Annotated in this window: 42 protein-coding genes; 8 read left to right on the top strand and 34 right to left on the bottom strand. The window is 49.7% G+C overall.

Annotated features, from left to right (window positions below):
* From ACLTD4_RS16045 to ACLTD4_RS16035, 3 genes are all read right to left on the bottom strand, one after another.
* A partial coding sequence (locus tag ACLTD4_RS16045; protein ID WP_412331415.1) for a hypothetical protein occupies window positions 1-636 on the bottom strand: 636 nt, incomplete at its 3' end.
* 32 nt (window positions 637-668) lie between these two features.
* Window positions 669-1,058, bottom strand: a complete 390-nt coding sequence (locus tag ACLTD4_RS16040; RefSeq protein WP_002604984.1) for an iron chaperone — start codon at window positions 1,056-1,058, stop codon at window positions 669-671.
* A complete protein-coding gene (locus ACLTD4_RS16035) occupies window positions 1,051-1,689 on the bottom strand; it encodes a hypothetical protein (RefSeq protein WP_002604985.1) in 639 nt (212 codons plus the stop codon). Before ACLTD4_RS16035 ends, ACLTD4_RS16040 begins: the two co-directional genes overlap by 8 nt.
* Window positions 1,690-2,097: 408 nt before the next feature.
* On the opposite strand from ACLTD4_RS16035, the gene ACLTD4_RS16030 reads away from it, so the two are divergent.
* Window positions 2,098-2,706, top strand: a complete 609-nt coding sequence (locus ACLTD4_RS16030; RefSeq protein WP_117621988.1) for a type 1 glutamine amidotransferase family protein — start codon at window positions 2,098-2,100, stop codon at window positions 2,704-2,706.
* Entirely contained in the window at window positions 2,696-3,259 is a 564-nt protein-coding gene (locus tag ACLTD4_RS16025) for a hypothetical protein (protein ID WP_117621987.1), read from the top strand. Before ACLTD4_RS16030 ends, ACLTD4_RS16025 begins: the two co-directional genes overlap by 11 nt.
* 116 nt (window positions 3,260-3,375) lie before the next feature.
* On the opposite strand, the gene ACLTD4_RS16020 is transcribed toward ACLTD4_RS16025, so the two are convergent.
* From ACLTD4_RS16020 to ACLTD4_RS15965, 12 genes are all read right to left on the bottom strand, one after another.
* Window positions 3,376-5,118, bottom strand: coding sequence for an ABC transporter ATP-binding protein (locus tag ACLTD4_RS16020; RefSeq protein WP_117621986.1), 1,743 nt, complete (start codon window positions 5,116-5,118; stop codon window positions 3,376-3,378).
* Window positions 5,115-6,929, bottom strand: a complete 1,815-nt coding sequence (locus ACLTD4_RS16015) for an ABC transporter ATP-binding protein (protein WP_117621985.1) — start codon at window positions 6,927-6,929, stop codon at window positions 5,115-5,117. The genes ACLTD4_RS16020 and ACLTD4_RS16015 overlap by 4 nt, the downstream gene beginning before the upstream one ends.
* A gap of 195 nt (window positions 6,930-7,124) precedes the next feature.
* Window positions 7,125-7,748: a TetR/AcrR family transcriptional regulator gene (locus ACLTD4_RS16010; protein WP_002604990.1), complete on the bottom strand. Its 624-nt coding sequence runs from the start codon at window positions 7,746-7,748 to the stop codon at window positions 7,125-7,127.
* Between the two features lie 175 nt (window positions 7,749-7,923).
* Window positions 7,924-8,775 (bottom strand): sugar phosphate isomerase/epimerase family protein, encoded by an 852-nt coding sequence (locus ACLTD4_RS16005; RefSeq protein WP_117621984.1) that lies wholly within the window; start codon window positions 8,773-8,775, stop codon window positions 7,924-7,926.
* A gap of 10 nt (window positions 8,776-8,785) precedes the next feature.
* Window positions 8,786-9,484 carry an L-ribulose-5-phosphate 4-epimerase AraD gene (gene araD / locus ACLTD4_RS16000; protein ID WP_055653225.1) on the bottom strand — a complete coding sequence of 233 codons (699 nt, stop codon included), beginning with the start codon at window positions 9,482-9,484 and terminating at the stop codon, window positions 8,786-8,788.
* Window positions 9,485-9,496: 12 nt separating this feature from the next.
* Window positions 9,497-10,567 (bottom strand): L-ascorbate 6-phosphate lactonase, encoded by a 1,071-nt coding sequence (gene ulaG, locus ACLTD4_RS15995; RefSeq protein ID WP_117621983.1) that lies wholly within the window; start codon window positions 10,565-10,567, stop codon window positions 9,497-9,499.
* Between the two features lie 16 nt (window positions 10,568-10,583).
* The gene (locus ACLTD4_RS15990) at window positions 10,584-11,630 is read right to left on the bottom strand and encodes a hypothetical protein (protein ID WP_055653223.1); all 1,047 of its coding nucleotides are present in this window, start codon (window positions 11,628-11,630) and stop codon (window positions 10,584-10,586) included.
* A 20-nt stretch (window positions 11,631-11,650) separates the two neighbouring features.
* On the bottom strand, window positions 11,651-12,586 hold the full coding sequence (locus ACLTD4_RS15985) for a transketolase family protein (RefSeq protein ID WP_055653222.1): 936 nt from the start codon (window positions 12,584-12,586) through the stop codon (window positions 11,651-11,653).
* A gap of 1 nt (window position 12,587) precedes the next feature.
* The gene (locus ACLTD4_RS15980) at window positions 12,588-13,406 is read right to left on the bottom strand and encodes a transketolase (RefSeq protein WP_117621982.1); all 819 of its coding nucleotides are present in this window, start codon (window positions 13,404-13,406) and stop codon (window positions 12,588-12,590) included.
* 12 nt (window positions 13,407-13,418) lie between these two features.
* A complete protein-coding gene (locus ACLTD4_RS15975) occupies window positions 13,419-14,246 on the bottom strand; it encodes a carbohydrate ABC transporter permease (RefSeq protein WP_055653220.1) in 828 nt (275 codons plus the stop codon).
* A gap of 16 nt (window positions 14,247-14,262) precedes the next feature.
* Window positions 14,263-15,144 (bottom strand): carbohydrate ABC transporter permease, encoded by an 882-nt coding sequence (locus tag ACLTD4_RS15970; RefSeq protein ID WP_117621981.1) that lies wholly within the window; start codon window positions 15,142-15,144, stop codon window positions 14,263-14,265.
* A gap of 87 nt (window positions 15,145-15,231) precedes the next feature.
* Window positions 15,232-16,656, bottom strand: coding sequence for an extracellular solute-binding protein (locus ACLTD4_RS15965; RefSeq protein ID WP_117621980.1), 1,425 nt, complete (start codon window positions 16,654-16,656; stop codon window positions 15,232-15,234).
* Window positions 16,657-17,007: 351 nt separating this feature from the next.
* Here ACLTD4_RS15965 and ACLTD4_RS15960 point away from each other — a divergent pair, with 351 nt between their 5' ends.
* From ACLTD4_RS15960 to ACLTD4_RS15950, 3 genes are all read left to right on the top strand, one after another.
* Window positions 17,008-18,045 (top strand): LacI family DNA-binding transcriptional regulator, encoded by a 1,038-nt coding sequence (locus ACLTD4_RS15960; protein ID WP_117621979.1) that lies wholly within the window; start codon window positions 17,008-17,010, stop codon window positions 18,043-18,045.
* A gap of 124 nt (window positions 18,046-18,169) precedes the next feature.
* Window positions 18,170-19,501, top strand: a complete 1,332-nt coding sequence (locus tag ACLTD4_RS15955) for a sodium-dependent transporter (protein ID WP_055653216.1) — start codon at window positions 18,170-18,172, stop codon at window positions 19,499-19,501.
* An 86-nt stretch (window positions 19,502-19,587) separates the two neighbouring features.
* The gene (locus ACLTD4_RS15950; RefSeq protein WP_117621978.1) at window positions 19,588-20,586 is read left to right on the top strand and encodes a choloylglycine hydrolase family protein; all 999 of its coding nucleotides are present in this window, start codon (window positions 19,588-19,590) and stop codon (window positions 20,584-20,586) included.
* 227 nt (window positions 20,587-20,813) lie between these two features.
* Here ACLTD4_RS15950 and ACLTD4_RS15945 read toward each other — a convergent pair whose 3' ends face one another.
* On the bottom strand, window positions 20,814-21,035 hold the full coding sequence (locus tag ACLTD4_RS15945; protein WP_117621977.1) for a hypothetical protein: 222 nt from the start codon (window positions 21,033-21,035) through the stop codon (window positions 20,814-20,816).
* A 157-nt stretch (window positions 21,036-21,192) separates the two neighbouring features.
* Window positions 21,193-21,579: a hypothetical protein gene (locus ACLTD4_RS15940; protein WP_117622074.1), complete on the bottom strand. Its 387-nt coding sequence runs from the start codon at window positions 21,577-21,579 to the stop codon at window positions 21,193-21,195.
* A 356-nt stretch (window positions 21,580-21,935) separates the two neighbouring features.
* On the opposite strand from ACLTD4_RS15940, the gene ACLTD4_RS15935 reads away from it, so the two are divergent.
* Complete coding sequence (locus tag ACLTD4_RS15935; protein WP_117621976.1) at window positions 21,936-22,361, top strand: MarR family winged helix-turn-helix transcriptional regulator; 426 nt, start codon at window positions 21,936-21,938, stop codon at window positions 22,359-22,361.
* Window positions 22,358-23,005, top strand: coding sequence for a YczE/YyaS/YitT family protein (locus ACLTD4_RS15930; RefSeq protein WP_117621975.1), 648 nt, complete (start codon window positions 22,358-22,360; stop codon window positions 23,003-23,005). Before ACLTD4_RS15935 ends, ACLTD4_RS15930 begins: the two co-directional genes overlap by 4 nt.
* 21 nt (window positions 23,006-23,026) lie before the next feature.
* On the opposite strand, the gene ACLTD4_RS15925 is transcribed toward ACLTD4_RS15930, so the two are convergent.
* From ACLTD4_RS15925 to ACLTD4_RS15845, 17 genes are all read right to left on the bottom strand, one after another.
* Window positions 23,027-24,352, bottom strand: a complete 1,326-nt coding sequence (locus tag ACLTD4_RS15925; RefSeq protein WP_117621974.1) for an ATP-binding protein — start codon at window positions 24,350-24,352, stop codon at window positions 23,027-23,029.
* 1 nt (window position 24,353) lies between these two features.
* Window positions 24,354-25,064 (bottom strand): LytR/AlgR family response regulator transcription factor, encoded by a 711-nt coding sequence (locus tag ACLTD4_RS15920; RefSeq protein WP_055653209.1) that lies wholly within the window; start codon window positions 25,062-25,064, stop codon window positions 24,354-24,356.
* Window positions 25,065-25,207: 143 nt separating this feature from the next.
* Window positions 25,208-25,642 (bottom strand): hypothetical protein, encoded by a 435-nt coding sequence (locus ACLTD4_RS15915; RefSeq protein WP_002604997.1) that lies wholly within the window; start codon window positions 25,640-25,642, stop codon window positions 25,208-25,210.
* Window positions 25,639-28,737, bottom strand: a complete 3,099-nt coding sequence (locus ACLTD4_RS15910) for a beta-glucosidase (protein ID WP_117621973.1) — start codon at window positions 28,735-28,737, stop codon at window positions 25,639-25,641. Before ACLTD4_RS15910 ends, ACLTD4_RS15915 begins: the two co-directional genes overlap by 4 nt.
* Window positions 28,738-28,740: 3 nt before the next feature.
* Window positions 28,741-30,426 (bottom strand): MFS transporter, encoded by a 1,686-nt coding sequence (locus tag ACLTD4_RS15905; RefSeq protein ID WP_117621972.1) that lies wholly within the window; start codon window positions 30,424-30,426, stop codon window positions 28,741-28,743.
* Window positions 30,423-32,975: an alpha-L-rhamnosidase gene (locus ACLTD4_RS15900; RefSeq protein WP_117621971.1), complete on the bottom strand. Its 2,553-nt coding sequence runs from the start codon at window positions 32,973-32,975 to the stop codon at window positions 30,423-30,425. The genes ACLTD4_RS15905 and ACLTD4_RS15900 overlap by 4 nt, the downstream gene beginning before the upstream one ends.
* A 106-nt stretch (window positions 32,976-33,081) precedes the next feature.
* A complete protein-coding gene (locus tag ACLTD4_RS15895; protein ID WP_412331414.1) occupies window positions 33,082-35,415 on the bottom strand; it encodes a glycoside hydrolase family 2 TIM barrel-domain containing protein in 2,334 nt (777 codons plus the stop codon).
* Window positions 35,416-35,886: 471 nt separating this feature from the next.
* On the bottom strand, window positions 35,887-36,321 hold the full coding sequence (gene aac(6') / locus ACLTD4_RS15890) for an aminoglycoside 6'-N-acetyltransferase (RefSeq protein WP_055653204.1): 435 nt from the start codon (window positions 36,319-36,321) through the stop codon (window positions 35,887-35,889).
* A 118-nt stretch (window positions 36,322-36,439) separates the two neighbouring features.
* Window positions 36,440-37,219 carry an inositol monophosphatase family protein gene (locus ACLTD4_RS15885; protein ID WP_055653203.1) on the bottom strand — a complete coding sequence of 260 codons (780 nt, stop codon included), beginning with the start codon at window positions 37,217-37,219 and terminating at the stop codon, window positions 36,440-36,442.
* Between the two features lie 253 nt (window positions 37,220-37,472).
* Window positions 37,473-38,147, bottom strand: coding sequence for an HDIG domain-containing metalloprotein (locus tag ACLTD4_RS15880; protein ID WP_117621969.1), 675 nt, complete (start codon window positions 38,145-38,147; stop codon window positions 37,473-37,475).
* Window positions 38,144-40,045 carry a thioredoxin domain-containing protein gene (locus ACLTD4_RS15875; protein WP_117633873.1) on the bottom strand — a complete coding sequence of 634 codons (1,902 nt, stop codon included), beginning with the start codon at window positions 40,043-40,045 and terminating at the stop codon, window positions 38,144-38,146. Before ACLTD4_RS15875 ends, ACLTD4_RS15880 begins: the two co-directional genes overlap by 4 nt.
* A 38-nt stretch (window positions 40,046-40,083) precedes the next feature.
* The gene (locus tag ACLTD4_RS15870) at window positions 40,084-40,248 is read right to left on the bottom strand and encodes a DUF255 domain-containing protein (RefSeq protein WP_117633872.1); all 165 of its coding nucleotides are present in this window, start codon (window positions 40,246-40,248) and stop codon (window positions 40,084-40,086) included.
* A 185-nt stretch (window positions 40,249-40,433) separates the two neighbouring features.
* Window positions 40,434-40,811, bottom strand: coding sequence for a hypothetical protein (locus tag ACLTD4_RS15865; RefSeq protein ID WP_002605006.1), 378 nt, complete (start codon window positions 40,809-40,811; stop codon window positions 40,434-40,436).
* A 19-nt stretch (window positions 40,812-40,830) separates the two neighbouring features.
* Window positions 40,831-41,409 carry a methyltransferase family protein gene (locus ACLTD4_RS15860; protein WP_117623558.1) on the bottom strand — a complete coding sequence of 193 codons (579 nt, stop codon included), beginning with the start codon at window positions 41,407-41,409 and terminating at the stop codon, window positions 40,831-40,833.
* Window positions 41,406-41,978, bottom strand: coding sequence for a GNAT family N-acetyltransferase (locus tag ACLTD4_RS15855; protein ID WP_117623557.1), 573 nt, complete (start codon window positions 41,976-41,978; stop codon window positions 41,406-41,408). Before ACLTD4_RS15855 ends, ACLTD4_RS15860 begins: the two co-directional genes overlap by 4 nt.
* Before the next feature lie 280 nt (window positions 41,979-42,258).
* Entirely contained in the window at window positions 42,259-42,831 is a 573-nt protein-coding gene (locus ACLTD4_RS15850) for a phosphoribosyltransferase family protein (RefSeq protein WP_117623556.1), read from the bottom strand.
* 15 nt (window positions 42,832-42,846) lie between these two features.
* Window positions 42,847-43,905 (bottom strand): NCS2 family permease, encoded by a 1,059-nt coding sequence (locus ACLTD4_RS15845; protein WP_117623555.1) that lies wholly within the window; start codon window positions 43,903-43,905, stop codon window positions 42,847-42,849.
* A 178-nt stretch (window positions 43,906-44,083) separates the two neighbouring features.
* Here ACLTD4_RS15845 and ACLTD4_RS15840 point away from each other — a divergent pair.
* Window positions 44,084-44,563: LysR family transcriptional regulator (locus ACLTD4_RS15840; protein WP_412331413.1), on the top strand; the 480-nt coding region annotated here is incomplete at its 3' end.

Raw genomic sequence — 44,563 nt, 5'->3', positions numbered from 1 at the left:
TGGCTCCACAAATAAATTGTCCAGCGTCAGGCCATTTAAAACGATTCCGCTATATGAAAGGAGGCAGCACAAATACTCCAGCCGGCTGATCACCCAGGCCGTATGGCGGTCCAGCAGAATGCCTAACAGCCGTAATGGATAGACGCCCGGCTTCTTTTCTATGGCCACCATGCGGCCTCCGTCTTCCAGGCGGCAGTGGGTCACCACCTGCGGAATATAATTTTTCAGCTCCTGCTCCATCTCCCGGTTCGGATACTTCACCTCCGAAACCATCTTGATATAACGGTCCGCATAGGCTTCATACTGTTTATCAAACGTGTAAATCACATTCTTCTTCGCCACATACACGGTACAGAAATCGGCCTTCATCTTCCAGAGGCAGCGGATAGCAATAATCTCCCCATCCTCCCTGACCAGCTCCTCGTCCGTGGCCTCCACCCAGAAGCCTTCCTCCGTCTTTCCCGCGTCCGTGTCTTTATTCAAAAGAGCCGCAAACATGGTCTGAAACTGTTCGAACAGTTTTCTGTCCTGATCGTATACTGTGGATTTCGTCCCACAGTAAGGACAGACAGCCAGGCTGCTGTCTTTATCAATTGTGAGCGTTCCGCCGCACATCTTACATTTTAACAGTGCCATCCGCATCGTTCCTTTCCCGCCGGCAGCGGCTTTTATTTATTGGTATCCTGGCTCTCGGTCTCCTTCTCACGGATCCGGAACAGAATCATTTCTTTCATCAGATCCAGCGGCAGTTCCTTATTATGGGGGAACTGCACCGTATTCTTCTCATTTGTCTTATAACCGGACAGCGCCTCTTTCCAATGCTCCAGCGTGGCCGGGGTGGTGTAGAAGCCCAGATGCTTCTTATACGCGGCAAACTGTAAGAGATATCCGTTTAAGTAGTACGTTGGGGCGCCCCACGCCAGCTTCTCGCTGCATCCGGCGGCAGTCTCCAGGACAAGGGATCGGACCGCCTCCAGCCGCTCCCGCACCGGAGCCTCAAAACCGGCGATATAATCATCGACTTCCTGGCAGCGTTCCTGATTCTTTTGATCAGCCATGGCACGTGTCTCCTTCCGCCTTCTGCTTCTCTGTTTTCTCGATCAGCCGCCTGGTTCCCTCCTCCGTATAGGAAAGAAGCTGTCCGAACTTCCTGGCAGTCTCATAGCTTTGCTGTCTTGTGTAAGTGCCGTTTTCCATAAGCCGCTTCTGCTCTTCTTTCAGACCCAGATACGATTCCAGCACCTCGTCCGCGCTGTAAAACAGATAGTTATACGTCCCCCGGTTCAGCTCCTCAGGAAATAAGTCCGTCAGAAACGCTTCATCCTCCGGATAGAACCGTATCCCGTAAGAATCACAGATCCGTTTCACCTCCGGCAGAAATAAATCCCGTTCCTCCTTTGTGGCACAGGGGTGGCTCATGGCCAGCTTTTTTACTCCCGCCGCCACCATCTCGCAGAAACTGTCCATCGCGCCCAGATGATAGGAATACCGGTCGATCTCGCGGCGCGGCTCCTCTTCCTCCTGATAAAGCTCGTATTCTTCCCGGTCGAGCGACAGCGGAATTCCGGATTTGCTGGTCACGTTGACCCCTCCGTACCAGGTGCTGTCTACCGTAAAAATATCGCCCGGCTGGTATTCCAGGGAAAAATCGTTGTTTTTCTTTATGATTCTGATTTTCTGATTCTCCATATGATCGTCTCCCGTCTTTGCAATAGTCACTTTGCTTGTGTTATTAATCATTCTACCATTAAATACTGTTTTTTTACAGATATTTCCTGATAAAACGCGGGTAGTTGTGTGGGGCGGATCACTTATATGCAAAATTCATATTTCCGGAAACCAAAAAGGAACCATAAAATCCTTTTTCCAGCCGGAAAGGCCAATGAAATCAGCATTTCTGCCATGTGAGAAACCGTCCTGCAAAGGATAAAATGGTGCCCAAGCGAACAAACCGAGTTATGAGCTGTAGCATGAAGTAATAAAACAAACTGAGCTGTTTGACATTTCCATGCGGTCATATTAAAATGAAAAAAGATTATGGGTTTGTACGCGTTAGGCGGATAAGGCGCATTACCTGTGTTAATGAGAGGAAATTTAATGAATAAGAAAAATGAAATATTGTTACTGCTGACCGATAGATGGTGCGATTGGGAGGCGAGCTACGCGATAGCTGTTGCCAACGTGTTTTCAGATTATGTTGTAAAAACGATAGCTCTTAATACTAGTCCTAAAGTTTCTATGGGCAACCTGTGTGTAAACATTGATTACAGCATAGATGATTATTTGAATTTTTCCAATACTGCAATTATTATTTTACCTGGTGGTCTTTCTTGGGAAGAAAATGACTACGATAAAATTGCGGAGTTTATCAGAAGAATTTCAAATGCCAGCGTTCCTGTAGCCGCTATTTGCGGTGCAACAACATTTTTATGCAGGCATGGTTTTCTGAATGATATAAAACATACAGGTGATAGCTTGGAACTGTTTCAAAGTCAATGCGGGTATTGTGGACAGGCACTCTATGTTCCTGCTCAGGTAGTGGTGGATGGTGGTTTTATTACTGCAAATGAAACGGCGGCGGTTGAATTTGCTTATGAAATTTTCAAAATACTAAAAGTGGATAGCGACGTTGAAATGGCAAAGTGGTATGATAATTTCAAATATGGCGCGATAAGGCAGGTATGTTTGCCGTCTTATGACACCTGAAACAGCTATGAAACAGGAGGTTGATTTTATATTAAATACAGTGGGTAAGTTGTTTTGTGATATAGATTATTTTGCTGAATATGCCTCAAAAGTAGCTATAGAAAATTATAAAGACAGCATACGCAGCAATCGTGTATATTCCTGCGATGCCAGAGAAGAAGGGGCCTATTTTTGTGCAATTCCAAAATATTTGTGCAATTCCCTGGAAATGGCAGTTTCTGCCCTTTTTATCTATTCATTATATGATCATGAAGAATGGCCGAAAACAGAAAAACCGTGGAAGGATAATTTTAATACTGGTGAATGGAAGCAACACTTAAAAAACGATTGGATACCAGAATACTTTTCGTGTCGAGGTACTTCAAGTATCAAATATATACAGGCGGATACCATAGAAGGATTCGATATTAAGAATAAAATACTTGATCTTGCAGTTGCGTCACGTATTCTTTCTATCATTCGATACGGTGATATTCATGCCTGGAACGCTTTCGATTATCTGATTGAAACGGAAGATGACTATATTCTTTTTGAATCATGGACAACAGCGTAATACGTAAAACAGACCTTTTACGTATTACGCCTTATTGGTAAAAGACGTGCCCATTATTACTTATTGTATCATCAGGCGCCGTTGTTCGGTAATGACGCTCTCACACCTTTCATAATTTACAAACTCCAGGACAAACTTCTATTCTGAAGCTCCGTCATATGACGGTAAATCCCATTATTCTCAAGCAGCTTTTCCGGCGTTCCCTGTTCCGCCACGCATCCGTCCTTGAGTACGACGATCTGATCGGCGCCCGCTACAGTCCGCATCCGGTGGGCGATAATCAGCACGGTCTTATCCTTCACCAGATTGGAGATGGCCTCCTGGACCAGCGTCTCATTTTCCACGTCCAGGGATGCCGTGGCCTCATCCATGAGTATGATTGGTGCATCCTTTAAAAGAGCCCTTGCGATGGACAGCCGCTGCCGTTCGCCTCCTGAAAGGGTGGAGCCATTTTCCCCGATCCGTGTCTGATAGCCCTCGGGAAGACGGCTAATAAATTCTTCACACTGGGCTGCCCTGGCTGCCGCCAGTACCTCTTCATCGGAGGCGCCCTTTCTGCCCAGACGGATATTTTCCATAATCGTATTGTTGAACAGAACCACGTCCTGGAATACGATGGCGAAGCTCTTCAGCAGCGTCTCCGGCTCTATTTTGCTGATATCACAGCCGCCAATGGTGATCGTTCCCTTATCGATATCCCAGAACCGCGCGGCCAGCTTTGCGCTGGTGGATTTGCCGCCTCCGGACGGGCCTACGAGAGCCGTAACCTGCCCCTGTCTCGCGGTAAAGGACACCTCCCGCAGGACCGGTTCCCCTTCCTTATAGGAAAATCCCACCCGGTCAAACACGATATCATAGCCACGATAGGCGGCGTCCTCTCTCCCCTGCTGTATCTTCTGTTCCTCGATGGACTTCATCCGCTCTACCACAAGCAGCGTGGAATACACGGCAGACAGATTCTGAAGGCAGCCGCTCAGCGGCTGGTACAGCCTGGTCGCAGCCAGCATGAACATCAGAAAGATCATAAAGCTTATAGAGCCAGAAACGAGAAGGGACGCTCCCACCAGAACCGTGGTTGCCATGCCGATCTTTAAGATCATCTGAGCCGAGGTCACCAGCGTGCCGTTTAACAGCTCCAGTTTAACCGTAATGGATTCCACGTCCATGATTTTCTGGTCCAGCTTCTCCAGATAATCCGCACTCTGGTTATTGGCCCGGATATCCTGAATATTCTCGATGCATTCCTGAATGCCATCGGAGGCTGCGATCTTTTTCCCCTTCTGTCTCCGCTCCATCCGGTCCACAAGCGGTCTGGTCAGGGCAGCCAGCAGAAATGATACAGGTGCCACCCACAAGACCGCAATTCCCATCCTCCAGTTTGCGGCAAGAAGTCCGACCCCGATCAGCACCGTGGAAATCAAAGCCCCCATCAGTTCCGGTATAAAATGAGAAAATGCTTTCTCCACAAATGCACAGTCCGCCATAATGGTAGTCGTCAAATCGGCCAGATCTCTTTTACCGAAAAATGACAGCGGCAGCTTACGAAGCCGTTCCGCCAGCCTGATTCTCATATTGGCGCTCTCCTGATAGGAGGAGAGAAATGTGGCGTTGTACTGCAGATGCTCAAAGAAGCCAATCACCGCCAGCAGAACCACACTGATTCCCACATATCCGCCGATTCCCATATCCGGGGCTTCCAGGCCGACGAGAGGGCCGGTCAGCCGCTCCATAAAGAGGAACAGGATTCCCATCGGAAACATCAGGCTGAAATTCGTCAGGGCACAGCAAAAGATTGCCTTTGTCAGATCTTTTCCTCCCTGCCCGCTCAATGCAAATTTTTTCTGAAGATATTTACTCATGCCTTTCCACCTACCTTCCATTCTACCGACCTCTGGTAATCCTCCCACATCCTGGCGTACAGTCCGCCGGATGCGAGAAGCGCGTTATGGCTTCCCTCTTCCGCAATGCGTCCCTTCTCCATCACAAAGATGCGGTCCGCACGGCAGACGGTGGACAGCCTGTGGGCGATCATGATAACCGTCTTGCCTTCTACCAGTTTCTCAAATCCCTGCTGAATCAGGTACTCATTGTCAGGATCTGCAAATGCGGTTGCCTCATCCAACAGAACGATGGGGGCATCCTTTAAGATAGCTCTTGCCAGGGCGATCCGCTGGACCTCACCTCCCGATAAATAGACTCCCTTTGTGCCGACGACGGTATGGAGGCCCTGCGGCATTTTCTCAATGATATCTTCGCACCGTGCGGCTTCCAGAGCCCGCCTCACCTCGGCCTCCGCAGCCTGGGGCCTGGCCGCCCGTATGTTATTCAGAAGGGTATCCTTAAATAAGTGGCAGTCCTGGAATACAAAGCTGACCATTTTCATCAGCTCCTCCGTACCGATCTCACGCACATCGGCACCTCCTATGGTGATGCTTCCGCCATTGACATCAAAAAACCGGGGAATCAGGCTTACCAATGTGGTCTTGCCGCTGCCGGAAGCGCCCACCACGGCCGCGGTAGCCCCCTGCGGAACCGTGAGGGAGGCTTTATCCAGAGCTGCAATTCCTCCCTTCCGGTAAGAAAATGTCACATCCTGAAACTGAATCGTATAATCCTTTGGCTTCTTCGGTGCGGGCGGCTCGGAAAGCGGCTCTTCCTTCAGAATTTTTAAGACGCGGTTCATGGCGTCTTTGGCTGCCATGGTATTTTCACTGGTCCACATGATCTTATCCATCATTGCCACACAGATCGGGCTGAATAAAATATAAAAGATAATGTCCAGCGCCGCAGCCGTATAGGAGGCTCCTCTGGAAATATCACCGGCCAGCAGAATTCCGGCGGGAATCAGTATGGCAAAAATCCCGTTGATGCTGACTGTATAGGCACACATGGGAATGCGCAGGGAGATGGTATAATTCACCGCCCAGTCCCGATACCGGAGGATCGAATCGTGAAAGCTCTTAAACGAAAATATACTCTGCTGAAACGTCTTAACCACCGGAATTCCCCGGACATACTCCACCGCTTCGTTATTCATATCTTCCAGGGCGTTCTGATACTGCCGCATACACTCCGCCATCCCGGTTCCCATCATGCGGCTTAAGAAAAATACGCCCACGCCCATTGGAACCAGGCTAATCAGGCCGAATCTCCAGTCAAAGACCAGAAGAAGCACAAGAACGGCGACAGGCGTCACAATAGCCCCTGCCAGATCCGGAAGCTGATGGGCCAGATACGTCTCCGTCTGGCCGGCGCCATCGTCGATTATCCGCCGCAGCTTTCCGCTCCCCTCCTGCTTGAAATACCCGATAGGCAGCCTTGTCAGGTGGTGAAGCGCCGCGGTCTTCATATTTCTGGCTGTGCGGAAGGCCGATAAATGAGTGCACATGAGCGCTCCATAATAAAACAGCATGCTGATCAGAGACGACGCCACCGCCAGCCAGCCCCAATGAACCAGACTCCGGCCGTCCAGACCGGTATTCCAGGTCAGAACCACCTCTTTCACTACATTCCACATGCACAGATAGGGCGCCAGCGCAATTACGGAACTGATTCCCGATAAGACACAGCCGGTCCCCGTGAGGAACCGGTACTTTCCGGCAAAGGTCATCAGCGTAACTTTCTTTGTCTCCGGAAGCCGTGTCATGATTTTCCTGTTACTGCTTTCCATTTTTCATCCTCCTTTTTGTTGAATTGTAACTCGCATCGTAATTCGCATTGTAACCCGCATCGTAATTCGCATTGTAACCCGCATTGTAACTCGCATTGTCCACCGCGGTTCGGTTAGTTTTAACTAACTCAGTAGCGCAATACGCTCCCATTTACAGGTACTATTGCATCTGACCTATCTGTCCGCCATTCCTGACTATGAAGGCAGATTCAAAATCTTTTTCCACCCCGCATGCTGGAAACGGCTTAAGATGAGGGAGCAGGACATCGCCTCTTCCCGCGGGATATCGTGGTCTACAAACTCCTGAATCTGCCGAAAGAAGGTACTGCACACGATATGGATCAACGCATCTCCCAGTTTGGGGACCGGATAACCCATCTGCTCTACCGCCGCCACAAAATCATGGCATGACTGCTCCTCCACCTCGGCCAGCCGGTCAAAAAATCGTTCTCCGCAGCCGGGAGCACCGCAGCACAGAAGCAGCTTAAACGCCTCGAAATGGTCATAGACGTAATTCACCAGCCATGGAACACACTCCTCCGTCACAACATTCAACATATCCGGCTGCTCCTCGGGCGGAAGCGACGCGAAATCGCTGTGCACCTTTGTATACAGTTCCACCAGTTCCTCCGCCGCATCTTCCGTCAGCGCCGCAAACAGCGCATCCTTTCCTGCAAAATAGCCATAGATTGCGCCGGTGGTAACCGAGGCTTCTTTTGCAATCCGCCTTAACGATGCCTTCTCGTATCCGTATTCCATAAATTCTTTCCTGCTGGCCTCCAGAATCGCCGCAGCCGTATCTCTGTTTTGGGTACCCATTTATTACCTCAATTCTGCTCTGGTTCGAGCATTTTTATAACAGTGTTATATAACACCGTTATGATACGACAAAAAAAGGAACCAGTCAATACAGCTTACTGATCCCTTTTTCTCATTTTCTCAATAACAGACATTTTTTTATATAAATGTCCGCCGGACAGCCATTCTCCCGCTTTCAGACGCTGCCATAAGGAACGAAGAGTTTATTTGTTTTACAGGACGAGCTTTCCTGAGAACCAAAAAACTTCGCCCCCATCCGGGCGCACTCGCTTCCAGAAGGCAGGGGCAGAGCCTCCAGACAGAGGTATCCGCTGTAATCCAGCTTTTCCAGCGTTCGATACAGCTCTGCCATATTCAAATGCCCCATTCCCGGAGCCAGCCGGTTGGAATCCACAAAATGGATATGTTTTGTATAGGGAGCACACCGCCGGAAGCATTCCGCCAGATCCACGTCCTCAATGTTCATATGAAATGTATCCAGCATCAAATACAGCGGAAGCCCGCTCTTTTCAATAAAATCAAGGGCTTCCATGCTGGAATTTAAATGATCCGATTCATAACGGTTGATCGGCTCCAGTATCAGCGGAACCTCCAGCGGCAAAGATATCTTAAGCAGTTCCTCAAAGCTTCCGGCCAGACGTTTAAAAAACTCCTTCCGGCCAGCACCTGCTCCGGCTCTGCCGCGCACCAGTCCAAGGGAGACCATGCCGGAGGCTTCCGAGGCAAAACGGATCATATCACCGATCCGTTCTACCGCATACTTACGCATCTCAGGATCTTTGTCCCCCAGAGATAACCCCTGTTTGGCCAGCAGCGCCGGCATGACCGCTCCAACCCCAAGACCGTGCTTCCTTAACTTTCCCAGTGCCGCCCGGTTTTCCGGGAGAAACGGATCGTCCACAAATAAATCCACGCCGGTATAGCCAAACTCTCTTATCTCCGCCAGCGTTTTTTCATCAGTTCCATAGTAGAGTGCAGGCATTCCCTTCCAGCCTGCAAACAGTGAAAGTGCTGCCGATTTTTCCATAGGCTCCTCCTCACCGGTTCTGATAAAAATAAGCTTCCGGTCCGAATTTTCTCATATAGTGTTTCTCCGCCATATATTCCGGAAGAACCGGAGCCTTTCCGCCATTGATATCTGCGGACAGCTTCGCCATTCTGGCCAGTTCTTCCAGAATTACACTGTGTTCCACCGCCTCCTCAGGGCTCCTTCCCCAGGTAAATGGACCGTGTCCCGGAGCCAGCACCGCGCACATAGAAGCCGGATCAATGGCCTCAAACCGTTCCACGATCACACGGCCCAAATTCCGCTCATAGTCATGCTCCACTTCTTCCCTGGACAGCTGCCGGACACACGGAATCGGCCCGTAAAAATGGTCTGCATGAGTCGTTCCCATCACGGGGATATCCACGCCGGCCTGGGCCCAGGCCGTGGCCCATGTGGAGTGGGTATGGGCGATCCCGCCCGCGTTCGGGAACTTTTTATATAGTTCCAGATGGATATCTAAATCCACGGAAGGAAGCAGGCTTCCTTCCACCAGATTTCCGTCCAGATCCGTCACCGCCATATCGTCTGCCGTCAGAAGGTCATACTCAATTCCCTTCGGCTTGATAACCACCAGTCCGTTCCCGCGGTCAATCGCACTGACATTTCCCCACGTATAGATCACGAGCCCTCTCCGTACCAGTTCCAGATTACAGTCATACACCTGTTTTTTCAGTTCAGCTAAGTTCATACCCACCTCACACTATAAAAATGATTTAAACGGGATATTCGGTTCATCAGCCATGGCATCGCCGAATCCCCGCGGATACATATAGCGGGTACGGTCCCTGTCCTGGGGATACGTGTACTTTCCACCCACCTGCCATATGTAGGGATGGAACTCATACCCGAGACGTTCCTTTTTAAAGTTGTACAGCAGCTCGATTTCAGCCGGATCGGCCAGCATATTACACCAGATATCGTAGTGGAACGGAATCAGAACCTTTGTCCGTAAGTTCTCAGCCATTCTCAGGCAGTCGGCAGAAGTCATCTTATCCGTACAGCCCGGCGGATTCTCACCGAAGCTTGCCAGCGCCACATCGATGTCATAATCATTTCCGTGCTTCCGGTAATAATTGGAGAAATGGGAGTCTCCGCTGTGGTAAATCGTTCCTCCCGGCGTTTTGATCACGTAGTTTACGGCTCTGACATCCATGTCATCAGGCATTCTGCCTCTGATATCGCCCAGCGGCGGGTCTGTAATCAAGGCTGTCCGGTCAAAGGAGTCCACCGCGGTGATTTCCAGGTCCTTGATCTTTATGGTGTCCCCCGGCTTCACTACACGGATCCGCTCCTCCGGCACGCCCCAGCTCCGCCAGATATTTGCGCTGTATTCCGGTCCGATGAAGGGCACAGCCTTTGTATTCCTGCATACGGCCGCGGCTACATACTGATCAATATGGTCTCTGTGAAAATGTGTGGAGAGTACCGCGTCAATCTCGTGAATCTCAAAAGGATTCATAACCATCGGCACTACTCTGGTATTGGGCTGTATCTCACGGCTTCCGGTAATCCGCGTCATCTGGAAATCCCTTCCCTGTCCGTACGGATAAGGCCAGTTCCTGGTCTTTTTCCCTGTATTCAGCCACAAATCAATACAGATATTGGCACCTCCCGGCGTCTTTACCCACAGTCCGGTGCATCCCAGCCACCACATACAAAAATGATTGTCCGGCACAACGGTCTGTTCAATCTCTTCATTTAACCAGGTTCCCCATTCCGGGAAAACGTCTTTTGCCCACGTCTCCCATGTTATATCTTTAATATCCGGCATATTATGTCAACCTCCTTTATTTTTCTGCTGTTACTGTATATAATACGGCCTGTCCTCTCTCCCGGTCTGCGCTTAAAATTTCCGCCCCATTCTCATTGGGGCAGACACAGATCTGGCTCGGTCCGCCGTTTCCGATCGTAAGCCTGGCAGGATTTCTGCTGTCTTCTGTGAAATCAAACAGAGTAAGCTCCATCCCCTCTCTTCTGTGGCCGGTGATAAGGCATCTCTTTCCCGCGATTTCTCCGCACCAGAGCGCATGTCCGAATGTGACAGGCGTACTCCATACGGTCTGAAAGCCGCCTTCTGTCCATTTATTTACAGTCACCAGATTTCCATGAAATCCTTCTATGATCACAAGCTCATCCTGACCATCACCATCCAGGTCGCAGCACGCCACATCGCTGGCCTCCCTGCTTAAAAGCTTCTCGGTTTCCCATTTATCTTCTTTTCCAGCCGGCGGATATAATGCAAATACACCCTCCGAAGCCGCGATCAGTACTGCCTCCCTCCCACGAAATGAGGTCTGGCAGAATCCGTGATTCTTTGTCAGCCCCGTCAGAACAGGCTCCAGAGACACCGGCTCTGCCCTGTGATTCCCTGCTGTCTCCGCATAGGCTCCTGCATAGACTGCCCCCGGTTTGCTCCAGTCATCTTTATTCTCTTTCCCGCCGCATAAAGTGGCCGCCAGCAGGACCCTTCCCCACGAAAGATTCAGAAGCTCAAACCGGTGGAGATAGGGAATCTTCTGCACTGGTTCTGTCACATATCCATTTTCTTCCTTATGAGATCTTACAATTACCGATTCCGCCGCGTCAAATACCGGCCAGAAGCCCTGCGTCGCCAGAAGCTCCCCTTCCTTCCCGGTGGGACACAGTGTCATCGTGCCTCCCGGAAAACTCCATCGTTCGCTTACCCTGCCGTCCTCCAGATCGATTTGGACACATCGGCCCTCCCGGCCCTCCGAAGCCGCATAACACGTCTTAAAATGGCCCTGATCCACCACTCCGGCGATTGCATAGAGTTTGTCAAATTCAGCCAAAACCCTTTTTGTCACAGAAAACATACGACTTCCTCCCTGTTCTTTTATTTCATCAATCCCTTTACCCGCTCTACAACAGCCGCTGGGGTCAAATGGTAATACTCCAGCAGTTCCTCCGGTGATCCCGACTGGCCGAAGGTATCTTCCATTCCAACGAATCCCATTGGCACCGGGCAATGCTGTGCAAGCGTCACTGCGACTGCGGACCCCAGTCCGCCGCGTATTACGCCCTCCTCAATGACCACCGCCCTGCCGGTTCTGGATGCTGATTCCACAAGCAGCGCTTCATCAAGCGGTTTTATCGTCGGCAAGTGCAGCACTTCCGCCTCAATTCCCCCGGCTGCCAAATCGTCTGCTGCCTGCATGGCTGCAGCAAGTAAGGAACCAGTCACCACCAGAGTCACATCACGCCCGTTTCTCATGACAATGCCTTTACCGATCCTGAATTCATAGGACGATCTGTCAAATAAAACCGGCTGCGGCTGTCTTCCAAACCGGATATAGACAGGTCCGTCATAGAGTGCCATCGCCTTTACCGCCGCCTCCATCTCAACCGCATCGCCTGGATACAGCACCACCATATTGGGAATTGCTGCCATGATGGCCAGATCCTCCACCGCCTGATGGGTGGCCCCATCCCAGCCCACTGCAATTCCTCCGTGACTGCCGCAGATTTTCACATTCAGTTTGGGATACGCCACCGAATTGCGTATCTGTTCAAAGGCCCTGCCCGCGGCAAATACCGCAAAGGTACACGCAAATGGTATTTTCCCCGCAGCCGCCAGCCCCGCGGCCGTGTCGATCAAGTCTCCTTCCGCGATGCCCACATTGAAAAAACGTTCCGGAAAGGCTTTCTGGAATACAGAGCTCATGGTAGCCTTTGATAAATCCGCATCCAGAACAACAATGTCACGATTTTCTGCTCCGCACGCCGCCAATGCTCTGCCAAAGGCTTCCCTCGTCGCAATCATTTCCCCCATATTAATTTCCCTCCAGTTCTAAGAGTGCGCGTTCGGCCTGTTCCGGCGTCGGCGCACATCCATGCCAGGCGGCCTGATTCTCCATAAAGGAGACGCCCTTTCCCTTAATGGTATTTAAGATGATGCAGACCGGAGTTCCCCTGCTGCGTTTCGCCTCCAAAATTCCACCGAGAACCGCCTCCATGCTGTGCCCATCCACCGTGATCGTCCTCCAGCCAAACGCCTGGAATTTTGCCGCCAAATTCCGGTTTCCGATGACTTCCTCTATGGAGCCGTCTATCTGCAGATGATTGTAGTCTACAAATGCGATGACATGGTCCAGTCTATAATGGGATGCAGTCATGGCCGCCTCCCATACCTGCCCTTCCTCCGTCTCCCCATCTCCCATGAGACAGTAGGTGTAGAACTCTTTTTTATCCAGTCTTGCCCCCAGGGCGATTCCATTTGCAATGGAAAGTCCCTGTCCCAGCGATCCGGTGGACACATCGACACCCGGTGTCTTCTCCGCACAGGGATGCCCCTGAAGTATGGAACCAAGCGAACGGAGCGTGTCCATTTCCTTTACAGGGAAATACCCGCGCAGCGCCAATGCCGCGTACAGTGCCGGACAAGAATGTCCCTTGGACAGGACGAATCTGTCCCGCTCCTCCCAAAGAGGCTCCTCCGGCCTGATGTTCATCACTTCAAAATACAGAGCCGCCAATAAGTCCGCGCAAGATAACGCGCCACCCGGATGGCCGCTTCCCGCCCTGCTGACCGATGTAATAACCAGTTTTCTGATCTCTCCTGCCTTCTCCTCAAGCTGTCTGATATCGCTCATACTCATCCCCCTCTATCCTTTTACTGCTCCCGCCGTCATACCGGTTATGAGATTCTTCGAACACGCAAAGGTCACGATAAATGCCGGAATCGCTATAATGGTCGCCATTGCCATAATCTGTCCCCAATTGATTCCAAGGTCGCTGATCATCAGTGATACTGCGGCCGGAAGTGTCCTCGTGCTGCGGTTGCTTAAAATAATTGCCAGAAGGAATTCATTCCACGCCGTCCGGAACGTAAAGACGCTGGTCACGGAGATTCCCGGCTTAATAAGCGGAACCACAATCCCCCAAAGAATTCTCATATAGCTGCATCCGTCAATCGCGGCCGCTTCCTCCAGTTCAAAGGGTATCTCTTTAATAAATATAGAAAGCATCCAGACATTTAACGGGATCGTCAGCCCTAAATATGCCAGGACCAGTCCACTAAGGCCTCCGGTCAGTCCGAATTTGGTCCACAGTACATACATCGGCACCGCGACCACTACCGGCGGCACCATACGAATCAGCACCGTACCCATGGAAAGGAGGCCGGCCCCCCGAAAGTTAAATCTGGCCAGCGCATATCCCGACATGATGCACACCAGAATACTGACTGCCGTTGTGACAAGGGAGATGACGAGGCTGTTATAAAGGTACCGCGTAAAATTCAGTTCTGTCAGCACCGCGTGATAGTTAAAAAGCGCGGGGGCCGGCAGGAATTCCGGCGGCATATCAAATGCCTGGCTGCTGGTCTTAAAAGATGTGATTACCATAATATAGACAGGAAACAGAACCACTATGGCAATCAGAAGAACTACCAGCAGACGCAGCATAGTCCATAATGCAGAACGTGTCTTCATAATCGCTCTCCTCCCGTTAATGCTTGTCATCTGCTTCTTTGCCGCCCTTTACGAACACCGTCAGCAGAATCAGCAAAATCATCAGAATAATTGCAGTTGCAGACGCAGACCCCAGGTCCTGATTTACAAATGCGTCCTTGTAAATAGACATCGGAAGCGTCATCGTCGATATCCCGGGTCCACCGCCCGTCATGATAAATATGACCACCATGCTTCTCATGGATTCAATCATACGGAGAGTCAGTACCAGGCGTATGATATTCTTCATACACGGAAGTTTTACATGGACAAGCGTCTGGAAATAAGAAGCCCCGTCAACCACTGCCGCCTCCATCAAATCACTGGGAACGCTCTGCAGGCCCGATAGGAGAATTAAAAATACAAAAGGAGTCCACTGCCAGATCTCCGTGATGATTACAGACAGCAATGCCGTTCCCTCACTGGACAGCCACGTTCCCGCCGGCACTCCAATAAGGCCAAGCAGATAGTTCAGCATCCCAAAGTTAGCATCGTAGATATACTTCCAGATAACGCCTACCACCACAGGAGAGATCATGACTGGAAGCATGAAAATACTGCGGAAGAAACGGATGCCCGGCAGGTTCTTCTCCAGAAGAAGCGCTATGACCATTCCCAGAAGGAGCTGCACAAAGATAACAGATACCACGAAGATCAGCGTAGTCTTCATACTTGACCAGAACTGCGGATTTTGAAAGAGTGTTTTGAAATTATGCAGCCCTACAAAGGCAGGGGCATTTTTTAAATCTACCAGAGACCACTGGAAAAATCCGAGAATTAACCCATACAGGATGGGAAATCCCATAAAAATGGTCATTAAAATCACGGTAGGCGCCGAAAAAATGTATGGAGCAAGTCTTTTCGATATGCCTTTTTTCATTGAATATCCTCCTATGCACCTAAATGCCCGGCCTCCGGAAAAGCACCGCATGTACGCCGGACCAGCCGGGCATTTCTGTCATTTAGCCTATTTTATATATCCGCCTTCAACCATAATCTTTCTCACTGGCTCTTTGATTTCTTCCATAGCCGCTTTCGCGTCCTTTGCACCTGTCATCACCTGATTGATCGCAACACCGAGAAGCTGTGACTGAATCCTTGTAATTTCCGGAATACCCGGACGCCAGTCCGGATTCGCATGGCTTACCGCTTCTTTTACCACTACAAACGCAGGCTGCGCTTCTAATACGTCCGGATCACTGAAGGTGGAGAGTCTGGAAGGCGTCACCGCCTTAAGCGCCAGTTTTTTGTCTGTATCCTTGCTTGTCAGCCACTGAAGGAAGAGGAAAGCTGCCTTCTTATTCTGGGAATTAGCCGGAATCCCCACGGCAAATCCACCAGCCTCCGTCTCAAGATAGCCATCATCCGCCTTTGGCTGGAGCGCAAATCCAACCGTATCGGCTACCTTCGACTTCTCCGGATCCTGACACATTCCGATAAGCTTATCCCGGTCAATAATCATGGAGGTCAGCCCCTGAAGAAATGCATTGTCAGAGGCTCCCAGGTCAAAGCTCTCAGCACCTGGCGGCGAGTAGACCAGCATTTCTTTCATGAAATCCAGAGTCGCCAGAGAACCTTCATTATCAAAAGCCGGCTCCCAGTTATCATCAAACATCTCTGCTCCCAGCGATTTCCCCAGTGTAAACCAGCTGTGGCAGGAATCCGCACCGCTGGAGGTACGCATGGACAGCCCATACATATTTGGTTCCTTCTCATGAATAATACGGGCCGCTTCCATCACTTCCCCATAAGTCTCCGGGACCTTTATGTCATATTTTTCGAACAGATCCTTTCGATATGCCATAATCGATGTCTCCGTTCCAAACGGAAGTCCTACCAGTTTTGCATCCGGACCGTCTAAATAGTCCTTAACACCGTCCACTTTTCCGGCCAGTTCAAAAAAGGCAGGAGCGAAATCCTCAATATCGTATTCAGGATATGTAATAGAGGGATCTTCAAAATAGGGATCGAGCACTTCCAGTCCACCGGCACGGTTGTATTCCGACTTCCAGGAAACAATATAAGCCACTATGTCAAAATCGGACTCCGGTTTGCTGAATTCAAGAAGCTGTTTATCATGCAGATTGTTATTAGCCAGCACATCCAACTCTACATTTATTCCCGTCAATTCCGTAAATTCCGGTATGTACTCCTTAACGGAATTCCAGTGCACGTTGTTGGGGACACTGGCAACTATGGTGGTACCGTCAAACTGTTTCCAGTCAAAGCTGCTCTCCTCCCCGGCGACGGTGGTTTCTGCCGCCTGCTCCTTTTCCGTCTGGGGTATCTGCTTAGTCTCCGTATTCCCCCCCTGATTGCTGCATCCGGTGCTGCCTAACAGCAGCATTGCACAAAGACCCATTGCAAGATTGCGTTGATGCATTTTTCTCATGTTGCTTCCTCCTTTTTTATTTTAATAAATAGGTATTTCTTTTGCGTTTAAGCAATATTTTCCCTTAGTTTCAAGATTTTCCATTATTTACCAGCATAATTTTCGTTAAAATCTCGTTAAAATATTAAAATTATCTCTCTTTATAGTTTTTATGATAACACATATTTTTGCACAAGTCATTAGCGAATTACGCAAACGTTTTTGTATTTTATTTTTGTTTTCGTTTTATTTTCTTTACTTTTTTTCGTTAATTTGCTCAATCATATTGCGTTTTTCCAGACATTTGTTATACTAAAAAAAGATTGTATGAAAGATACCGCTGCAGGGCGGAAGAATGGAGTGTGAGGAAATATGAAACTGAAAGACATTGCTCAGGAGGCCGGAGTATCCATATCTACGGTATCGCGTGTTCTCAATGACAAGCACACCAATGCCGCCAGCAAGGAAGTCCAGGAACGAATCTGGACGGTCGTTAGAAAATACGGATATGTCCCTAACGATTCAGCAAGAAATCTGCGCAAAAAAAATCAGGACGACACCCCTCTTAAGAAAAATGGGAACATCGCCTGTCTGTTTGCGCGTACAAGCGCCTTTACCGATATATTTTTTTCGTCACTGGCCCGCAGCATTGAGCAGGAGGTATTTAAACGGGGATACATCATAAAATATTCCTTCAGCGCCTTTGACATCGACAACACCAGTACGCTGAGTATGATCGAGGATAATCAGGTCGACGGAGTGGTAGTGCTCGGACGCGGCGATAAGAAACTCTTTCAATTTTTAAAGAAACATTTTCGCTGTGTAGCCTATACCGGGCTGAATCCGGTAGATGCCAACTATGACCAGATTATCTGTGACGCCTACGGCGCGGGCTGCTGTGCCATGGAACATCTGCTGTCTCTGGGGCACACCAGCATTGGTTATATCGGAGACCGGGAAAATGAAAATTTATACCGTGCGTATGAGGACAGTCTGACCAAACACCATCTGCTGATATCAAAGAAGCTTGTAAACACAGTCAGGCATCTCTCCGGAGAGAGCGGGTACTTAGGCGCCCAGTCTCTCTTCGAAAAGAATCCCAATATGACAGCGCTCTTCTGCGGAAATGACATCACGGCTATCGGCGCCATGAAGGCAGCAAAGGAAGCGAAGATCCGGATTCCCGATGATCTGTCCCTGATCAGCATTGATGATATTGAGACCGTACAGTATTTATCGCCGATGCTCACAACCGTCCATGTGCCTGTGGATGAGATGGGGCAGATGGTCGCAAAAATCCTGATCGACAGGATTGAGGGAGAGCACACCATTCCCTTAAAGCTCTACCTGCCATTCTATCTGGCTGTCAGGGAAAGCTGCGACCGGCCTCCAGTGAAAAAAAGGTCTTAAGAATTGATATTTCCCCCAATATTCAGTATAATAGAAAAGCTGTGTATCCGTACGCCCTTTTCCAGGCTCCGGCCTTCGGCGTGTACACACGAGAAAAGAACATATTATTGGGGGAGATCTACTTATGAAAACGAACAACAAATGGGCCAGCAAGATGGGCTTTATCCTGGCTACCGCCGGCGCGGCCATCGGCCTTGGAAATCTCTGGAAGTTTCCGTATCTTATGGGGCGCAACGGCGGATTTCCGTTCCTGATCGCTTATCTGTTTTTTATCTGCATCCTGGGTGTTCCCGTTATGATTACGGAGATGTCCCTGGGAAGAAAGACCGGGAAGAATCCCGTTCTCGCGTATGATACGATTCATCCGCATGCCCGGATCGTCGGCTGCTTCGGCGTGCTTGCCGCCTTCGTCATCTTATCCTATTACGCCATTATCGGCGGCTGGATCATCAAATACTTTGCCAGCTATGCCACCACCTTTCAGCCGCCGGCCGATTTCGGTGCGTTTACGGCGAAGCCTGTGGAACCGCTGGTCTGGTTTTTCTTATTCATGCTGATTACCGGCCTGATCTGTTATTTCGGTGTCAGTGGAATCGAAAAGGCCAGTAAATTCATGATGCCTGCGCTGTTTATCATCCTGATAATTATTATTGTCCGCGGCGTCACTCTGCCAGGAGCCGGGGAAGGGCTTGCGTTTATCTTCTCTCCGCGTTTCGATGCATTTAACATTACGTCCGTAAGCGCGGCGCTGGGACAGGTTTTCTACTCATTAAGCCTCTGTATGGGAATCACTATCACCTACGGAAGCTATCTGGACAGAGATATCAGCATTCCTAAAAGCTGCATCAACATCGCGGCCCTGGATACCGTAATCGCGGTTCTCGCGGGAATCGCCATTTTTCCTGCTGTATTTGCCAGCGGATTGGAGCCGGCCTCCGGTCCCAGCCTGATCTTCGTCACACTTCCAAAAGTGTTTGATGCACTGAAGGGCGGATCTATTTTCGCAACCCTTTTCTTTTTACTGGTATTTTTTGCAGCCGTGACGAGTGCTGTCGCCCTCCTGGAGGTATGTGCCTCCTTCGTCATGGGAACCTGGCACTGGAGCAGAAAAAAAGCCGTGCTTCTCTTAACCACGGCGATTTTCCTTCTTGGAATTCCCAGTTCCCTGTCCTTTGGGCCGCTGGCGGATATCTCCATACTGAACTATAACATTTTCGATTTCGTCTGCATGCTGACGGACAATATCTTCCTGCCTCTGGGCGGCATCTTCATGTGCTACTACGTCGCATGGAAATGGAATCCGGAAAAGCTGGTTGAGGAAATCGAACACGGCGGAGTGCGGTTTAAGCTGGCTAAAGCCTGGATTTTCCTGATCAAGTTTATTACGCCGGTGATGGTGGCAATCGTTACTATCACGGGATTTATCACGATCTACCATACTGTTACGGGCAGATAATCCATACTCCCCCGCTGACTGAATATTTACAGAGATGCAGGAATATATTTAACCATATCTGTTGGGACAAAATATGGAGGAGAGATATGTGCACTGCAATCGCTGTTCAGACACCGCAAAGAGAAGTTTATTTTGGCCGTACCATGGATTTTTCTTATCCATTGGATCCGGAACTGTATTTTATTCCGAAAGGATATGAGTGGAGGAATCTTCTGAATACGCACAAAATCCGGAACCAATATAGTTTTATGGGGATTGGCCAGGATATTTCCAGGGTCTTCTTTGCGGACGGAGTGAATGAGATGGGATTTGCGGCCGCAGTTCTGTATTTCCCGGATTATGCCGCGTATGATCCCATCGCCGCCCCGGATTCGAAGGGAATCTCTGTGGCCGCCATCGAGCTTGTCGGATTTCTGCTGGGCCTGTGTGCTTCCGTGGATCATGCCGCCTCCCTGCTCCGGACCATCCGAATCGTGGGGGTAGAAGACTCCATTACGCATTCCATCGCCCCGCTCCACTGGATTTTGACGGATAAGAGCGGGAAATGTATGGTTGCGGAGAAGACAGCCTCCGGCCTTCATTTAATGGATAATCTCATGGGGGTACTGTCTAACAGCCCCGACCTCCCATGGCATCTGACGAACCTGCGCAACTTTATGAACGTGACTTCTGTTCAGACTCCTGAAAAAGAGTGGGATTCTGTCAGCCTTACGCCGTTCGGACAGGGCGGCGGCACCTTTGGACTTCCGGGTGACTTCACGCCTCCTTCGAGATTTGTGAGGGCGGCCTGGATGAAGAGCCATACTCCGATTCCGGAAAACAAACAGGAAGCCGTCAATACCTGTTTTCATATCATGAACAGCGTTACCATTCCGAAGGGCGCCGTCATGACCTCCCGCGGCACACCTGATTATACGCAGTATACTGCATTTATGAATCTTTCTACGCAGGAATATTTTTTTAGAACTTACGATAACAGCCGGGTTACGGCGGCGAGGCTCCCTGCGGCCACCGGCCGTGATTCCAGGGCTGTGTCTCTGGGACGTATAAATAAACCGTCGGTGTTCGACCGGCGGGAGGTATAGTGGAGAGAGGTATCGGAGTTGGAGATGTCGAAGCGGGAGGTATCGGAGGCAGAGGTATCCATGGGGGCCGTATAATCGGTCGCTTCAGACTGCAGACAAACACAGTTTTTATAATTTTTTTGATAAATGTATAATATTTATAATGTATAAAACGAAAGGGCACCAGATCATAAAAGCTATCTGGTGTCCTTTATACTATTCATTAAACTGGAAATAAACAATATCTATCATAGAATATCTTGAAAATAATTTAGAAAGCTCTTCTTTTTTCTTATTTCTTCGGACTCTTTTTGTTTTTCTTCTTCATCGAGTTCTTGAACCACCTGTATATCACCTGTTCCCGAAAGAGCTTCAAGCAGCTTGCGGATCTCATTTTGGGCCAGGGAACCTGAACCCAAGGACAGACTCACCATTAAGATGAGAAATAATTTATATATCTTTTCTTTCATTCATTCCTCCAATTAAATCTCTTCTTTTCCTTACTCGCATAATAAGTATATGGCTTATACTCACTATCTGTTTGCATACAAAAAGAAAGCCATTGTTTGACTTTAAAAATGGCTTACAACCACCAGCACACTTGCAATGCTTGGAAAAAGATTTGATTCAATCGTCCAGACGTACCTTTTGATTAATTAATGTCCATTCATCAGGCAATAATATAAACAAGGCCGAAAAGTAAAACAGAAGAACTATAATAAGAAAAAGATACGGGCCGAATCCTTTTGGAACAGCTGCTGTTATCATTTCCGTATGAGAATTATTTTTGTTCAAAAATGATGCTTTAAAATGGGTAGTATCGTCATCATTTTCATTGGTAACGATATTTTCAGAAATTGCCATCGACTCAATTACAGTTGGCTTAGCTAATAATTCATAAAGATTATAATTACTACAAAAGAGCACATTCATAGTTAAGCCCATAGCAAAAAGAATCATAATGAAAAAGATTAAACTACGAAACAAATGATTTTTCTTATTATTTATTCCCATTATAACTCCCTTCTGAGCTTCCTCTACGTTCCATGTGGTCAGCTGCATTGATTTTAATTCTATATATGGAGACGTCAGATAATTCCTATTTATCTTAATTATACAATAGTTCAGACCAGAAATACAGCGGCACATACTTATTTTGGAAAATACACTGCTATACAATCAAATGAATTTTGTCTACAGTCTGGGGCGGCCGTATAACCGGTAGCTTTTTCATGTGCCCAATTAACTCCTCACAAGCCTTTCTTGACAATTCCGATATTTGTGGTAGACTAATATCTGGCTCTCAATAGTTTGTATGCAAACATTTCACATACAAACTATTTTATCTGAATAAATCATATGGAGGTCTTATGGATAAAAGTCTTCACTATTTACTGATGGCAACCCACTCTCTATTTCAAAAAAAGGTATTCAGCGGGCTCAGCGATTTGGGTCCCGGGCAGCCGAAGATTCTGGACTATCTCGGGCTTCATGATGGAAGTGTGCAGCGCCGGATCGCTCAGGGCTGTCAGATCGATCCGGCCACGCTGACCGGTCTTCTTACCCGCATGGAAGAAAAGCAGCTGATTGAACGCCGGACTGAAGGCGGTGACCGCCGCTCCTTTCACGTCTATTTAACACCGCTTGGCTGGAAAAAGCAGCGGGAGGTAATGGAAGTTTTTCAAAAATGTGAAGAAGAAATCTGCGGCGGGCTGAGCGTTCCCCAGACGGAAATGCTCAAAGAAACACTGACGGCCCTATGCCGCAATATGACTGATTTGGAGGTACTGCAATGACCCGCAGAGAATGGTGCAAACGATATCTGTTTTTTCTCGCCGGACTTTTTATTAACTCGTTCGGCGTCAGTTTTATAACCAAGGCCGCTTTAGGGACTTCGCCAATATCCAGTGTCCCCTATACGTTAAGTCTTGGCTTTTCCCCTACCCTGGGTATGTTTACCCTGTATATGAGTATTGTGCTGATCCTGATTCAGATAATTCTGCTGCGCAAAGATTTTCCCCGCCAGTATCTGCTGCAGATTCCCGTGTCCTTTCTGTTTTCCTGGTTCATTGACATGACCATGGAACTGTTGGGATTCCTTTCACCTGCTGCTTACCCGGCCAAGGTTATATGCCTGCTGCTGGGTTGTGCCATTCTGGGGTTCGGAGTCTTTATGGAAATGGCCGCAGGCGTGGTCATGCTTCCTGGCGAATGCTTCGTCAATGCCATTTCCAGGACATTCCATACTGACTTCGGCAGAACCAAGGTGGCTTTCGATACCTCAATCACCGTTGCCGCCGCCATCATTGGCATCGTCCTTTACAGGGAACTGGCCGGAGTGAGGGAAGGGACCATTGTGGCCGCTGTCCTTGTGGGTATGATCGCCCGCCGTCTAAACTGTACCATCGGGCCCAGAGTCAATCTCCTGCTGGTGCGGTAACACGACCGGTCTCCCCCGCTCCTATTCCGCCTTCTCAGGCAGCAATATCCTCAGTTCAAACCAATGGTTCTTCACCGAGGCCGTCACCGATCCCCCATATTTTCTGGCCGTGCTCTGAATGCTCTTCAAGCCATACCCGTGAAACCGTGTATCCTTCTTCGTCGTGACCGGCATTCCGTCCTTGAGCACCGGCTCTTTTTCACAGTAATTTTCCACGCGGATTCGGACAAACCCTTTCTGTTTCACCACCGATAAATGAATCAGCCTCTTCTCGCTCTCTTCCTCAGGAATCTGTCTGACGCTCTCGATGGCATTATCCATCGCATTGCCGAACAGGCTGCTGATATCGATGGTATCCATGAAATGCAGCGCCCTGCCATCGGCCACGCAGGTAAGGCTGATATTCTGACCCTGGCAGTAGATGCTCTTACTTGTAAGAATCGCATCCAGCACCTCATTTCCCGTCTTATTCTGAGTCTCATAGATCTTGATCTCCCGCTCCATTCTGTCCAGGCAGTCCGTCTTCTCCTCGCAGCGCACTTCGCTTCGCAGCACCGCGATCTGGTGCTTTAAATCGTGGTATTTCTGATTCACCATATCGATGCTTTCCTGAGAGATCTGATAGTTCGCATACTGCATCTGCAGCATTTTCTGCAGTGCGTCAACCTCAAATTTCATCTGAAGCTCCTTCACCTGGAGATGGTATGCGTAGAGGACGGCCACCCCTCCTAAATCCACAAACGTCCGGATAATATAGATCTCCGACAGGAAACGGCTGCTGAACGGCGTATTGTCATAGACATAGCTTAAATTGCTCATCAGATAGATTCCTGCACTGAGAATAATTGCGGAAAAACACTCCCTGCGTGTAATTCGTATCTCCACCTCATCCGAGGACTGCTTCGTATCCAGGAACCAGAACACGGCAAATACCACGGCATAGACCACGGCAATCAGAAGGAAGCTGGTAAGATAGGAACGCTTCAAATGCAGCCCCGCCACCGAATAGAAGTAAATCTGCCAGCCCAGGGAAGCCGTAAACTCCCCGCAGATAAATGCCCGCGCACAGTAATATCCGGCTACTGTCGGCGTAAAATCCGCACACGTATAGATTTGAAGGAACAGTATAAAAATGCATAAGGCCATGATCGGCAGGAAGAAAATTCTGTCCGGATTAGCTGTCACCGTCATGAGTACCGTGATGGCGATCAGAAAGCAAAGCTGAACGCCCCACCAGCCCCGGCTCTTTATGCGCTTCTTGTTCTGCATCACAATCAGCAGGGCCGACAGCCAGTATGCAATTGCGTAATAGTATCCCGGCGTATCCGCCAGGTTCATCGTATTCATCTTATTTTCCCACCTCGTTCATGTAATCGTTGAGCACATCCAGAAACGCTTTCTTTCTGGAACGGCTGACCAGCACGGGGACTCCGCCCACGGTCGCTATGCCGTTCTGGAAATTCTCCACATGTTCCAGATTGACGAGATAACAGCGGTTGCACCGGAAAAATGTATTGCTGTGAACCGCATCCTCGACCTCATTCATCGTGCCCTTCGAACGAAACTTCCCCGCTGCCGTATAATATATCAGATCGTGATCCTGCACCTCCACGTAATAGATCTGGGAAATATCGATCTTCTGCATTCCCCCTTTTACCGCAATTGTCAGATACTTCCTGTCCCGCTTCTTCATGCGCACCAGCGCCCTGTCGATCCGCTGGGAAAATGCGAAATAGGACACCGGTTTTAAGACGTAATCCAGCGCGTCCACCAGGTAGCCCTTGATCGCATACTGGGGCATATTGGTGATAAAAATAATGACGACTTCGCTGTCATGCTCACGAATCTTTTCCGCCGCCGTCATTCCGTCCATAAACCGCATCTCAATATCCATCAGAATGATATCGTACTCCGCTTTATAATCTGTCGCAATGTCTTCCCCATCCTCAAATACCGTAATCTTTATTTTCTCCCCACTGTCCGCTTCATAGTGACGCAGATGCTCTGTCAGGCTTTCCGCATAATTCCGATCATCTTCTACTAACGCAACATGAATCATGGACTTTTCCCCTCTTTCTGCTACCCAATACTTTCCTATTAAATTATATACCACAAAAGAACCCCAGAGACAACCGTCCGGCTGTCTCCAAGATTCCTTCTCTCGGGGCTGTGAACTGCAACCTTCTCTTCCGTTTCTGTCCCTTACCGCTCCTTTACGACGCGGAAAAAAGATGCAATAATGTTAAATACAATGGCCAGCAGGCAGAATACCATGCCGATGACTGCACTCTTCATATCCGCCATAGTCTGTGCGTTGTTTTCAAACGTCATGATCGAGGCGATGCCTGCCACGCGGCTCGAAATGAAGAGAACCAGTGCTGCCGTGAGCAGAACCCCGGCGATCACAGGCAGGAGATCCAGATAGATTTTCGATCCGGCCCTTTCGTATCCGATGATGTAAACCAGTTCCAGCACACAGGCCGCCGCCAGACACACCACCTGAGACAGACTGACTCCCAGATTTCCGAAATAATCCGTATTGCAGTTTATATAATAAAATACCAGCCCTGCAATGGCAAATACCGTTGTTATTGCCGCAAGGTAAAATCCCGCGGACTGCTTTTTCAGAAAATTCATGCTTCTCCCTCCTGGCTCTCTTTCCGTTTTACACTCCTTAAGTACATAGCTGCTCCGCCCAGTGTCAGCAGCGCAAACACGATCCATGCCGCCGTCAGTGCGTTGTCATACCAGGTCCTCACGCTTACAATGCGGGAAGATTCTGCAAGGCCGTCCATCGCGTTGGAATTGGCCAGCGCATAGTTCTGCCAGAGCATTACATTCTTTAAATCCTGCATCATGGAAGCGTCTTTGCTGACCGCGTCCACGGTCCAGTACGGCCACTTCGCGGTGACTGCCGCAATGTCATTATCGCCGGTGTTGCAGGTCATCGTAACGCCGCAGTGAACCGCCTCCTTTAACACGCTGTAGTTGGCGTCCTGGATAAAGTCTTCCGACATCAGTCCCTGAAATCCCCATTCCTTATGAAGAATGTTCATGAGCAGTCCGTAATGCGCATTGCCCGCCGTGCATCCGATCCGGTTAAAGGTTGTCATGACTCCCAGCGCGCCCGCATCCTCGATGCTGGCCTGGGTACCGCGGAGTTCATTTTCGCGCAGCTTCTGTTCCGTCATGAAGGCGCTGATACCCGACCGGTTGATCTCCGTGTCATTGGCTGCAAAATGCTTCGGAGCGATGATACATCCGTATTCCTTTCCTGCCTCGATGTAAGCCGCCGCCTGATAAGCAGTCAGCACCGCATCCTCCGAGTAGTACTCATGGTTTCTCGCATTGTAAGGCAGACGGTGCAGGTTGGTCCCCGCACCCCAGAAGATCGGCAGGTTGGACCAGATCGAATAATTTCCGATCACTCTGCCGTATTCCGCGGCCAGCTCTTTGCTGAAGGTCTGTGCAATCACGGTTTCGTTGCACATGGTTCCGAATTTATAGCTCAAATTCTTGTCGTCGCTGCTGACTGCGTAAGGATCTCCCGATTCGGCATCCGTATTTGCATACTGTCCGAGTGTGTAGGAATTAATTCCGTTTGGCCCGTCGTTCTGAACCGCCTCCGGGGACACGATGGATTCGATCGTCTTCGTGCTGGTGCCTCCGAATCCGGTACGGATCATGGCTTCTTCCAGCGTAATCTGGTCGATCAGCTGCTGCCATCTGGGATCATTGATATCTTCCACTCCCTTTAAGGCCGCAAGTGTCAGGCCGTTGTCCGCGCCAAAGGTAACGGAGGCTGGATCCCCCTGTTCCCGGATCTCCACCAGGTCATTTTTAAGGACTTCCAGCATTTCCTCTGTGGCAGTTAAATCCTTATAGGTTTTCGGCCACGTACCGGACCAGTCGCTTCTCGTTAAATAAGTAACCGTACCAGGCATATAGTAATTTAAATCGGCGTCGCCAAGCTGGTTCTCGACCGCGGTTCCATTGGCACTGTAGGCAAAGGTTGTGGAATCAAAGGAATCCAGCGTCCATGTTTTCACACAGTCTTGATTTCCGTCTTCCGTCATGCCGTCCGAGACGGTCTTTCCCTGCGCCGCAAGCACGTTGTTTACCGCCTCATGGGAGCCGTTGCCCAGCGTAAAATAGTAGGTTCCGTCGTCTAAGATAAAGCAGCCCTTCGTCCCCGCCTCATTGTCAATGGCGCTGTCCCAGCTGGTCATATCCTGCGCGTCCGCTGTGATCGTAACCGTCACGGATTCTCCGGGATTTAACAGCTCCGTCTTCGCGTAGTCGAGAAGCTGAACCGCAGATTTCTCTACCTGATTCTTCTGATCGTACTCCGTATAGGGCAGGGAAACGTAAAGCTGGACCACATCTTTTCCCGCAGCGCCGCCGGTATTGGTCACGGTAACCGCCGCCGTCACTGTTTTGGCCGCCAGATCCACTTCCAGGCTGTCCAGGGTCTGGCGGAAGGTCGTATAGGAGAGGCCGTAGCCAAAGGGATAGGAGACTTCCGCATCATACTGCCAGGATGCGCCGTTTACACTTCCCACCGCATCGGAGGCATTTCCCTGTCCCAGAACGCAGTCCGCATACCTCGTTTCATAATATTTATATCCCGTATAGATGCCTTCCGCTTCCACCAGCGCGGAATTAATGGAATAAGCCGAATCCGCATTGGTGTATTCGAAATTTCCGTAATTCTGTGCGGCCGGGGAATTGCTGTTCTTTACCGCGTACGTATCGGTCAGATGGCCGGATGGATTGGCCGCTCCGCTTAAAATATCGGCCACACCGTAGAATCCGTATCCGCCCGGAAGTCCGATCTGTAAAATGGCATCCACACCCGTGTTGTTCTTGATCTCGTCGATTTCCATGGCGCTGGCATTGTTCAAAAGCACGATGACCTTTCCGCCGGCTGACTTTTTCGCATCCACCGCGGCCTGAATGATCTCCCGTTCCGTATCCGACAGGCCCAGCGGATCCGTCTGATTTAAGCTCTGCTCCGGATTAACACCGTCTTCTCCCGGCATATAGTTGCCGTTTTCCGTGGCGGCGCGGGCCAGGGTCACCACCATGACGTTATAATCGGAAAGGCTGTCCTTCCATCCCGGAGCGGCGCTGTCCATGGCCTCCTCGTCGGCTTCCAGGCTGGTAAAGGTTCCCGTCGTGGAAGGCGCAGTCGTCCGGTAATACGTGGTCTTTCCCCACGGAAGGATGGCTTCTGATTTGAAGCTTTCCTTCATCCCCTCATACATGGACTGTAAAACCGGATTGATTACAAAGCCCTTTGAGGCGAAGGCGGTCACCATATCGACCGTATCCGCGTCGGTTCCCGTATTTACGGACAGCGTGCTTCCAAAATCTCCGCCCTGTACCGGATAATAGCTGCTGAAGCCCAGCAGGGATACCTTCTTCGTCTCCGCCTCCGAGAGAGGGAGCGCGCCGTTATTCTTGAGAAGCACGGAGCCTTCCTCATTCATACGCTCTCCAAGATCCTCGATGGCGTCCAAAAGCTCTGTCGTACTCTTATAATCAGATGCGTATGTATACAGTTCCTCCGCAGAAGCCCCCTCGGTGAGAATCTTCGAACTCTGTGTTCCAAGGAATTTATCAATATCCGTTCGAAATCCGCCGATCACCATGGTTGCGGATAAGGATACTGTCAGAAACGATGCGGTAAGCGTCGTTACCCCCCGCCAGATATGACTTTTTACTTTCATCTTCTACCTCCTCTTATTCAGTGCCCCTGCCTTTTTATCAGCAAGCTTTTTCTGATATTTTTCTTCTTCCCGCTCGTAGCTTAAGCCTTTCTTTCGGCAGTACGCCCTTAATTCCTCTTTGCGGGCCTCCTCTGCCGCGCGCTCCGCTTCTTCCTGTTCCATGCGGAGACGTTCTTCCGGCTCGATCCATTGGCCGCCGGCGGCCAGAACCGCCTTCTTCTGGTGCTCCAGAATGATCTGCTGGTCCGCTTTCACATGCTTCTCGACCTTTAAGAAGCCCATTAATACAACGATGGCCGCGTAACAGGTCAGCTCGATGGCCAGATAGCAGACTACCAGCATCGTCTGAACGCCTGTGTTCTGCACAACTGCGGAAGCATCGTATCCGCTGGCCGTTAAAAGGGCATTGATAATGCCATTTCCAAGGCCGGTCATGCCTACCATGATGGCGCCGTATACCGACATGGTGAACCCGTCGCTCCGGAATCCATTTCTGGCCTCCAAGTGGTCCAGCACATCGGACAGCAGCGCCAGTGTCACATACATGGCCGGTATGGAACCGATCCCCTTTAAAATCACACCGACGCAGACAAGCACGAAATTATGGACGTCTATAAAGCTCACAAGTCCGCCCACTACGGAGACGGCAAGTCCAATCGTCACCGCCCGCTGTTTTCCCAGTTTATTGGCAATCGGCCAGGCGATTACCATGCCCACCGCCGTCGGAATGCCTCCGATCAGCCCCAGGGTTCCCATGGCCGCGCCTGCCGCCGCTTCGCTCGTAATTCCATCAAACATCCAGCGGCAATAATAACTCATGGAGCCATTTTTTACGAGTCCGCCAAACTGAAACAGCAGGAAATACAGGATAATGATCCACCAGTACCGGTTCTTTACACACGCCTTCAGCTGCTTCATCATGGGAAGCTTCTCCTCCCGGATATCCAGCTTCAGGTTTTCCTCCGTGATCCGCTCCCGCGTAAAATAGTACTCCAGCATGATTCCCAGAAATGTGACGATACACAGGATTACCATCACCATGCGCCAGTTACTGTAGCTTGCCGCGGTGTCGATCACGCCGTCCTTCTCCACAAACAGGAAGCTCTGAAGCAGCATCGGCACCAGTATGCTCGCGCCGATTCCCACCGCCGCCACACCGGAGGCGTTGGAAAAGGTGGCCAGCATACCGCGGTGGTTTAGATTTCTGGTGGACAGGGCCACCATGGAGCTGTGGGCCGTATAGAAAAATGGATACGCCACGGCGTAATACAGATTATAGGATAAGGCGATCCACACCATCTGTATGGCCGGGCTTGCCCCCTGAGGGGATAAGAATAAGAGGGCGATGGCAATGACCACCAGTGGAGCCGAGAGGAACAGATAGGGCCTCGCCTTCCCCTGCGGCGTCCTCGTATTATCGATCAGCCGCCCCACCACGAGATTACCGATAATAACGAAGATTACGGAGACCATCGGCAGAAATGCCGAGAAACGTCCGAACCGCCCCGTATCCGTCCAGCCAATCACATCGGAATAGTACCGGTTTAGATAGGAGCCAAACACGGCGTTAGAAATAAACGCGCAGAACGGCCCGATCAAATATCCCAGCAGCATCTCCCTCGTCTTTACATTGGCTGACGTGATTTTTGTCCGCATCAGCGGATTTTCAAAAAAGTTGCCTGTCTTCATTTCTGTTTCCCTTCACTCATCGTATATTTTCCGCTTCCCAGCGTCCTCTTTGTGCCGCTCGGCATGGTCAGATAACAGACCGTTCCCACCGGCACCTCCACCGTGATGGTAAAGATCCCATTTTTCAGCTCCCATTCGCTGGAAACCGGCCCGTAAGCGGTTATCACACGGCCTTTGGCCCACGTAATGCCGCCTCCCATAAGCGGTTCTATCTGAAAGGACTTATAACCGCCTTCTAACGCTTCTATGCCGGCGATCCGGCGGTATAAGAAGTCTCCGACCGCACCGCTGGCGTAGTGATTGAAGGAAACCATGCCGCCGGTGCCGTCGTCGGCCCCCGTGTTGCAGGTTCCGTCTTCCCGCAGGGCATCCCACCGTTCCCAGATGGTCGTACCGCCCACCTTCATCTCGTACAGCCAGGATGGGCACGTATCGGTCAGAAGCATCCGGCACGCGTCCTCGCCGTAACCGTTATCCGCCAGGGCAAACAGGACGAAAGGAGTTCCTGGAAATCCGGTGCCGATATGGTAGTCATTATCCCGGATCAGGCGGACCAGATGAGCCGCCGCCTTCTTTTTATCCTGAGCGGATAGCATCTGGTAGTAGAGTGGAAGCACGTAGGCGGTCTGAAATTCGGGTCTGACCGTGCCATCCTTCTCCATCAGAATCTCCCGGTACGCGGCAGAGGTCTCCGCACTCAGCTTTGCATAGTATGCGGCGTCCTCCTCTTCTCCCAGCAATCCGGCAATTTCCGAGACAATGCGGGAAGAGTTGGCAAGGCATGCCGTCGCCGTCCATTTGCCTCTCCCCATCCATGCCCACATGCCGATTCCCGGTGCGCACCAGTCTCCATAGTGGTGAAGCAGCTTCCAGATTCTCCGGTGTTTGCCAAAGGAAAACAGGCCGGCCCAGAATTTGCACGCGCCGATATACCGCTTCATGACGGGATACATGCGGCGCAGGAGATCCCTGTCTCCTCTCGCCCGGTACTCTGCCCAGGGAACCAGGATACAGGCGTCTCCCCAGTGGTCCACCGCCATGGGAATCATGATCTCCCACTGCATCGGTACCCTCACTAAAGGTACCGTCATGGGAATGCCTCCGCCCCTGCTCTGCTCGGATTTCACATCCCGCAGCCACTTTTCCAGGAAACGGCTCATATTGAAGTTATAGGCGGCTGTCGGCGAGAACAGGGCAATATCCCCCGTCCATCCCATGCGCTCGTCTCTCTGAGGACAGTCCGTGGGAATATCCACGAAATTGGACTTTGCCCCCCACTTTATGCTGCTCTGCAGTTGATTGACCAGATCATGGGAACAGCAAAAGTCCCCTGTCTCCTCAATATCGGAGTACAGCGCTGCCGCCGTCAGCTCCAGGTCCTTTTCTTCGATTCCCTCAACACCCACATACCGGAATCCCATATACGTCATCCGCGGCGAATACGTCTGCTCTCCGTCCACACAGCAGTAGACCGCTTCCTGTCTGGCCGTCCGCAGCGGTTCCGTATAGAGCTCGCCGCCCATCAGGATCTCGGCATGTTTCCAGACGATACGCTGGCCCTTTCTGCCTCTCAGCCTCGCGCAGATCACTCCGGCAAAATTCTGTCCGAAGTCATAGATCAGCATGCCGCTCTTCGCTCTGGTAACCGAGACCGGCCGGAAGAGCTCATGCGCCCGGACCGGCACGCCGTACTGCGCCGTTATCTCGGGATGAATGCGGACTTCTTCCAGAGCGGCATTTCTCCATGAAATCTGATCGTAATCCACAGCCGCGTCATACACCTCGCCGTTATAGAATTCCGTCTCCCGGTATCTGCCGTCTTCCGTGACGCTCCACGTCTCATCCGTACCGATTACTTCCGTGCTTCCGTCCGTGTGCACGATACGCAGTTCACACAGCAGCGCCTGTCGTTTCGCATAAACCCGGTTTCTTCTCTTATAAGTAAAGGCGCCCACCGCCCAGCCGCCGCCGACAACCGCAATCAGCTCGTTGGTGTCTCTTAATGAGTCGGTGATATTATACGTCTGATACTGAAGCTGATGCCTGTAGGAAGTAAAGCCCGGTGCAAAATAGTCGTTTCCGACCTTCCCGCCGTTTAACTGCAGTTCATAGATTCCCAGCGCGGTCACATACAGCTTTGCGCTTTTCACCTCCCGAATCCCATCAATCTTCTTTCGGAAGGTCATGGTCTTCGGTGAGATTTTTGCTTCCTTAAAATGATAGGAGCCGTCGGTTATCCATTTCGCCGTCCATGGTGTATGCAGGCGGCCTGTTTCAAAATCCATGCGGGCCTCTGCCGTCTCCCCCGCGTCATCAGTCACATGGACCGTCACCGCATACCGGGTAAATGGCTCAAGCTCCGGCCCGCCATAGGGCACCGCTACCTGGTCTTCCGTCACGGTGCTCCATCCGTTCATCCGAATGACCGCGCTCTTCAGTGATACATTCTCCCGGTCACTCTCCAGGTAGTAGGAAAATCGCGGCCGGGGATTGTCCGTCACGCATTCTTTTGTCAGATTTTCTACTGTCAGTCTGCCTATTCTCAGCATTTTGTTCCTCCTGGTACTGCTTGACGTAAGTACGTATTAAATAGTGCCTGAAATCTGTGTCAGGTATGTATCTGTGTCACGTGTATCTGTGTCACGTGTATCTGTGTCACGTGTGTACCCGTGATGCGGCAGTGCCGCCTGACGCATTTAGGACAGGAGGCTCCGGAACCAGAACCCTGCATTCTCTCACGCCGTCGCTCACCACAGCCTCCACGCGGCCTTCGCCATCAGCGCGGATCGCCGCCAGCGCTTCCCCGTAATACGTATCCGTCTCACGGTTTAAGTAGCCGTCCCGGTTAAACGGGCAGGCGCTGCCAAGCCCAAGAAGCGTTCCTTTTGATACCGTTACCCTGATTCTGCCGCGTTCCAGTGGCTTTACCGTGCCGTTTCTGTCTGAGTAGCTGAGCTTTACAAAGCAGATTTCTTTGGGAGCGCACGCTTTCTGCTCCGGTATGGCGTTTAAATACGTTTCATTTTCAGCGGTCTCCAGGGAATTTCTCGAAAGCTCATCACCCTTTTCATCGTAGGCCACCGCGGTGATTTTCCCGCTGTAATATTTCGTCTCAAACTGTACCAGCCGGCCCGCCTTTACCCGGCGGCTTCCCACTTTTTTCCCATTGATAAACAGATCTACACGGGCGGCCCGGGCGTATACTTCCACGATAGCCGCATTGCCGTCGCATCCGTTCCAGGACCAGGACTGTCTGGCGTTGCTCATCTTCCAGGCTGAGGGCGTATGCCTGTCCTTCGTATGATTGACCGGACGCACTCCGATCACAGGTTTCTGTTCCAGCTCAAATGCTACTTTTGTGTAAGCAGCCTCGGCAAGGGGATTTCCGATCAGATCCACACGGCCGCTGCCCGCCGTCATCCAGCCGACACAACCGTTATCCTTCGGCGCATAGTCTTCGTATTCCCAGGCGCCGATTCCGACCTCCCCCATGTAATCCATTCCGGCCCATACGAAATCACCGATGATCCGTGGATTCTTCTTTGCTGTCTCCCAGAAATCATAGGCGTCCGAGCAGAAGGTCTCGCTTCCCAGAATCAGGCGCTCCGGATATTTTCTTAAATCATGGCGGTAACGGAATATCCCATAGTTATAGCCCGCGATATCCATCGCCGCAAATGCATCTCTCGTCTTCCTGTCGCATTCATAAAAGACAGCCCCCAGCTTCATTGTCGTTCCGCCCAGAATGCCAGCCAGATTGTTGAAGAATTCACTTCCCACTGCTTTCTTCTTTTTTCCTGAGTTCTCTGCTTCTTTTTTGGCTTTCTTGTCACTGTAAACGCCGAATCCGACCGAGCTTAAGAAGTTGAAAAATATGTTGATGCCGCAGGTAACCGGGCGCGTATCGTCCAGACTGTGCAGATATTCGGTCATCATGGAGGTCAGTTTTATTCCCTTTTTCTGGGCCGTCTCGGACACTTCATTTCCAGTGGAGTACATGATCACCGACGGATGATTGTAGTCTTTCTCAACCATATCCTTTAAATCCTGCTTCCACCATTTCGCGAGATAGTTTACATAATCATACTCCGTTTTGTGGATATACCAGACGTCAACGTACTCATCGAGAACCAACATTCCCAGCCGGTCACAGGCGTTCAGCAGCGCCTTGGAGCAGGGATTGTGAGCGGAGCGAAGGGCGTTGTAGCCATTTTCCTTCATAATCCGTACTTTTCGTTCCTCCGCCTCCGGAAATGCACAGGCCCCCAGAATACCGTTGTCATGATGGATACAGGCCCCGCGGAGTATGACTCTTTTTCCATTTACCGTCAGCCCCTTTTCGGCGTTCCACTCCAGCGTCCGGATTCCAAATGTCACCTCGGCGGTATCCGCCTCATAGATTACCCGGCACGTATACAGATTGGGATGGCCGCAGTCCCACAGAAGGGCATCAGGAATTTCCACACTCACACCGATCTTCCCCTCCGTATCGGCAGTTCCTCCCGTCACGACACGGCCTTCCCGCAGGATTTCAATCGTCAGGCGGCCCGCATCTGTGGTATCCACCAGCACCTCGACAACCGCCGGCCGGATACTCTTCGTCCGTACCTTCAAGCCGTTCATCAAAATATGCCGTTTTTCAGCGAGATACAGGGACACCGGCCGATAGATTCCGGCTCCGGAGTACCATCTGCTGTTGGGCTGGTCCGCGTTGCGGGCAATGACCTCGATCCGGTTTGTCTCCCCGTATTTTAAATATGGATTGGCGTCTACGTAAAAATTCGTATAGCCATATGGGCGGAACGCCGCCTGCTGACCGTTAATCAATACCTCCGCATTGTGGTAGACCCCCTCAAATTCAAAGACTGCATCTTTGTCCTTGTAATCGGCCGGCACATGGAACTCCTTTTCATATAGATAATCGTGTCCCTCAAACCAGCATCCGTTGATACCGCTTGCGCTTTTTTCCGATCGGTTTTCGGCAAGCATGGCGTCATGAGGAAGTGTTACGGGGCGGCTGGAAGGGCCGGGCTGGCCGGAATACCCTTTTTATCGTCAGCTTCGCCGCTGAGATGCCTGTACGTCCAGTTTTCATTAAAATCAATCCGTTCCATTGTTCTTACCCCTCACAGCTTTTTGAATGATCCCATCATAACACTTCTCAGGGATAATGAACCGTCGGATACGCAAACGGTATGTTTTTTAACGTAATTTGGATTTGTTTTTGCTCATAATAACAGCCGGAGTGGGTGGGTGGGAATTCAAAGTGAAAGTTTTTGTATATTATAGATAAATTCCAGTCTCGATTTTTAGCTATTTTTTTGTGGTTCTCTTTTGCATAATTTTTAAGTAAGTATTTATATAAATATAAAATCGAAAAAATAAGAGTTAAAAAGATCTGCAAATCAGACGCTTATTCGCTGATTTGCAGGGCTTTTTAACTCTTATCCAATCTGTCGTTTATATTTTCTTAGTAAAGCAAATAATTCTGTTTGCCTCTGTAAAGTTCATTGCTCTATGAAATTGTAAGCTTTCATCATTGTCTAATTCGCAGTCGCTGGCAAATTCTTTGCATCCCTTTGATTTCGCCCAATTTTCACACTCAGCTAACAGCGCTCCAGCATACCCTTTATGGCGAAAGCCTTCTTTTACAAAAATACCTTCCAAATATCCAACCGGACTCGTTTCTGTTCCTTCCACATAATCATGTCTTAATTGGCATTGGGCAAAGCCAACGGGAATATCATTTTCATATTTTAAAAAGAACTGGGCCTCTTCTTTCCTGTAAAGCTCTGAAAATTCATTATTTAACTCTTCGGCGGAATGATTGCTCCACATCATGGCAGCTAAATTTGCTATTGCAGCTATATCTTTTTCTTCTGCTCTTTTTATCATGGTTATCCCTCCAAACCCAATTTTATCAAGTGCGCATGATCTTTTAAACCGGATATACTGCTGTACGCAAAATGCTTCGTTCATTTTCGATAGCTGCATCTGCGGCACGTTTTCAGCTTTATACGTATTTAGACGCTAAGAGGCGGGATATCTCAGAATTACCCGCCACAATGTTATTAACCATGCTGGTATCTGCCTGTGCTCCGCTGTAATCCAGAACGCTTCCGCCGGCCTCCCGCACCAAAAGCATACCTGCCGCAAAATCCCAGATCTTCAGGCCGATTTCAAAATAGCCTTCCAGCCTCCCGCAGGCTACATGTGCAAGATCGAGGGCCGCGGAACCGCTCCTTCTGATATCCTGGCAGTCCAGGAACAGGCGTTTAAACAGCTCAAAGTTTTCATCTGCCATTTCTTTGTGATAAGGCGAGGTGCCTATGGCAATCAGACTTTCCTCCATCTGTGTGGCACCGCTTACCGTAATCCGTTCCCCATTCAAATAGCTGCCTCCGCCCTTTTTCGCCTGAAATAGTTCCTTGCTGTAGGGATTGTAGATCATACCAAGCACCACCTCTCCCCCGCCCATCAGAGCCAGGGAAATGCAGCTGGTATGGTAATCGTGAATCAGATTGGTGGTTCCATCCACCGGATCGAGCACCCACACGAGACCGGATTGATCGATTTCCTGGTTTGCCTTTTCCTCACTCAGGAACTGAATATGAGGATAAGAGGCCTCTAAACACTCCTGAATATACTGCTGTACCGCGTAATCCACTGCTGTTACGTAATCCGCAATTCCCTTTGTCTGAACCTGCCCGGCGGCCGTTCTATCCTGAAACAGGTTTCCTGCCTGCCGAAGAAGGTGCTCCAGCTCCTCAATATTGATATTTACAGCGTCCATTTTCAATATCCCCTTCTTTCTTTTTCCACAGAACCGCCAGAAAGAGCCTGCATATCCGGCTCAGGCGGCATCCTGCTTATCTTTTGTTTCATCACAGTTTTCTGAAATTTATTTTTCTAAATAGTTACACTATATCAGATCACGGTTTAAATCTCAAGTCCGATATACCGCAGCAAACAAAGCGGCATAGCCAGTATAGCCTATGCCGCTTGATTTGCTGTTTTTATAAGAGGTATTATCTTCAGCCCGGTTATTAGATGAAATCAAAATCCTTTCCTGGAACGCCGCATAGCTGAAGAAAAGCCATGACACTCTCTTTCTCCTTCTCCACATCCACGCCGGCGCGTCCAAGCCTGTCGCAAAGTCCCAGCAGCGCCGCCTCCCGGATGTCCACGGAACGCTTCATCTCCTTCAGCTGTGCGCGTGCTGTCCCTTTAGTCACAAACAGTATTTGCATATGGTATCGCACCAGCCCGCAGACGGCATCAATAAATGCCTCATCTTCTGTAAAGACCAGAAGAAACTCCCGCGCCAGCTCCGCCCCCTCCCTGTCATGATTGTAGGAGGTGATCTTTCCATTCCGGAATCTGGTAACGGACGGCTTTCCAATATCATGAAGAAGGGCAGCCCACATAAATACCTGCGGATTTTGGCTTTGTTCCCGGCGCTTGGCCGCCTCGTCTACCACCATCATTGTATGAATCCATACACTGCCTTCCGGATGGTATTTCGGTGACTGCTTTGTCTGTTTCATTCGTTTCAGAAGATCAAAGGGGAAATGATTAAATTCTTCCGTTTCTCCTATTTTCTCCAGGTACTCGGATGGACGGTCGTCCAGAAGGAGATGTGATTCTATTTTTCTGTATTGCTCTTCCCTCCATTGCTCTTCCCTGTATATTTCTTTTTCATTTCTGTCTTTTAAGCTCATAACCATTTCTCCGTCAACTGCTCCAGTTTCTCTACTGGAGGCAGACATCTGCTGCCGTTGCAGAGATAGAACAGCATACCGTCTTCCGGCACCAGATAATCTCTGGTATATGGCGCCAGCTTTGCCAGTTCCATTTCATTGTCCGCAGTCTTCACCACGACGGCCAGTCCCGGCACCGTTTCTGACAGATAAGCCAGGCGGTTAAGCAGTGTCTTCTGCTCTGTATCGCAGACAGCAGGTGAAATCGTACAAACCAGTTCCTTTGACGGATACAGAACATTCATCATTGTCAGCAGCGCATAGCTGTGCCCGGATGGATATCCCTCCATGGCGCCGGCCAGATAATGCAACTGTTGATCCAGTATTTCCTGCCATTTTGACACCCCGGTAATCTGTGCCAGCTGCTGAAGTCCCCGGGCAGCGGCCGAATTTCCGGAAGGCATCGCACCGTCATAAGTTTCCTTTGTCCTCACAATAAGCCTTTCCCCGTCTTTTGCCGTAAGATAGAATCCGCCCCGCTCCCGGTCAAAAAACTGCTCAATCATCGTTTCCGCCCAGGCAGACGCACGCGCAAGATAATCTTCCTGGAAGGTCACCCTGTAAAGCTCCAGCAATGCAAGAATATAGCAGGCATAATCGTCCAGCTTTCCCTCTCCCGCTGCATCGCCATCACGATAGCGCACCATCAGCCGACCGTTCCTCGCAAGGTTTTTACGGATAAATGCTTCCGCCCGCACAGCCAGATCCACATACTCCGTCTCACCCAGCACAGCTCCGGCCTTCGCACACGCGCAGATCATCCAGCCATTCCAGGAAACCAGAATCTTATCGTCCTTGTGAAGCCGGGTCCGTTGGAGGCGGTATTCATATAGCTTTTGAAGGTCAGCTATTGTCAGTTCGTTTTCTGCCTGTTCCGCTTTTGTGTATCCTGCGTTTACATCTTCCTCATACGCTTCATTTCCCAACAGATTCGGTATGCTTTTCCCTTCGAAATTTCCATGCTCCGTAATTCCATAACGGTCACAAAATGCCATCCCTGCGTTTTCGCCCAAGACCCTGCATATTTCCTTTGGAGTGAAAACATAATACTTTCCTTCTACGCCGTCGCTGTCCGCATCCTGTCCGCAATAGAATCCGCCCTGTGCATCCGTCAGTTCCGCACCCACATATGCAAGAATCTTCCGCGCCACGCCTCCATATAACTCACGGCCGGTCAGACCGAAGGCTTCCACATAAGCCAGCGCCAACAGCGCATTATCATAAAGCATTTTTTCAAAGTGCGGCACCAGCCACCTTTCGTCCGTGGAATATCTGGAGAATCCGCCTCCAATATGGTCGAAAATTCCCCCCCGGTACATCTGCACCAGCGTTGTTTCCGCCATAGTCAAAGCTTCCCGCTTCTTCTCTCTCGTTCCATATTCCATCAGAAACATCAGATTATGGGGTGTCGGAAATTTAGGTGCGCCGCCAAAGCCGCCATTCTTCTTATCGAAATTGCCTGCAAACTGCCGAAATGCCTGATGCACCAGATCCATTCCTGGCTCCGCCGACACTGTCGCCCGTTCCTGTTCTTTCAGGTATGCTTCGATCCGTCCTGCACTGTCTAAGAGTTTTCCTCTGTTCGTTTTCCACTGCCCTGCCACCGCAGTCAGCAGTTCTTCCAGACCAACCCGGCCGTACCGTGCTTTAGGCGGTAAATACGTGCCCGAAAAAAACGGTCTGCACGCAGGCGTCATAATAATCGTAAGCGGCCATCCGCCCTGTCCATTCATGGCCTGGCAGACTGACATGTATACAGCATCCACATCCGGCCGTTCCTCCCGATCCACCTTTACACAGATATACTCCCTGTTTAAAAGCTCCGCGATTGTATTGTTTTCAAATGATTCCTGTTCCATCACATGGCACCAGTGACATGTACTTCCATGCAGACAAGTCAGCTGTACCCAATAGATAGGAAAACAGGCTTATCCTCAAGCACTGCTTTCTCAAACGCTTCCTCGCCCCAGGGATACCACTGCACAGGATTGTAAGCGTGCTGCAGCAGATAAGGCGATTTTTCATTGATTAACCTATTGGGTATATTTTTATGATTGTCCACAGGACCACCTCCTTTCTGTAAAAAGAGGATATATTTGCAGCTGCAAATACACCCCCTATGAATGATCTGAGATTGATTGTTACCCTGTTATTTTCTCCCTGACAGCCATAAATTATACGCTGTCAGTCCGGGCACTGTTCAGACTCGTACCGCCGTTCCTCTCTGATTCTCCCTGTATACCATCGTTACGCTTTATTTCCAGACTGGATAAAAGAAATCAGTGCTTCCACATCTTCAAAATCATCGTAATCCCCGTTAATACCCTCCCTATGGTAAAGGACTCCATTCTTTTCATTGCGTTCCAGGCAGTCCAGCAGCGTTTCCACGCCGTATCGCTGTATAAATGTGCGGAATCCAAGCGGTTTTATTTTGCCCAGCAGCCCTTTGGAACAGGATTCGTCACAGACGTAACAGCCTTCAATTCCTTTTTCCATGGAACAGTTCCGATTCTCGCACCAGTCCCGATCCGGACATTCACCGGAATTACAGCCTGCGCATGTTTCATTCCCCGAACACAGACAGCAGGCAAGCCCGCATCTCGCTATACCCATTTCACGTTTCATTTGTATTCCCTCCATTCCTTTATTTCGCCCCTATATACCGGTAAACGTGTTCTCTGTATTTCTCGTACTCGCCGCCAAATGTATCTGCCATATATTTTTCTTCCTGCAAAATCTGCATGTGCAGCATCACCATTGCGAAAATCGAAAACACCAGTAACACCGGATTAAAAAACATGAGCAGCAAGCCGATATACACCAGATCGAATCCCAGAAATGCAGGATTGCGGCTCATACTGTAGATTCCAGTCGTCACAATCTCCGTTTTATCACCTTCCGGTATCCCGGCCCGCCAGCTGTCCCGCATCGTATAAACAGAGGCAGCAAAACACGCCGCTCCGGCAAATGCTGCCAACGCCCCAAAATATCTGATCAAATCCGGCATCCGGCTGGTTCCGGAGAGCAGGCTTATGATTTCCACAACAGGGACTGCATAAGTCGCCGCCTTCATGGTCATTTCCACCCGGAACAGACGTCCCTTTTTTCCGCCTTTGGCAATGTGATCGGTCTGGATACCCTGCTTTCTCTGCGCTGCCATTTTTCCAAAATAAACCCCATAAAAGAGGAGCAGCGCCGTTAATCCCATCAGCTGAAATATCATGACTTTACCTGAACTCTCTGTGCATTTGTCTTTTCCCACTGTTCCTTTGTCATACAGTTGATATGTTCTGTGCGGGTATCATTCATCAGTTCCCAGTGAATATTTTCATTGGTATGGTGATAAAGGAAGCCGCACTTTTCCTGAGAACGGCGGGATTTCTCATTTCCGTCAAAATATCCGCACCACAGCTTTTCCATATGCAGTTCCTCGAAACTGTACCGAATCAGTTCGCGTGCCGCTTCCGGAATCAGCCCCTGGCCCCAATAAGGAACTCCGATCCAGTATCCGATTTCCGCTTCTGTATCGGGAATATTGAGATTGCTGTCTTTGCCAGCCATCAATCCAATACTTCCCACCGGAAGCATGGTCTCCTTTAAGACAACCGCATACGTTCCCTCCTTCGACAGGACATTCTTAATGATCTCCCGGCTGTTCTCCACACTTGTATGTACCGGCCAGCCTGCGATGGGGCCTACTCTGTTATCCTTTGCATAGTTGTATAAGTACTCCGCGTCCGCCTCATCCCATGGTCTGAGAATCAATCGGTCTGTTTCCAATCTGTCTGTCACAAGAATACCTCCTGTTATTGGTTTTGAATCGTCTTAAGCTCTATTATAAGGCGTTTTTGCTTATTATCAATGTATAATTTTTGTTTCTTCTATACTGCCTGGATTGCTGTTGTAAAGAGATTCCTTCAATTCCTTCAAAACATGCTTTTGTGAGTTGTTTTATTATAAAAAGCAGATATGATCCATTCCCTTTGGAATGATATGATATCTGCTTTTTAATTCTTTATATATTGCTTTTATATACCGTCTTACTATACCCTATTTGAAGCTTCTTCTGCCCTTATGACTCCTTGATTTCATATCCGTCATCATCCGTTTTCTGAAACAGCGGCAGTTTCTGCAAAAAGATAATATCATCCCGCTCCGCCGCATTTCCCTCTGCGAGCACCGCTGCCTTTTTGGTGACGATTCCCCCGGCACTCTCCACCAGTGCCTCCAGCGCGTAAAGCGATTCTCCGGTGGAAATGACGTCATCCACAATACACACCTTTTTCCCCTTGAGACTCTCTGCATCATGGCCGTCCAGGTACAAGTGCTGCTCTCCTGAAGTCGTAATAGAGTGTACCGACACCGACACAACTCCGCTCATATAGGATTTGATGCTTTTCCTTGCAACGATAAATTCTTTTTTTCCAAGAATTCTGCTGATTTCATAGGTCAGCGCAATTCCTTTGGCTTCCGCGGTTATAATGACATCCACGTCCCCGATCTTCTCGGCAAGCTTAGGCGCGCAGGCCATAATAAGCTCCGTATCCCCCATAATGACAAAACTTGCAAATGCCAGATTATCCTCCAGATCAATAAAAGGCAGTTCCCGTTTTACACCAAATAGATTTAGTTCATAGTTTTTCATCAATGATTTCCTCCTTTACATGCCAAGAATTCTGGCTGCAATTCCGGCAAGCATTCCGAGAAACGGATTGGAGATTGCCGTGACAACGAGTGCACTTCCGCCCACTGCCGGATTAACCGCAAGCGCCGCAGGCGCATCCAGCACAAATGTCTTGAACAGGCCCAACACAAACAGAAAGCCTGCAATGGACGAGGACGGAACGTAATTGCCGATTTTCGGAAGCAGGCCGCTTAAAAGAATCACGCCTACCACTACCATCATCGCAACTCCGGCCCATACCGGGTGGGGCGCATTTGCGGTAGCGGAAATAATTGACTCAACCGGCGCGCCGCCGAAGAAGGAGGAGCCGATGTCCGCAAGGGACGAGATCAGGGTTAAATGATCCACATTAAAAGTATCTGCCCCCGCCATGCTGGCAGTAATCTCCCCGAAGGAAATGTTGGACCCGATATTTAAGCATACCATACCGAGTGCTCCAAAAATAACCGTTCCGTTTATCGTAAATTTCTGCCGCTTAAATTTATCATCGGCAATAACAATATTCTTCTTTTCTTTATTCAGAACCGCGGAAGCAATGCTGGAAGCGATAACCGAAATAACAATTGTATAAACCAGCGTATTGGCACTGGATCTGGTCAAAAGATAGGTAATAACAGCCGCAGCCAGCGACACTCCGCCGGCAATGTGATCTTCCTTCACCATGTTGACAGCCGCTTTTGTCAAGATCAGTCCCACGCCGGCCATCATTCCGTTCGCAATATCTGTCCCAATAAAATCCACAATTTTTGTGAGCAGTCCACAAGCGCCGACCACCGCAAGAATAACCGCACCTATAAAGATCATGGTACACCGCTCCGAGCGGTTCCTGCCGCTGGTTCCCGCATAGGTTATGGTCTCCGCCTGAAATGAAATAGGCGCCACATTTCCCGTTATTACATTCCCTGCTGCTCCAATAAAAAACGCCATCGCCGTCGGGACAGCTGCAAATCCAAATGACAGCGCCAAAAGTCCCTGAGGAAGCGCGTTCAAAACAACACCAAATACGGCAAGTAAATCTGTCAGTAAAGCATTCATCGTAATCTTTAGTCCCCCTTATTTTTATTAATTAGTATCACTTATAAATATTATATCTTTTATAAGCATGTATTTTTAAAAACAATTTGCATTGTAGCATATTTTTTAATATAATAAAACTATCATTTTTACATATTTTATATAATATTTTTATTATATTAGTAAGGAGGTTTGCTCTATGACTTTAGAGTCTTACCGAAATTTTGTTACGATTGTGGAATGCGGAAGTATTTTGGCCGCGGCGAATCAATTGCTGATCGCCCAGCCATCTTTGAGCAATCAGCTAAAAAATATAGAAACCTATTATGGGGCGAAGCTGCTAATCCGAAACCGGCACAAACTGGAACTGACCGATGCAGGGCGCGTCTTTTATCTGCATGCCAGAGAGATCTGCCAGGCTGAGGAGAAACTTCACAACGAGATTCACAATAAAAGGACAGCTTTTTCCGAACTGCTAAAGCTGTCAATCCCTGCGGGAAACTCCGCCTATTTTCTGCACCATCTCTTCGATGATTTCCGGGCGGCATACCCTAATGTCAATTTTGATTTTTACGAAATTCCCAGTGATTTTGCGATTCCCAATGTCCTCAACCACGTAACGGAGATCGGCCTCATACGTTCCAGCCTCCCCGGCTATGCCTCCCTGGCCGTCTACCCC

The sequence above is a fragment of the Hungatella sp. genome (genome assembly GCF_046966825.1).
The sequence above is the reverse complement of the archived record's forward strand: the minus strand, read 5'-3'. Positions and strand labels throughout refer to the sequence as shown.

What these genes read in the sequence shown, in the direction of transcription:
- ACLTD4_RS15875 (WP_117633873.1), bottom strand. Translation starts at nt 40,045, where the DNA reads ATGGAACAGGAATCATTTGAAAACAATACAATCGCGGAGCTTTTAAAC.
- ACLTD4_RS16030 (WP_117621988.1), top strand. Translation starts at nt 2,098, where the DNA reads ATGAATAAGAAAAATGAAATATTGTTACTGCTGACCGATAGATGGTGC.
- ACLTD4_RS15850 (WP_117623556.1), bottom strand. Translation starts at nt 42,831, where the DNA reads ATGAAAAACTATGAACTAAATCTATTTGGTGTAAAACGGGAACTGCCT.
- ACLTD4_RS16025 (WP_117621987.1), top strand. Translation starts at nt 2,696, where the DNA reads ATGACACCTGAAACAGCTATGAAACAGGAGGTTGATTTTATATTAAAT.
- ACLTD4_RS15960 (WP_117621979.1), top strand. Translation starts at nt 17,008, where the DNA reads ATGAAACTGAAAGACATTGCTCAGGAGGCCGGAGTATCCATATCTACG.
- ulaG (WP_117621983.1), bottom strand. Translation starts at nt 10,567, where the DNA reads ATGCCGGATATTAAAGATATAACATGGGAGACGTGGGCAAAAGACGTT.
- ACLTD4_RS15910 (WP_117621973.1), bottom strand. Translation starts at nt 28,737, where the DNA reads ATGAAAGTAAAAAGTCATATCTGGCGGGGGGTAACGACGCTTACCGCA.
- ACLTD4_RS15955 (WP_055653216.1), top strand. Translation starts at nt 18,170, where the DNA reads ATGAAAACGAACAACAAATGGGCCAGCAAGATGGGCTTTATCCTGGCT.
- ACLTD4_RS16010 (WP_002604990.1), bottom strand. Translation starts at nt 7,748, where the DNA reads ATGGGTACCCAAAACAGAGATACGGCTGCGGCGATTCTGGAGGCCAGC.
- ACLTD4_RS15885 (WP_055653203.1), bottom strand. Translation starts at nt 37,219, where the DNA reads ATGGACGCTGTAAATATCAATATTGAGGAGCTGGAGCACCTTCTTCGG.
- ACLTD4_RS16020 (WP_117621986.1), bottom strand. Translation starts at nt 5,118, where the DNA reads ATGAGTAAATATCTTCAGAAAAAATTTGCATTGAGCGGGCAGGGAGGA.
- araD (WP_055653225.1), bottom strand. Translation starts at nt 9,484, where the DNA reads ATGAACTTAGCTGAACTGAAAAAACAGGTGTATGACTGTAATCTGGAA.
- ACLTD4_RS15880 (WP_117621969.1), bottom strand. Translation starts at nt 38,147, where the DNA reads ATGAGCTTAAAAGACAGAAATGAAAAAGAAATATACAGGGAAGAGCAA.
- ACLTD4_RS15985 (WP_055653222.1), bottom strand. Translation starts at nt 12,586, where the DNA reads ATGGGGGAAATGATTGCGACGAGGGAAGCCTTTGGCAGAGCATTGGCG.
- ACLTD4_RS15860 (WP_117623558.1), bottom strand. Translation starts at nt 41,409, where the DNA reads ATGATATTTCAGCTGATGGGATTAACGGCGCTGCTCCTCTTTTATGGG.
- ACLTD4_RS15940 (WP_117622074.1), bottom strand. Translation starts at nt 21,579, where the DNA reads ATGGGAATAAATAATAAGAAAAATCATTTGTTTCGTAGTTTAATCTTT.
- ACLTD4_RS15865 (WP_002605006.1), bottom strand. Translation starts at nt 40,811, where the DNA reads ATGAAACGTGAAATGGGTATAGCGAGATGCGGGCTTGCCTGCTGTCTG.
- ACLTD4_RS15965 (WP_117621980.1), bottom strand. Translation starts at nt 16,656, where the DNA reads ATGAGAAAAATGCATCAACGCAATCTTGCAATGGGTCTTTGTGCAATG.
- ACLTD4_RS15975 (WP_055653220.1), bottom strand. Translation starts at nt 14,246, where the DNA reads ATGAAGACACGTTCTGCATTATGGACTATGCTGCGTCTGCTGGTAGTT.
- ACLTD4_RS15935 (WP_117621976.1), top strand. Translation starts at nt 21,936, where the DNA reads ATGGATAAAAGTCTTCACTATTTACTGATGGCAACCCACTCTCTATTT.
- ACLTD4_RS15915 (WP_002604997.1), bottom strand. Translation starts at nt 25,642, where the DNA reads ATGAATTTTCTGAAAAAGCAGTCCGCGGGATTTTACCTTGCGGCAATA.
- ACLTD4_RS15950 (WP_117621978.1), top strand. Translation starts at nt 19,588, where the DNA reads ATGTGCACTGCAATCGCTGTTCAGACACCGCAAAGAGAAGTTTATTTT.
- ACLTD4_RS16040 (WP_002604984.1), bottom strand. Translation starts at nt 1,058, where the DNA reads ATGGCTGATCAAAAGAATCAGGAACGCTGCCAGGAAGTCGATGATTAT.
- ACLTD4_RS15945 (WP_117621977.1), bottom strand. Translation starts at nt 21,035, where the DNA reads ATGAAAGAAAAGATATATAAATTATTTCTCATCTTAATGGTGAGTCTG.
- ACLTD4_RS15845 (WP_117623555.1), bottom strand. Translation starts at nt 43,905, where the DNA reads ATGAATGCTTTACTGACAGATTTACTTGCCGTATTTGGTGTTGTTTTG.
- ACLTD4_RS15905 (WP_117621972.1), bottom strand. Translation starts at nt 30,426, where the DNA reads ATGAAGACAGGCAACTTTTTTGAAAATCCGCTGATGCGGACAAAAATC.
- ACLTD4_RS15970 (WP_117621981.1), bottom strand. Translation starts at nt 15,144, where the DNA reads ATGAAAAAAGGCATATCGAAAAGACTTGCTCCATACATTTTTTCGGCG.
- ACLTD4_RS15900 (WP_117621971.1), bottom strand. Translation starts at nt 32,975, where the DNA reads ATGCTGAGAATAGGCAGACTGACAGTAGAAAATCTGACAAAAGAATGC.
- ACLTD4_RS15980 (WP_117621982.1), bottom strand. Translation starts at nt 13,406, where the DNA reads ATGAGCGATATCAGACAGCTTGAGGAGAAGGCAGGAGAGATCAGAAAA.
- ACLTD4_RS15925 (WP_117621974.1), bottom strand. Translation starts at nt 24,352, where the DNA reads ATGAATACGATGAACCTGGCGGATACGCCGGGATACTATTACGCAATT.
- ACLTD4_RS16035 (WP_002604985.1), bottom strand. Translation starts at nt 1,689, where the DNA reads ATGGAGAATCAGAAAATCAGAATCATAAAGAAAAACAACGATTTTTCC.
- ACLTD4_RS15920 (WP_055653209.1), bottom strand. Translation starts at nt 25,064, where the DNA reads ATGATTCATGTTGCGTTAGTAGAAGATGATCGGAATTATGCGGAAAGC.
- ACLTD4_RS15930 (WP_117621975.1), top strand. Translation starts at nt 22,358, where the DNA reads ATGACCCGCAGAGAATGGTGCAAACGATATCTGTTTTTTCTCGCCGGA.
- ACLTD4_RS15990 (WP_055653223.1), bottom strand. Translation starts at nt 11,630, where the DNA reads ATGTTTTCTGTGACAAAAAGGGTTTTGGCTGAATTTGACAAACTCTAT.
- ACLTD4_RS16005 (WP_117621984.1), bottom strand. Translation starts at nt 8,775, where the DNA reads ATGGAAAAATCGGCAGCACTTTCACTGTTTGCAGGCTGGAAGGGAATG.
- ACLTD4_RS16015 (WP_117621985.1), bottom strand. Translation starts at nt 6,929, where the DNA reads ATGGAAAGCAGTAACAGGAAAATCATGACACGGCTTCCGGAGACAAAG.
- ACLTD4_RS15895 (WP_412331414.1), bottom strand. Translation starts at nt 35,415, where the DNA reads ATGCTTGCCGAAAACCGATCGGAAAAAAGCGCAAGCGGTATCAACGGA.